The sequence below is a fragment of the Pseudomonas sp. GM21 genome (assembly GCF_000282215.1).
Taxonomy (GTDB): Bacteria; Pseudomonadota; Gammaproteobacteria; order Pseudomonadales; family Pseudomonadaceae; genus Aquipseudomonas.
Genome location: NZ_AKJS01000108.1, coordinates 1 through 46640, shown reverse-complemented (window position 1 = coordinate 46640; position 46640 = coordinate 1). Strand labels below are relative to the sequence as shown.

50 protein-coding genes are annotated in these 46640 nt (G+C 59.4%); 32 read left to right on the top strand and 18 right to left on the bottom strand.

Annotated elements, in window-relative coordinates:
- The first annotated feature begins 221 nt into the window (after positions 1-221).
- From flhA to PMI22_RS11280, 15 genes are all read left to right on the top strand, one after another.
- The gene (flhA, locus tag PMI22_RS11210) at positions 222-2351 is read left to right on the top strand and encodes a flagellar biosynthesis protein FlhA (protein WP_007946778.1); all 2130 of its coding nucleotides are present in this window, start codon (positions 222-224) and stop codon (positions 2349-2351) included.
- An 11-nt stretch (positions 2352-2362) separates the two neighbouring features.
- Positions 2363-3697: a flagellar biosynthesis protein FlhF gene (gene flhF, locus PMI22_RS11215; protein ID WP_007946777.1), complete on the top strand. Its 1335-nt coding sequence runs from the start codon at positions 2363-2365 to the stop codon at positions 3695-3697.
- Positions 3698-3813: 116 nt separating this feature from the next.
- Positions 3814-4644, top strand: coding sequence for a flagellar synthesis regulator FleN (fleN, locus tag PMI22_RS11220; protein WP_007946776.1), 831 nt, complete (start codon positions 3814-3816; stop codon positions 4642-4644).
- The gene (gene fliA, locus PMI22_RS11225; protein ID WP_007946775.1) at positions 4641-5381 is read left to right on the top strand and encodes an RNA polymerase sigma factor FliA; all 741 of its coding nucleotides are present in this window, start codon (positions 4641-4643) and stop codon (positions 5379-5381) included. Before fleN ends, fliA begins: the two co-directional genes overlap by 4 nt.
- A gap of 168 nt (positions 5382-5549) precedes the next feature.
- Positions 5550-5921, top strand: coding sequence for a chemotaxis response regulator CheY (locus tag PMI22_RS11230; protein WP_003183998.1), 372 nt, complete (start codon positions 5550-5552; stop codon positions 5919-5921).
- 22 nt (positions 5922-5943) lie between these two features.
- The gene (locus PMI22_RS11235) at positions 5944-6732 is read left to right on the top strand and encodes a protein phosphatase CheZ (RefSeq protein WP_033049368.1); all 789 of its coding nucleotides are present in this window, start codon (positions 5944-5946) and stop codon (positions 6730-6732) included.
- Positions 6733-6785: 53 nt separating this feature from the next.
- Positions 6786-9032 (top strand): chemotaxis protein CheA, encoded by a 2247-nt coding sequence (locus PMI22_RS11240; protein ID WP_007946771.1) that lies wholly within the window; start codon positions 6786-6788, stop codon positions 9030-9032.
- A 49-nt stretch (positions 9033-9081) separates the two neighbouring features.
- Positions 9082-10230, top strand: a complete 1149-nt coding sequence (locus tag PMI22_RS11245) for a protein-glutamate methylesterase/protein-glutamine glutaminase (protein ID WP_007946770.1) — start codon at positions 9082-9084, stop codon at positions 10228-10230.
- A complete protein-coding gene (locus PMI22_RS11250) occupies positions 10230-10970 on the top strand; it encodes a flagellar motor protein (protein WP_007946769.1) in 741 nt (246 codons plus the stop codon). Before PMI22_RS11245 ends, PMI22_RS11250 begins: the two co-directional genes overlap by 1 nt.
- A gap of 15 nt (positions 10971-10985) precedes the next feature.
- On the top strand, positions 10986-11876 hold the full coding sequence (motD, locus tag PMI22_RS11255) for a flagellar motor protein MotD (RefSeq protein WP_007946768.1): 891 nt from the start codon (positions 10986-10988) through the stop codon (positions 11874-11876).
- A 42-nt stretch (positions 11877-11918) separates the two neighbouring features.
- Complete coding sequence (locus tag PMI22_RS11260) at positions 11919-12707, top strand: ParA family protein (protein WP_007946767.1); 789 nt, start codon at positions 11919-11921, stop codon at positions 12705-12707.
- Between the two features lie 27 nt (positions 12708-12734).
- Positions 12735-13631 carry a CheW domain-containing protein gene (locus tag PMI22_RS11265; RefSeq protein WP_007946766.1) on the top strand — a complete coding sequence of 299 codons (897 nt, stop codon included), beginning with the start codon at positions 12735-12737 and terminating at the stop codon, positions 13629-13631.
- Between the two features lie 72 nt (positions 13632-13703).
- Positions 13704-14189 carry a chemotaxis protein CheW gene (locus PMI22_RS11270; protein ID WP_007946765.1) on the top strand — a complete coding sequence of 162 codons (486 nt, stop codon included), beginning with the start codon at positions 13704-13706 and terminating at the stop codon, positions 14187-14189.
- The gene (locus PMI22_RS11275; RefSeq protein ID WP_007946763.1) at positions 14190-14582 is read left to right on the top strand and encodes a DUF2802 domain-containing protein; all 393 of its coding nucleotides are present in this window, start codon (positions 14190-14192) and stop codon (positions 14580-14582) included. It abuts the gene before it with no gap.
- Between the two features lie 270 nt (positions 14583-14852).
- Positions 14853-15374: a hypothetical protein gene (locus tag PMI22_RS11280; protein WP_007946762.1), complete on the top strand. Its 522-nt coding sequence runs from the start codon at positions 14853-14855 to the stop codon at positions 15372-15374.
- A gap of 127 nt (positions 15375-15501) precedes the next feature.
- Here the strand turns inward: PMI22_RS11280 and PMI22_RS11285 are convergent, their stop codons facing one another.
- Both PMI22_RS11285 and fliK read right to left on the bottom strand, forming a co-directional pair.
- On the bottom strand, positions 15502-15831 hold the full coding sequence (locus PMI22_RS11285) for an EscU/YscU/HrcU family type III secretion system export apparatus switch protein (protein ID WP_007946761.1): 330 nt from the start codon (positions 15829-15831) through the stop codon (positions 15502-15504).
- Positions 15828-17411 carry a flagellar hook-length control protein FliK gene (gene fliK, locus PMI22_RS11290; protein ID WP_007946760.1) on the bottom strand — a complete coding sequence of 528 codons (1584 nt, stop codon included), beginning with the start codon at positions 17409-17411 and terminating at the stop codon, positions 15828-15830. Before fliK ends, PMI22_RS11285 begins: the two co-directional genes overlap by 4 nt.
- Positions 17412-17608: 197 nt before the next feature.
- Here fliK and ccmA point away from each other — a divergent pair, with 197 nt between their 5' ends.
- From ccmA to PMI22_RS11340, 10 genes are all read left to right on the top strand, one after another.
- Positions 17609-18244 carry a cytochrome c biogenesis heme-transporting ATPase CcmA gene (gene ccmA / locus PMI22_RS11295; RefSeq protein ID WP_007946759.1) on the top strand — a complete coding sequence of 212 codons (636 nt, stop codon included), beginning with the start codon at positions 17609-17611 and terminating at the stop codon, positions 18242-18244.
- Positions 18241-18909: a heme exporter protein CcmB gene (gene ccmB / locus PMI22_RS11300; RefSeq protein WP_007946758.1), complete on the top strand. Its 669-nt coding sequence runs from the start codon at positions 18241-18243 to the stop codon at positions 18907-18909. The genes ccmA and ccmB overlap by 4 nt, the downstream gene beginning before the upstream one ends.
- 72 nt (positions 18910-18981) lie before the next feature.
- Positions 18982-19737: a heme ABC transporter permease gene (locus PMI22_RS11305; RefSeq protein ID WP_007946756.1), complete on the top strand. Its 756-nt coding sequence runs from the start codon at positions 18982-18984 to the stop codon at positions 19735-19737.
- Positions 19734-19910 (top strand): heme exporter protein CcmD, encoded by a 177-nt coding sequence (ccmD, locus tag PMI22_RS11310; protein WP_007946755.1) that lies wholly within the window; start codon positions 19734-19736, stop codon positions 19908-19910. The genes PMI22_RS11305 and ccmD overlap by 4 nt, the downstream gene beginning before the upstream one ends.
- Positions 19907-20362 (top strand): cytochrome c maturation protein CcmE, encoded by a 456-nt coding sequence (gene ccmE, locus PMI22_RS11315; RefSeq protein ID WP_007946754.1) that lies wholly within the window; start codon positions 19907-19909, stop codon positions 20360-20362. The genes ccmD and ccmE overlap by 4 nt, the downstream gene beginning before the upstream one ends.
- 3 nt (positions 20363-20365) lie before the next feature.
- Positions 20366-22354 (top strand): heme lyase CcmF/NrfE family subunit, encoded by a 1989-nt coding sequence (locus tag PMI22_RS11320; protein WP_007946752.1) that lies wholly within the window; start codon positions 20366-20368, stop codon positions 22352-22354.
- Complete coding sequence (locus PMI22_RS11325) at positions 22351-22887, top strand: DsbE family thiol:disulfide interchange protein (RefSeq protein WP_007946751.1); 537 nt, start codon at positions 22351-22353, stop codon at positions 22885-22887. The genes PMI22_RS11320 and PMI22_RS11325 overlap by 4 nt, the downstream gene beginning before the upstream one ends.
- The gene (locus PMI22_RS11330) at positions 22884-23357 is read left to right on the top strand and encodes a cytochrome c-type biogenesis protein (protein WP_007946749.1); all 474 of its coding nucleotides are present in this window, start codon (positions 22884-22886) and stop codon (positions 23355-23357) included. The genes PMI22_RS11325 and PMI22_RS11330 overlap by 4 nt, the downstream gene beginning before the upstream one ends.
- Positions 23350-24552 carry a c-type cytochrome biogenesis protein CcmI gene (ccmI, locus tag PMI22_RS11335; RefSeq protein ID WP_007946747.1) on the top strand — a complete coding sequence of 401 codons (1203 nt, stop codon included), beginning with the start codon at positions 23350-23352 and terminating at the stop codon, positions 24550-24552. Before PMI22_RS11330 ends, ccmI begins: the two co-directional genes overlap by 8 nt.
- Positions 24553-24566: 14 nt before the next feature.
- A complete protein-coding gene (locus PMI22_RS11340) occupies positions 24567-24971 on the top strand; it encodes a hypothetical protein (RefSeq protein ID WP_007946745.1) in 405 nt (134 codons plus the stop codon).
- Positions 24972-25027: 56 nt separating this feature from the next.
- Here PMI22_RS11340 and PMI22_RS11345 read toward each other — a convergent pair whose 3' ends face one another.
- The 4 genes from PMI22_RS11345 to PMI22_RS11360 all read right to left on the bottom strand — a co-directional run bounded on the left by PMI22_RS11345 (position 25028) and on the right by PMI22_RS11360 (position 27902).
- A complete protein-coding gene (locus tag PMI22_RS11345) occupies positions 25028-25603 on the bottom strand; it encodes a PIN domain-containing protein (RefSeq protein ID WP_033049366.1) in 576 nt (191 codons plus the stop codon).
- The gene (locus PMI22_RS11350) at positions 25600-26067 is read right to left on the bottom strand and encodes a helix-turn-helix domain-containing protein (protein WP_007946743.1); all 468 of its coding nucleotides are present in this window, start codon (positions 26065-26067) and stop codon (positions 25600-25602) included. Before PMI22_RS11350 ends, PMI22_RS11345 begins: the two co-directional genes overlap by 4 nt.
- 83 nt (positions 26068-26150) lie before the next feature.
- Entirely contained in the window at positions 26151-27038 is an 888-nt protein-coding gene (locus PMI22_RS11355; protein ID WP_007946742.1) for a LysR family transcriptional regulator, read from the bottom strand.
- 144 nt (positions 27039-27182) lie between these two features.
- On the bottom strand, positions 27183-27902 hold the full coding sequence (locus PMI22_RS11360) for an SDR family oxidoreductase (protein ID WP_033049371.1): 720 nt from the start codon (positions 27900-27902) through the stop codon (positions 27183-27185).
- A gap of 276 nt (positions 27903-28178) precedes the next feature.
- Here PMI22_RS11360 and PMI22_RS11365 point away from each other — a divergent pair, with 276 nt between their 5' ends.
- Together PMI22_RS11365 and PMI22_RS11370 are read left to right on the top strand one after the other, a co-directional pair.
- A complete protein-coding gene (locus PMI22_RS11365) occupies positions 28179-28391 on the top strand; it encodes a type II toxin-antitoxin system HicA family toxin (RefSeq protein ID WP_007946740.1) in 213 nt (70 codons plus the stop codon).
- Positions 28391-28795, top strand: a complete 405-nt coding sequence (locus tag PMI22_RS11370) for a type II toxin-antitoxin system HicB family antitoxin (RefSeq protein ID WP_007946739.1) — start codon at positions 28391-28393, stop codon at positions 28793-28795. The genes PMI22_RS11365 and PMI22_RS11370 overlap by 1 nt, the downstream gene beginning before the upstream one ends.
- Positions 28796-28861: 66 nt before the next feature.
- Here PMI22_RS11370 and PMI22_RS11375 read toward each other — a convergent pair whose 3' ends face one another.
- On the bottom strand, positions 28862-30067 hold the full coding sequence (locus tag PMI22_RS11375; protein ID WP_007946738.1) for an MFS transporter: 1206 nt from the start codon (positions 30065-30067) through the stop codon (positions 28862-28864).
- 226 nt (positions 30068-30293) lie between these two features.
- Between PMI22_RS11375 and PMI22_RS11380 the strand changes: the two genes are divergently transcribed.
- Positions 30294-30923, top strand: coding sequence for a hypothetical protein (locus tag PMI22_RS11380; RefSeq protein WP_007946736.1), 630 nt, complete (start codon positions 30294-30296; stop codon positions 30921-30923).
- Between the two features lie 204 nt (positions 30924-31127).
- Here the strand turns inward: PMI22_RS11380 and PMI22_RS11385 are convergent, their stop codons facing one another.
- The 8 genes from PMI22_RS11385 to gcl form a co-directional block, all read right to left on the bottom strand.
- Positions 31128-32126, bottom strand: coding sequence for a sulfate ABC transporter substrate-binding protein (locus PMI22_RS11385; protein ID WP_007946735.1), 999 nt, complete (start codon positions 32124-32126; stop codon positions 31128-31130).
- A gap of 93 nt (positions 32127-32219) precedes the next feature.
- The gene (locus tag PMI22_RS11390; RefSeq protein WP_007946734.1) at positions 32220-33044 is read right to left on the bottom strand and encodes an ion transporter; all 825 of its coding nucleotides are present in this window, start codon (positions 33042-33044) and stop codon (positions 32220-32222) included.
- Between the two features lie 21 nt (positions 33045-33065).
- Positions 33066-33980, bottom strand: coding sequence for an urea transporter (locus PMI22_RS11395; RefSeq protein WP_007946732.1), 915 nt, complete (start codon positions 33978-33980; stop codon positions 33066-33068).
- 147 nt (positions 33981-34127) lie between these two features.
- The gene (gene pyk, locus PMI22_RS11400; protein WP_007946731.1) at positions 34128-35543 is read right to left on the bottom strand and encodes a pyruvate kinase; all 1416 of its coding nucleotides are present in this window, start codon (positions 35541-35543) and stop codon (positions 34128-34130) included.
- Entirely contained in the window at positions 35533-36813 is a 1281-nt protein-coding gene (locus PMI22_RS11405) for a glycerate kinase type-2 family protein (RefSeq protein ID WP_007946730.1), read from the bottom strand. Before PMI22_RS11405 ends, pyk begins: the two co-directional genes overlap by 11 nt.
- A gap of 166 nt (positions 36814-36979) precedes the next feature.
- Positions 36980-37870: a 2-hydroxy-3-oxopropionate reductase gene (locus PMI22_RS11410; protein ID WP_007946729.1), complete on the bottom strand. Its 891-nt coding sequence runs from the start codon at positions 37868-37870 to the stop codon at positions 36980-36982.
- 155 nt (positions 37871-38025) lie between these two features.
- Entirely contained in the window at positions 38026-38808 is a 783-nt protein-coding gene (gene hyi / locus PMI22_RS11415; RefSeq protein ID WP_007946728.1) for a hydroxypyruvate isomerase, read from the bottom strand.
- Between the two features lie 144 nt (positions 38809-38952).
- A complete protein-coding gene (gcl, locus tag PMI22_RS11420; RefSeq protein WP_007946727.1) occupies positions 38953-40728 on the bottom strand; it encodes a glyoxylate carboligase in 1776 nt (591 codons plus the stop codon).
- A gap of 267 nt (positions 40729-40995) precedes the next feature.
- On the opposite strand from gcl, the gene PMI22_RS11425 reads away from it, so the two are divergent.
- Entirely contained in the window at positions 40996-41436 is a 441-nt protein-coding gene (locus tag PMI22_RS11425) for a GlcG/HbpS family heme-binding protein (RefSeq protein WP_007946726.1), read from the top strand.
- A 196-nt stretch (positions 41437-41632) separates the two neighbouring features.
- Positions 41633-42091 (top strand): REP-associated tyrosine transposase, encoded by a 459-nt coding sequence (locus PMI22_RS11430; protein WP_007946725.1) that lies wholly within the window; start codon positions 41633-41635, stop codon positions 42089-42091.
- A gap of 109 nt (positions 42092-42200) precedes the next feature.
- On the opposite strand, the gene PMI22_RS11435 is transcribed toward PMI22_RS11430, so the two are convergent.
- Positions 42201-42806: a TetR/AcrR family transcriptional regulator gene (locus tag PMI22_RS11435; RefSeq protein ID WP_007946724.1), complete on the bottom strand. Its 606-nt coding sequence runs from the start codon at positions 42804-42806 to the stop codon at positions 42201-42203.
- A 134-nt stretch (positions 42807-42940) separates the two neighbouring features.
- Between PMI22_RS11435 and PMI22_RS11440 the strand changes: the two genes are divergently transcribed.
- Positions 42941-43855 carry a DUF808 domain-containing protein gene (locus PMI22_RS11440; RefSeq protein WP_007946723.1) on the top strand — a complete coding sequence of 305 codons (915 nt, stop codon included), beginning with the start codon at positions 42941-42943 and terminating at the stop codon, positions 43853-43855.
- 93 nt (positions 43856-43948) lie between these two features.
- Here the strand turns inward: PMI22_RS11440 and PMI22_RS11445 are convergent, their stop codons facing one another.
- Both PMI22_RS11445 and PMI22_RS11450 read right to left on the bottom strand, forming a co-directional pair.
- Positions 43949-44737, bottom strand: coding sequence for an MlaA family lipoprotein (locus tag PMI22_RS11445; RefSeq protein WP_007946722.1), 789 nt, complete (start codon positions 44735-44737; stop codon positions 43949-43951).
- Positions 44730-46028 (bottom strand): hypothetical protein, encoded by a 1299-nt coding sequence (locus PMI22_RS11450; protein ID WP_007946719.1) that lies wholly within the window; start codon positions 46026-46028, stop codon positions 44730-44732. Before PMI22_RS11450 ends, PMI22_RS11445 begins: the two co-directional genes overlap by 8 nt.
- 221 nt (positions 46029-46249) lie before the next feature.
- Here PMI22_RS11450 and PMI22_RS11455 point away from each other — a divergent pair, with 221 nt between their 5' ends.
- Positions 46250-46618 carry a hypothetical protein gene (locus PMI22_RS11455; protein WP_007946718.1) on the top strand — a complete coding sequence of 123 codons (369 nt, stop codon included), beginning with the start codon at positions 46250-46252 and terminating at the stop codon, positions 46616-46618.
- The last annotated feature ends 22 nt before the right edge of the window (positions 46619-46640 follow it).

Below are 46640 nucleotides of genomic sequence, written 5' to 3'. Positions count from 1 at the left end.
AGCCTGCGAGGCTGCGTCCGGCTGCGCAGCAGTCGTAGATTCTTGACCACGCGACCGCTTCGCAGTCGAACGCAGCCTCGCGGGCTCGGCAGCTGCTACAACAAAACCCCAATCAATCCTTCTATTCCAAGCGTCTGCAAAAGTTGGAAGGCTTCTTGCAATAGCCGCCCTGCGCCTGCTTCAGGCGTCAAAAGTTTGCTTTAAAGGAACGGGGAAAACCGGTGGATCGCTCTCAGTTACTCAACAATGCCCGCACAAACGTCGCCGACTTGAGTCGGGGCAATCTGGGTGTGCCGTTGTTGCTGCTGGTCATGCTGGCCATGATGATGCTGCCGGTGCCGCCGTTCCTGCTGGACGTGTTCTTCACGTTCAACATTGCGCTGTCCATTGTTGTGCTGCTGGTCTGCGTCTACGCGTTGCGGCCACTGGATTTTGCGGTGTTCCCGACCATTCTGCTGGTGGCGACGCTGTTGCGACTGGCGCTGAACGTGGCCTCCACGCGAGTGGTGATGCTCCACGGTCAGGACGGTCACGCCGCCGCCGGTAAGGTGATCCAGGCCTTCGGTGAGGTGGTGATCGGCGGTAACTACGTGGTCGGTATCGTGGTCTTCGCGATTTTGATGATCATCAACTTCGTCGTGGTGACCAAGGGTGCCGGGCGGATTTCCGAGGTGAGCGCGCGATTCACCCTCGATGCGATGCCCGGCAAGCAAATGGCAATCGACGCCGATTTGAACGCCGGCCTGATCGATCAGAACCAGGCCAAGTTGCGCCGGATGGAAGTGGCCCAGGAAGCCGAGTTCTACGGCTCCATGGACGGTGCCAGCAAATTCGTGCGCGGTGACGCCATTGCCGGCCTGCTGATTCTGTTTATCAACCTGATCGGCGGCATGGCGGTCGGTATCTTCCAGCACAATATGAGCTTCGCCGACGCCGGCAAGGTTTACGCGTTGCTGACCATCGGTGACGGTTTGGTGGCGCAATTGCCATCACTGCTGTTGTCCACTGCGGCGGCGATCATGGTGACCCGTGCTTCCGGTTCGGAAGACATGGGCAAGCAAATCAACCGCCAGATGTTCGCCTCGCCAAAAGCGCTCGCCGTCGCAGCGGGTTTGATGGCAGTGATGGGCCTGGTGCCAGGCATGCCGCACTTCTCCTTCCTGAGCATGGCGGCGGTCGCTGCCTGTGGTGCTTACCTGTTCTGGAAGAAGCAGAACGTGGTCAAGGTCCAGGCCCTGCAAGAGGTCAAGCGACAGCAGGAACTGCTGCCTTCGCCGGCCCGCGCCATGGAGACCAAGGAGCTGGGCTGGGATGACGTCACGCCAATCGACATGATTGGCCTGGAAGTCGGCTATCGCCTGATTCCACTGGTGGACCGCAATCAGGGTGGGCAACTGTTGGCGCGGATCAAGGGCGTGCGCAAGAAGCTGTCCCAGGACCTGGGCTTTCTGATGCCGACGGTGCATATTCGTGACAACCTCGACCTGGCACCCAGTGCCTATCGCCTGACCCTGATGGGGGTGATTCTGGCTGAGGCGGAGATTTATCCGGAGCGCGAACTGGCGATCAACCCGGGGCAGGTCTACGGCACGCTTAATGGCATAACCGCCAAAGATCCGGCTTTTGGGTTAGAGGCGGTCTGGATCGAAATCAGTCAGCGCGCCCAGGCGCAATCGCTCGGTTACACCGTGGTCGATGCCAGTACGGTCGTGGCCACTCACTTGAACCAGATTCTGTACAAACACTCCAGCGAACTGATCGGTCACGAAGAAGTCCAGCAACTCATGCAATTGCTGGCCAAAAGCTCGCCCAAGCTGGCTGAGGAGTTGGTTCCGGGCGTGGTTTCGCTGTCGCAGTTGCTTAAGGTGTTGCAGGCGCTGCTGGCCGAACAGGTGCCCGTGCGAGATATTCGCAGCATCGCCGAGGCGATCGCCAACAACGCCGCCAAGAGTCAAGATACTGCCGCTCTGGTGGCCGCTGTGCGTGTCGGCGTATCCCGCGCAATCGTCCAAAGCATTGTAGGCACTGACTCTGAGCTACCCGTGATCACTCTGGAACCAAGGTTGGAACAGATATTGCTCAATAGTCTGCAGAAGGCAGGACAAGGCTCGGAAGAGGGTGTTCTGCTGGAGCCAAGCATGGCTGAAAAACTGCAGCGCTCGTTGATCGATGCCGCGCAGCGTCAAGAAATGCAAGGTCAACCGGTGATTCTGCTGGTGGCCGGCCCGGTTCGCGCGATGTTGTCGCGATTTGGCCGACTGGCAGTCCCGGGCTTGCATGTGTTGGCTTACCAGGAAATTCCTGACAACAAGCAAGTGACCATCGTTGCGACAGTAGGGCCCAACGGCTGAGGTAGTGGTTTATGCAAGTTAAGCGTTTTTTCGCCGCCGATATGCGTCAGGCCATGAAACTGGTTCGTGATGAGCTGGGCGCCGATGCCGCCATTATTGGCAATCGCCGGATTGCCGGTGGTGTCGAGTTGACGGCTGCGCTGGATTACAAATTGTCGGCGCTGGCCCCGCGTGTTCCGAACATGGAACTCGAGGATGAGCTGCGCAAGACCCAGTCGCGCATCGTGACGGCCCAGGCCGAATTGAGCCTGCGTGGCGACGGCGAAACCGAAGGCGACAAGACCACCAATCGCCAGTTGTTCGCCGGCCTGCCATTGACGGCCGCCGAGCCGCTGATCGAACCGACCTACGCCGAACCGCGTCGCGCGGCACCCGCCCCGGCACCTGCCGCCGGCGGTGTTGACCCACGTGCGTTCGACTCGATGCGTTTTGAGCTCAACAGCCTGCGCGAACTGATGGAAGTGCAACTCGGCTCGCTGGCCTGGAATCAGCTGCAAGGCAGCCGTCCGGCCCAGGCTAACCTTTGGCGTCGCCTGCAACGCATCGGCCTGTCCGGCCCGTTGTCCCGCGATTTGTTGGCTATGATTCCTGACATTGATGAACCCCGTCAGGCGTGGCGCATGTTGCTGGCGCATTTGGCGCGGATGATCGCCACACCGGAAGTCGAGCCACTGGAAGAGGGCGGTGTGATTGCCATGGTCGGTCCTGCCGGTATGGGCAAGACCACCACCCTGGCCAAGCTCGCCGCCCGTTACGTACTCAAGTACGGTGCACAGAATATCGCGCTGGTGAGCATGGACAGCTTTCGCATTGGCGCCCAGGAGCAGCTCAGGACGCTCGGGCGGATTCTCAATGTGTCGGTGACCCATGTCGATCCGGGGCAGTCATTGGTACAGGCGCTGGAACCGCTGCTGCGCAAACGCGTGGTGTTGATTGATACCGCGGGCCTTCAGGCCAGCGATCCGGCACTGCGTATGCAACTCGAAAGCCTGGCCGGACGTGGCATCAAATCAAAAAATTATCTGGTGTTGGCAACCACTAGCCAGAAACAGGTTCTAACAGCCGCTTATCATAGCTACAAGCGTTGTGGGCTCGCTGGCTGCATCCTGACTAAACTGGATGAAACGGCAAGTCTGGGCGAGGTGTTAAGCCTGGCGATCAGTCATGAGTTGCCGGTGGCTTACCTGACCGACGGCCCGCGGATTCCGGATGATTTGCATCTGCCGCGCCGTCATCAGTTGGTCAGCCGCGCCGTCAGCGTACAAATGCAGGAAGAACCCAGCGAAGAAGCCATGGCTGATATGTTCGCTGATATTTACCACAGCCCGACCAAGCAGGTCGGCTAAGGTAGTAATGAACAGTTTTTGTACCTACATCGATGGCCTGCCATGCATTGTTCCTTTAGCGAACGCGCAGCCAGTAATGTGGCCTCCGTCTATGCAAGACAAGGTAAAGAAATAACATGGGCAGCATGCATCCCGTACAGGTGATTGCGGTGACCGGCGGCAAAGGTGGCGTCGGCAAGACTAACGTGTCAGTGAATTTGTCACTGGCCCTGGCCGAGCTCGGCCGTCGCGTCATGCTGTTGGACGCTGACCTGGGCCTGGCGAATGTCGACGTCCTGCTGGGACTGACACCCAAACGTACCCTGGCCGACGTGATTGAAGGCCGCTGCGAGCTGCGCGACGTTCTGTTGCAGGGGCCGGGCGGTGTTCGAATCATTCCGGCGGCCTCCGGCACACAGAGCATGGTTCACCTGAGCCCGGCTCAACACGCCGGCCTGATCCAGGCCTTCAGCGACATCGGTGACAACCTCGACGTCCTGGTGATCGACACGGCTGCGGGTATTGGCGACTCGGTCGTCAGCTTTGTTCGTGCGGCGCAAGAAGTCTTGCTGGTGGTCTGCGACGAGCCGACCTCCATCACCGACGCTTACGCGCTGATCAAGTTGCTTAACCGCGATTACGGCATGAACCGCTTCCGCGTCCTGGCCAACATGGCCCAGAGCCCGCAAGAGGGTCGTAACCTGTTCGCCAAGTTGACCAAGGTCACTGATCGCTTTCTCGACGTCGCTCTGCAGTACGTCGGCGCGGTGCCTTACGACGAAAGCGTGCGCAAGGCCGTGCAGAAGCAACGCGCTGTTTACGAAGCCTTCCCGCGTTCCAAGTGCGCCCTGGCCTTCAAGGCCATCGCGCAGAAGGTCGATACCTGGCCATTGCCTGCCAACCCGCGCGGGCACCTGGAATTTTTCGTCGAGCGGCTCGTGCAGCAGACCGCGGGTCCCGTTCTATGACAGCCAGTGGCTACAACCTCTACAAGAACTCGGCACGTGACGCGCAGTACGAGCTGATCGAGCGTTACTCGCCACTGGTCAAACGCATTGCTTACCACTTGCTGGCCCGTCTGCCAGCCAGTGTTCAGGTTGAAGACCTGATCCAGGCCGGGATGATCGGCCTGCTGGAAGTGTCGACCAAATACGACGCCAGCAAGGGCGCGAGTTTCGAGACGTACGCGGGCATACGAATCCGCGGCGCCATGCTTGATGAAGTGCGCAAGGGGGACTGGGCTCCGCGTTCGGTCCACCGAAATACCCGCATGGTCAGTGACGCAATTCGCTCTATTGAAGCTAAAACCGGTCGTGACGCTAAAGATCACGAGGTTGCGGCCGAACTCCAATTGAGTCTCGACGATTATTACGGGATTTTGAACGACACCCTCGGTAGCCGCTTATTCAGTTTCGACGATCTGTTGCAGGACGGCGAACACGAAGGGCTGCACGAGGATGGCGCGAGTGCTCATCTCGAGCCGTCACGCGATCTGGAAGATGAACGCTTCCAGGCAGCGCTGGCGGACGCGATTGCCAATTTGCCGGAGCGTGAGCGACTGGTGTTGGCGCTGTACTACGACGAAGAGTTGAATCTCAAGGAAATCGGTGAGGTCCTGGGGGTCAGCGAATCGCGGGTCAGCCAGTTACACAGCCAGTGCGCGGCCCGTTTGCGGGGGCGTTTGGGGGAGTGGCGAGCGCGCTGAAGGCAGTGTGGGGGACACTGCGAACGAGTCTGGTGCGGTTTTGAACGGCACTGGTCGCGATCTGTTGTGCTCCAGACAGTCATCGAATGCATTGCCGGTTTGAATGAAATGGCGTGTCCAGGTGCTGGGCGCGTTTAAGACTGCTTGGAGGTCGAATTGGACAAGAACATGAAAATCCTCATCGTTGATGACTTCTCAACGATGCGGCGGATCATAAAAAACCTGTTGCGTGACCTTGGGTTCACCAACACGGTCGAAGCCGACGATGGCACTACTGCCATTCCGGTTCTCAACAGCGGAAGCATCGACTTTCTGGTAACGGACTGGAACATGCCTGGCATGACCGGTATCGATTTGCTGCGCCACGTGCGCGCCGATGAAAAGCTCAAGCACTTGCCGGTGCTGATGGTGACTGCTGAAGCCAAGCGCGAGCAGATCATCGAAGCGGCCCAGGCCGGTGTAAACGGCTATGTCGTCAAACCCTTCACGGCCCAGGCGTTGAAAGAAAAAATCGAGAAGATTTTCGAACGCATCGGTTGATCCACTGCGCCACGGGGGAGCTATGGAGCATAAAGAATCTTCAATGGGCGATTTTGAATCGACCCTGAAAAAACACGCAGTGGAACTGGTCGAGAGCCTTGAAAAGGGCAGGTTCGGCGACGCTGTGCAATTGATCCATGAGCTCAATCAGACCCGTGACCGCGGCCTGTACCAGGAAGTGGGCAAGCTCACTCGCGAGCTGCACAGCGCGATCGTCAATTTCCAGATTGACCCGAACATGCCGCAAGCCGAGGAAGTTTCACAGATCACGGACGCCACTGAGCGCCTGGGGTATGTGGTCAAGCTGACCGAGGCTGCGGCCAACCGCACCATGGATCTGGTGGAGAGCGCCACGCCGCTGGTCAACAGCTTGAGCGCAGAAGCCCAGGCGTTGAGCACGGACTGGAGCCGGTTCATGCGTCGCGAAGTCGGGGCGCAAGAGTTCCGTGAGCTGGCCCGTCGGGTCGACGGTTTCCTGACTCGCAGCACCGAAGACAACCGCACGGTGTCGAGCAACCTCAACGACATCCTGCTCGCTCAGGATTACCAGGACCTCACCGGTCAGGTCATCAAGCGCGTGACTCAATTGGTCACCGAAGTTGAAAGCAACTTGCTCAAGCTCGTACTCATGGCCAGCCAGGTAGATCGCTTTGCGGGTATCGAACATGACCGTGAATCGATGCTGGCTGAAAAAGATCCGCAAAAACATCTCTCTCAGGGTGAAGGTCCGCAGATTCATGCCGATAAAAGAGAAGATGTTGTGTCCGGTCAGGACGATGTGGACGATTTGTTATCCAGCCTAGGATTTTAGAGTTTTAGCATTTTAGGTTTTTTAGGTTTTTAGACCTCAGGAGCACCCCCTTAATGAGCTTCGGCGCCGATGAAGAGATCCTTCAGGATTTTCTGGTTGAGGCCGGCGAGATTCTGGAGCAACTGTCCGAACAGCTGGTCGAGCTTGAAAGCCGACCGGATGATGCGGACTTGCTCAATGCAATTTTTCGCGGTTTTCACACTGTAAAAGGGGGCGCCGGCTTCCTCCAGCTCAACGAGCTGGTGGAGTGCTGCCACATCGCCGAGAACGTGTTCGACATCCTGCGCAAGGGTGAGCGACGCGTGGATTCGGAACTGATGGACGTGGTCCTGGAAGCGCTGGACGCGGTGAACAGCATGTTCAGCGAAGTCCGCGAGCGCAGCCCTATCACGGCTGCAACACCTGAATTGCTCGCGGCACTGGCCCGTCTGGCCGAGCCGCAATCGGCCGATGAACAGGCACCCGTTGCTGAAGCGGCGCAAGCACCTGCTGCTGAAACTGAATCGGACGACATCACCGATAACGAATTCGAACAACTGTTGGACTCGCTGAACGCTGTCAAGGCTCAGGCCGAAGCTCCGGTTGCTACACCCACGCCGGTCAACGATGCCGCGGCCAGCGACGAAATCACCGACGCCGAGTTCGAGTCACTGCTCGATCAACTGCACGGTAAAGGCCAGTTCGCTGTCGATGCCGTGACCGCCGCACCCGCCGCGCCCGTTGCCCCGAAAGCAGCAGGCGACAGTAGCGACATTACCGATGACGAATTTGAAGCACTGCTCGACCAGTTGCACGGCAAAGGCAACTTTGCGGTGGATGCGCTGGAGTCGGCCATTGCTTCGGTATCGGTACCGGCTGCGCCGACTGCAGCTGCAGCGGGCGGCGATCTGATCTCCGATCACGAGTTCGAAGCGCTGCTCGACGAATTGCATGGCAAAGGCAAGTTCAGCGAAGTAGCGACCGGTTCTGCCGCCTCTTTCGTCGCGGCGCCAGTCGCCAAGGCGGTCGCACCGGCACCGGTTGCCAAGACGCCTGAGCCCAAAGCCGAAACACCGAAACCGGTGGCCGCCGCCGCACCGGCCCCGGCCCGTGCTCCGGCCGCGCCGCCAGCGGAAAAACCGGCCAGCGAAGCCGAGACCACGGTGCGGGTCGATACCGCGCGTCTGGACGAAATCATGAACATGGTCGGTGAGTTGGTGCTGGTGCGTAACCGCCTGGTTCGCCTGGGCGCCAACAGTGCTGACGAGGCCATGTCGAAGGCTGTGTCGAACCTTGATGTGGTGACGGCTGACCTGCAAACCGCGGTCATGAAGACCCGGATGCAACCGATCAAGAAAGTGTTCGGGCGCTTCCCGCGTCTGGTTCGCGACCTGGCTCGTCAGCTCAAGAAAGAAATCAACCTGGAACTGGTCGGCGAAGAAACCGACCTCGACAAGAACCTCGTCGAGGCCCTGGCCGACCCTCTGGTCCACTTGGTGCGCAATGCGGTCGACCACGGCATCGAGTCGCCGGAAGAACGTGAAGCCTCGGGCAAGTCCCGTGGCGGCAAGGTAATTCTTGCTGCGGAACAGGAAGGCGACCACATCCTGCTGTCGATCTCCGATGACGGCAAAGGCATGGACCCGCAGGTCCTGCGTTCCATCGCGGTAAAGCGTGGAGTGATGGACAAGGATGCTGCGGATCGCTTGAGCGACACTGAGTGCTACAACCTGATCTTCGCGCCAGGGTTCTCGACCAAAACCGAGATCTCCGACGTGTCGGGTCGTGGCGTGGGCATGGACGTGGTGAAAACCAAGATTTCCCAGCTCAATGGTTCGATCAACATCTACTCGACCAAGGGCCAGGGCTCGAAGATCGTCATCAAGGTCCCGTTGACCCTGGCGATCATGCCGACGCTGATGGTCATGCTCGGCAACCAGGCATTTGCGTTCCCGCTGGTGAACGTCAACGAGATCTTCCACCTCGACCTGTCGACCACCAACGTGGTGGACGGCCAGGAAGTGGTGATCGTGCGCGACAAGGCGCTGCCACTGTTTTACCTCAAACGCTGGCTGGTCAGCTCCGCCGCTCACGAAGAGCAGCGCGAAGGCCATGTGGTGATCCTTTCGGTGGGCACCCAGCGGATCGGCTTTGTCGTCGATCAACTGGTGGGCCAGGAAGAAGTGGTCATCAAGCCATTGGGCAAAATGCTCCAGGGAACCCCGGGCATGTCGGGCGCCACCATCACCGGTGACGGCCGTATTGCGCTGATTCTCGATGTACCGAGCATGCTCAAGCGTTACGCCACGCGGCGTATTTGATTCTGGTGGAGCGGGGCGACTGAGCCTCGCTCCGTCTAATGGAGTGTTTATGGCAGTCAAAGTCCTGGTGGTGGACGATTCGGGGTTTTTCCGCCGCCGCGTCTCGGAAATTCTTTCAGCGGATTCGAATATCCAGGTCGTCGGTACGGCGACCAACGGAAAAGAGGCGATCGATCAGGCCCTGGCCCTCAAGCCGGACGTGATCACCATGGACTACGAGATGCCCATGATGGATGGCATCACGGCTGTTCGACACATCATGCAGCGCTGCCCGACGCCCGTGTTGATGTTCTCCTCGCTGACCCACGAAGGCGCCCGGGTCACCCTCGATGCGCTGGACGCCGGTGCCGTCGATTTCCTGCCGAAGAATTTCGAAGACATCTCCCGCAATCCGGAGAAGGTCAAGCAACTGCTGTGCGAGAAGATTCTCAGCATTTCGCGCAGTAACCGTCGCGCCAACACCTACAGCGCACCGGCCCCGGCCGCCGTGTCAGCGCCGACGCCCGCACCTGTGCCTGTGCCTGTTTCTGCAAGCGTCAGCAGTTACGCCAGCAGCGCACCGCCGCGTCCAGTGCCGGCACCGGTGCCGGCTCGTTCACATGCGCCTGCGCCGTCGTCGCCGGCTCCGAAACGCAAAGCCTACAAACTGGTTGCCATCGGCACGTCCACCGGCGGTCCGGTTGCGCTGCAACGGGTTCTGACCCAGTTGCCGGCGAACTTCCCGGCGCCGCTGGTGTTGGTCCAGCACATGCCGGCAGCGTTCACCAAAGCCTTCGCCGAACGCCTGGACAAGCTCTGCCGCATCAGCGTCAAGGAAGCCGAGGATGGCGACATCCTGCGTCCTGGCCTGGCGTTGCTGGCCCCGGGTGGCAAGCAAATGATGATCGATGGCCGTGGCGCGGTGAAAATCCTGCCGGGCGACGAACGTCTGAATTACAAACCGAGCGTGGACATCACCTTCGGCTCGGCCGCCAAGTCCTACGGCGACAAAGTTCTGGCGGTGGTGCTGACTGGTATGGGCGCCGACGGTCGCGAAGGCGCTCGCCTGCTCAAGCAGAGCGGCAGCGCGATCTGGGCTCAGGATGAAGCCAGCTGCGTGATCTACGGCATGCCGATGGCCATCGTCAAAGCCGAGCTCGCGGATGCGATCTACGGGCTGGAAGATATTGGCAAGCACTTGGTCGAGGCGTGTATCTGATGGATGTTTTAAGCCTTATCGGCATCATCATGGCGTTCGTCGCCATCATTGGCGGCAACTACCTTGAAGGCGGGCATCTCGGCGCGCTGGCCAACGGCCCGGCAGCCCTGATCGTACTCGGCGGCACCATCGGCGCAGCCTTGCTGCAATCGCCGATGAGCGCCTTCAAACGCGCCATGCAAATCCTTGGCTGGATTCTGTTTCCGCCTCGCGTTGATCTGGCCGGTGGCATTGATCGCGTGGTGAACTGGAGCCTGACCGCCCGCAAGGAAGGTTTGCTCGGCCTGGAAGGGGTGGCCGATGCCGAACCCGATAGCTACTCGCGCAAAGGCCTGCAATTGCTGGTTGACGGCGCCGAGCCGGAAGCGATTCGCAGCATCCTGGAAGTGGATTTCTACACTCAGGAAAGCCGCGACATCGAAGCCGCCAAAGTCTTCGAAAGCATGGGCGGCTACGCGCCGACCATCGGCATCATCGGCGCGGTGATGGGCCTGATCCATGTCATGGGCAACCTGGCCGATCCGACCCAATTGGGTAGTGGTATTGCCGTGGCCTTCGTCGCCACCATCTATGGTGTGGCCAGTGCCAACCTGGTGTTGCTGCCGATTGCCGCCAAGCTCAAGTCCGTCGCCTTGCGCCAGTCGCGCTATCGCGAAATGTTGCTGGAAGGGATTCTGTCGATCGCCGAAGGTGAAAACCCTCGCTCCATTGAGTTGAAGCTTCAGGGCTTCATGGATTGATGGGGGAAATGGACCATGGCTCGTCGCAGGCAACCTGAAGAACATGTGAACCATGAACGCTGGCTCGTTTCCTATGCCGACTTCATTACGTTGCTGTTCGCGTTCTTCGTCGTCATGTACTCGATCTCGTCGATCAACGAAGGCAAGTACAAAGTCATCTCGCAAGCGTTGATCGGAGTCTTCACCGACGCGGATCGCTCCCTGAAGCCGATCCCGATCGGCGAAGAGCGACCGGTGACGGTGACACCGGCCAAGCCTTTGGTGAAGGACAGTGAGCAGGTCGATGCCGGTGTTGCCGGTTCCAGCGACCCGCTGAAAAGCATCGCCGATGACATCAGCGCGGCATTTGGTGATCTGATCAGCTCCAACCAGATGACCGTGCGTGGCAACGAGTTGTGGGTCGAGATCGAGCTCAATTCCAGCCTGTTGTTTGGCAGTGGCGATGCCATGCCCAGTGACATCGCGTTCAACATCATCGCCAAGGTTGCCGGGATTCTGAAACCGTTCGACAACCCGATTCACGTCGAAGGTTTTACCGACGATCAACCGATCCGCACCGCGCAGTACCCGACCAACTGGGAGCTGTCCTCGGCCCGTTCGGCGAGCATCGTGCGCATGCTGGCGATGCAGGGCGTAAACCCCGGGCGCCTGGCCTCCGTGGGTTACGGCGAATTCCAGCCGGTAGCCAACAACGCCACCGCTGAAGGCCGCGCACGCAACCGTCGTGTGGTGCTGGTGGTTTCGCGCAATCTCGATGTACGCCGCAGCCTGACCGGCACCGGTACCGCTCATGCGCAACCGGATGCCGCGTTGAAGCGTGCTGGCACACAAACTGCACCAACCCCGGTCAAGTCGCCGGGACGAGAGAGCGCCGTCAATTCTCCGTCACCCGCATTAACACGTTGAGCTATTTCTCGGTCGACACGTTCGACCGGGCGGAACCTTCGAATGAGAGTCTGGGCAGTTGCCAATCAAAAGGGTGGTGTTGGTAAAACCACTTCCTCTATCGCTTTAGCCGGTTTGTTGGCCGAGGCGGGCAAGCGCGTGGTCGTGGTCGATCTCGATCCGCACGGCTCCATGACCAGCTACTTCGGCTACGACCCCGACAGCCTGGAACACAGTAGCTACGATTTGTTCCTGCACAAGGGCGGCGTGCCGCAAGGTCTGCCCGGGCAGCTGTTGTTGTCCACCAGTCACGAAAGCATTTCGCTGTTGCCCTCCAGCACTGCGCTGGCCACGCTTGAGCGCCAGTCGCCGGGGCAGAGTGGGTTGGGCCTCGTCATTGCCAAGAGCCTGGCGCAGTTGTGGCAAGACTTCGATTACGCCGTGATCGACAGCCCGCCGTTGCTCGGCGTACTGATGGTCAATGCCTTGGCGGCGAGCCAGCAGTTGGTGATCCCGGTGCAGACCGAGCACCTGGCGGTCAAAGGCCTGGAACGCATGGTCAACACCCTGGCAATGATCAACCGCTCACGCAAGCAGGCGCTGCCGTTCACCATCATCCCGACCTTGTTCGACCGCCGCACCCAGGCCTCCCTCGGAACCTTGCGGGTGTTGCGCGACAAGTACCCGGAAGAAATCTGGCAAGGCTACATCCCGATCGACACCCGTTTGCGTGACGCAAGCCGGGCCGGGCTTACGCCCTCGCAGTTCGACGGCAAGAGCCGTGGCGTTCTCGCTTACCGCGCGCTGCTCAAGCATTTGCTGGCGCAGCAATCCGTTGCGCAGGTGGCTTGAGATGAACCTTGCTTGCGGAGCGCCTGAATGAATCGGCCAGTGAAGATCACCTCTCGCCCGCAACTGGCGCTGCAGACTTACCTGGACAGCTTGTTGCAGGACGCGACCGAGGAACTGGCGCCGTTCATCGAAGCTCGGGTCGAAGTGAGCGAGCCTGAAAGTATCCTGGACGAATTTCAGTTGGCGGTGCTCGAAGAACAGGCTCGCGATGCGCGCCCCGTGGCGGTGGTTGCAGCGCCTGTGGTTAAAGCGCCGGTGATAGCCCCTGTGATTGTCCCCGTGGCCACAGTGCCAGCGCCGGTCATGGAGGCACCGGCACCGGTCCTCGCGCCGGTATCGGCCATCGCACCGCTGCTCAAAACGTTGGTGCCGTCGGTCGTCGACGTTCACCTGCCACCGAGCAATACACCGCCTCCGGTACAGCCCGATGGTCGTCCTTCGTGGGCCGCTGAGCCCTTCGAATGCCTGTTGTTCGACGTCGCCGGGCTGACACTGGCGGTGCCATTGGTGTGCCTGGGCTCGATTTATTCCCTGGCGGGTCACGAGCTGACGCCGCTGTTCGGCCAGCCGGAGTGGTTCCTCGGGATCCTGCCAAGCCAGGCCGGCAACTTGAAAGTACTGGATACCGCACGCTGGGTCATGCCCGACCGCTACCGCGATGACTTCCGTCAGGGCTTGCAATACGTCATTTCGGTTCAGGGTTATGAGTGGGGGCTGGCGGTGCATCAGGTCAGTCGCTCATTGCGCCTGGACCCCAACGAAATCAAATGGCGCAGCCACCGTGGTCAACGGCCGTGGCTGGCGGGCACCGTGATTGAACACATGTGCGCGTTGCTCGATGTTTCCGCGCTGGCCGAGCTGATCGCCAGTGGCGGCGCAAAGCACCTGAGCAGTATTAAAAAGCCGGCTCACACACCAACATAAAAACACGCGACGGCAGTGATTGCCGACGCACAGGACACACACCGCCAGGGCGGTTTTTTGAGGGGTCAGGGTATGAATGATAAGGCGACGGCTGCAAAGGGTTCCGAAGATCCGATCCTGCAATGGGTAACCTTCAAGCTGGATAACGAAACCTACGGCATCAACGTGATGCGCGTTCAGGAAGTCCTGCGCTACACCGAAATCGCCCCGGTCCCGGGTGCTCCGAGCTACGTCCTGGGCATCATCAACCTGCGCGGTAATGTAGTCACCGTGATCGACACCCGTCAGCGCTTTGGCCTGATGAACGCCGAGATCAGCGACAACACCCGTATCGTCATCATCGAAGCCGACAAACAGGTGGTCGGGATCATGGTCGACAGCGTGGCTGAAGTGGTTTACCTGCGTCAGTCGGAAATCGAAACCGCGCCAAACGTCGGTAACGAAGAATCCGCCAAGTTCATTCAAGGCGTGTGCAACAAGAACAACGAACTGCTGATCCTGGTCGAGCTGGACAAGATGATGAGCGAAGAAGAATGGTCGGACCTGGAGAACATCTGATTGATTCTTGAGGTTGCGGTCATTGTCCTGTTCCTCTTCTGGGCAGGCACGCTGGCGATGTTTCTGGCGTACATACGCGGTCAACGACTGATCGCCGCACAACAGGCTCAGGGCGATGCGCTACGGGATCAGCGCATCAAAGACCTGGCCAAACGCGTGGAAAACTACCAGAGCGGCAACGTGCTCATGGGTGAAGACCTGCACGAACTGCGCGCGGTGGTCAGCCCGTTGCCGGACAAACTTGCTCAGCTGGAACAGCGCGACCCATCGAGTCTGTCGTTCGCCCAGGCGGCGCGACTGGTGGGGATGGGCGCGACTGTTGATGAACTGACGCAGTCCTGCGGGTTGACCCAGGCTGAGGCTGAGTTGATGCGCAAGCTTCACAAGAACTGAGATAGCCAATCGCGAGCAGGCTCACTCCCACATCTATAGTTGATCTTCAGTGAACACAAAATTTGTGCACACCAACGATCCAATGTGGGAGTGAGCCTGCTCGCGATGGCGTCCTCGAAACCTCAGTAATAATCCCCGCGTTCGGAGAAATCCTTCTCTACCTTGGATTTTTTCGGATTGCGCCGACTTGTGATTACCAGCCACCCTCGGTAACGTGATCGCCGCTGATAAACGACGCCTGTTTCAGACATTGCAGTGCCAAGGAGGCCTATGCTCGACATACTGCGTGGTACACCGCTATGGGTTTATGCAGTCTTTTTTATCCTGACTTACTACGGCGTAAGTGCGTGTTTCAAGGGGCATGAGTCGAAGAGGTCGTTGCAGATCACTCCGGCCATATTTGTTGCCATTTCCCTGATCTCGCTGAAGTTCTCCCAAGGAACTGCGATCCCGCTCTCGATGTATGCGCTGGGACTACTGGCAGGCTGGTTTCTGGCGTTGCGCTTTTACTCCTACCAAAGCGTAGAACGCGATGGGGACCGCCTACTTTTGGGCGGCACTATCAAAGTATTGATGGTGTATTGGTGTTTCTTTGCCTGGCGTTATTACAACGGATACCAGACGGCCATGCATCCGGAAATGGCTGAGGCCGTGTCGGCGGTGGCATGGTCAGCATTGGGGGCCGGCCTGATCAATGGCTTGATTGTCGGTCGCAGCCTCAGGCTTTTGCGTTTTTTCAAAACTGAGGGCGAGACGACGGTGGCGCTGGCGGACAAATTGCCTAAGAACTGATTTTTGCGATTTGGCTGGGTTTGTTATCGCGAGCAGGCTCGCACAGGTATCGTAGTAGAACACAAGATGTGCGAACGCCACCGAACCCTGTGGGAGTGAGCCTGCTCGCGATGGCGTCCTCGAAACCTCAGTAATCATCCCCGCGTTCGGTAATGTCCTTCTCAACCATTACCCCCTCCGACTCATGCCCCACTGGAAACTTGCCCTTCAAATTCCACGCAAACGCAATAATCTCGGCAATCGTGCGGTACAACTCCTCAGGAATACTGTCCCCCAATTCCATCCGCGCCAGCAGCTTCACCAACTCGGCGTTTTCGTAGATCGGCACTTCGCATTCGCGGGCAATCTTCAGAATGGCTTCGGCCAGTGCTTCGTCACCTTTGGCCGTGAGGGTAGGGGCGTGGGTGCCGTCGTATTTGAGGGCGATGGCCTGGCGTGGGGCGTTGGAGTTATTCATGCGGTTTCGTCGACCCAGCGTTGTTCGAGACGGGTTTGTGGGCCTTGTGGCGGTTTCCCGAGATGGCAATCCAGATCGCCGACGTTCAGGCCCGATGCCAGCAGCCGTTCGCGCAGTGCAGCCAGATTACTTTCAATCAGGCTCGCGGTGTACGGGCGTTCGGCCCACAGCTGGCTGGAGAGGCTGCCCTTGATCAGTTGCGCCTGAATCTGCATCGGGCCTAGCGGTTCCATGTCGAACGCCAGGTCGACGCGCCACAGTGGCTGTTTCGGCTCACGTTCGTCGCGACGTTCATGCGGTTGTTCTTTCTCGGGGGCTTCTTCGCGCTGGAACTTGACCTGCAACGGCACAATGTCCTGCAGGTTGCGCATCGGGATTTCCAGCTGCCAGGTGCTGAGCAGGCGACCGTCGTCCGTGACGCCGGTCTGTTCAAGGCTTGATAGCTGATGGCTTTGCAGGCGCGAAACCGCCGCCGCAGCCAAACGCAGCAAGTGCTCCAGATCGCCTTCGCCGTCCTGGCTTTGCAGGTGGCGCTCGGGCAGCGGGAAACTGGTGGGCAGCGGTTTGGCGCTGACCTGGCCGAGCATGCCGAGGGCGCTGCGCACGAAACTCGGCATTGCCTGCATCAGCGTGTTGGCGGCGATGAGTGCATTGAGGTTGGTGTTGGCCGGCAGCCCCGGTGTCAGCTGTGCGATCAGCTTGAGCAAATCGCCCTTCATATCGGGGGCCAGTGTCGGATTCGGTGCGGCCAGCAGTTTCGCTTCGAGGAACAAGCCACTGTTGGCCAGTGCTTGAGCCAGGCCCTTTGGCGTGCTCAGTTGCTGAACATCCGGCAGGCCGGCGAGCAGTTTTTCGACGGCTGCGCGTAGATCGTTGGAGGTCGGGTCTGACGACGGCGGTGTCGGCAGATTTTGCAGGGCTTGGATCAAACCATCCAGGGAACCTTGACGGCTTTGCTGGCTGACCAGTTGTTGCGTCACCGCCAACTGTTCCTGGCGGTTGCTGAGCGGGACGAATTTCAGTGTCTGGGTGTCTTGCACCATTGCGCTCAACAAGGTGCCGATACGCAGCGGTGTGGGGCTGTCGATGCTCAGCGTGCTGCCGCTCAGTGCCGTATTCAGCAAACTCACCATCGAGCGGAAAGCTGTCGGCTGTCCCGGCATCTGTGGCAGCACCTGCGAGGTCAGTACTTTGCCTTGCAGCAAGGTGCCTACCGGTAGCTGCGCCGTGTCGATGCGGGTGAGGGTGGCGACGCTTGTGGCGATGGCCTGTTGCACGATGATGGACAGATTGCTCGCCGACGGTTGAGTGATCGCCAGGCTGGTGCCTTGGGGCAGCGGTTGAGTGCTGATGGCCTGGACCGTGGTCTGGCGACCGCTCTCGAGGGTGACTTTGAGCAACAGTTGAAAGGTCTCATCCATCTGCTTGAGCGACAGCACTTCAGCCTTGGCGGTCTGCCCGACAGCGATCAAACCTTCCATTGGCGTCAGCAACTTCAGCGGCTCGCCATTGACCACCAACGGCCGCGAAGGCGCGAGCGTGGTTTGCGGCAATGGGAGGATGTTCATTTCGCCTGTCATACGCGGTCACAACCTGAGGAAATTGCACTCTTTAGAGTAGGGCATGGCATGTATAATGCCGCCCGTCTTTCGGGGAGTCGGGAAAACATTGCAATTGTTTGACGCAGCTCTCTAGAACAAGCCGCCAATGCATCTATGCTGCATCTCTTTAGCGGCTGCTTCGCCGCCGACTTGAACCGCAAAAGGCCCGTGATCCCTTGACCAGCCCTGTCCTGCAAACCGTTGCCCTCGCTTGTGAGCGAGACCTTCGGCTGCTCTTCGAAAATCTCGATTTGAGACTGGCCAGTGGCGAAATGGTACAAATCAGCGGCCCCAATGGCAGTGGCAAAACCAGCCTGTTGCGCCTGTTGTGTGGCCTGATGCAGCCGACCGCCGGTCAAGTGCTGCTCAACGGCCAGCCACTGCATGAACAACGTTACGAATTGGCGCGCAATCTGCTGTGGATTGGTCATGCCGCCGGCATCAAGGAACTGCTGACCCCCGAGGAAAACCTCAGCTGGCTCTGCGCCCTGCATCAACCGGCGTCCCATGAAGCCATCTGGCAGGCATTGGCGGCTGTGGGGTTGCGCGGTTTCGAGGATGTTCCCTGCCACACGCTGTCTGCCGGCCAGCATCGTCGTGTGGCGCTGGCGCGGCTGTACCTGGACAGCCCGTCGCTGTGGATTCTCGACGAACCGTTCACCGCGCTCGACAAACAAGGCGTGGCACAGCTCGAAGAACACCTGGCCGCCCACTGCGAGCAGGGCGGCATGGTCGTGTTGACCACGCACCACACGCTGACCCGGATGCCGGCCGGCTATCGCGACATTGATCTGGGGAATTGGGCCGTATGAGTGTTTTCGGCCTGTTGGTCGCCCGTGAGGCACGCTTGCTGTTCCGCCGTCCTGCGGAACTGGCCAATCCGCTGGTATTCTTCGCCATCGTGGTGGCGCTGTTTCCATTGGCGGTGGGCCCCGAGGCTCAATTGTTGCAAACCTTGTCTCCGGGACTGGTCTGGGTCGCGGCACTTTTATCGGTTTTGCTCTCGCTGGACGGGCTTTTCCGCAGTGATTTCGAAGATGGCTCCCTTGAACAGTGGGTCCTTTCGTCGCACCCTCTGCCTCTTCTGGTTTTGGCCAAGGTACTGGCACACTGGGCCTTCTCTGGCCTGGCACTGGTTTTGCTCGCACCACTGCTGGCATTGATGCTCGGTCTGCCTGCCGCTTGTCTGCCGGTGTTGCTGCTTTCTTTATTGCTGGGTACACCGGTGCTGAGCCTGCTCGGTGCGGTGGGCGCAGCCCTGACGGTGGGATTGAAACGCGGTGGCCTGTTGCTTGCACTGTTGATTCTGCCGCTGTACATCCCGGTGTTGATTCTCGGCAGTGGCGCCTTGCAGGCAGCCTTGCAGGGTATGCCGGCGACTGGTTATCTCTTGTGGCTTGGTAGCCTGACCGCCCTGGCGATAACCCTGACACCGTTTGCAATAGCCGCTGGCCTGAAGATCAGCGTCGGCGAATAATGAGGTCTGGTTAAAATTTAACCAGTAAAGACCCAGCTCTTCACAGCGAAGGGCAACCGTGATGGAAACAGTATGAACTGGACGTGGTTTCACAAGCTCGGCTCGCCCAAATGGTTTTACGGTATCAGTGGCAAACTGCTGCCCTGGCTGAGCGTCGCGGCGTTGCTGCTGATCGGCGTGGGTGTCGTTTGGGGCCTGGCCTTCGCGCCGCCCGACTACCAGCAAGGCAACAGCTTTCGCATCATCTATATCCATGTTCCCGCCGCGATGCTGGCGCAGTCCTGCTATGTGATGCTGGCCGTGTGCGGCATTGTCGGGCTGGTCTGGAAGATGAAACTGGCCGACGTCGCCCTGCAATGCGCGGCGCCCATCGGTGCCTGGATGACCGCCGTGGCGCTGGTCACCGGCGCGATTTGGGGCAAACCGACCTGGGGTTCGTGGTGGGTCTGGGATGCGCGACTAACGTCCATGCTGATTCTGCTGTTTCTGTACTTCGGTCTTATTGCGCTGGGCAACGCCATCAGCAATCGTGACAGTGCCGCCAAGGCCTGCGCGGTGCTGGCGATTGTCGGCGTGATCAACATTCCGATCATCAAATACTCGGTGGAGTGGTGGAACACCCTGCACCAGGGCGCGACCTTCACCCTCACCGAAAAACCGGCGATGCCGGCCGAGATGTGGCTGCCTCTGTTGCTGACGGTGCTGGGCTTCTACTGTTTCTTCGGCGCGGTCCTGTTGCTGCGCATGCGCCTTGAAGTGCTCAAGCGCGAAGCGCGCGCCAGCTGGGTCAAGGCCGAAGTACAGAACAGTCTGGAGGCCGCTCGATGAGTTTTGCTTCATTCGGCGACTTCCTCGCCATGGGCCATCACGCCCTGTATGTCTGGTCAGCCTATGGCATCTGCCTGACGGTGCTGGCCCTCAACGTGGCGGCGCCGCTCCTGGCCCGCAAGCGGTATCTGCAACAAGAGGCGCGTCGTTTGCGCCGGGAGAACGGCAAGTGAATCCGCTGCGCAAAAAGCGTCTTATCATCATTCTCGCGATTCTGGTAGGTGTCGGCTCGGCCGTCGGCCTGGCCCTGAGTGCCCTGCAGCAGAACATCAATCTGTTTTATACCCCGACCCAGATAGCCAACGGCGAAGCGCCGCTGGATACGCGCATCCGTGCGGGCGGTATGGTCGAGAAAGATTCGCTGCAACGTTCCGGCGACTCGCTGGACGTGAAATTCATTGTTACCGACTTCAATAAATCCGTGACCATTACCTATCGCGGCATTCTTCCGGACCTGTTCCGCGAAGGGCAGGGCATTGTCGCCCTGGGGAAACTCAACGCCGACGGCGTGGTAGTGGCTGACGAGGTGCTGGCCAAGCACGATGAAAAGTACATGCCGCCGGAAGTGACCAAGGCCCTGAAAGACAGCGGCCAGTCGGCACCCACTCCCGCCAAAGAGGGCTAACCGATGACATCTGGAATCTTTATCCCTGAACTGGGCCACCTGGCCATGATCCTGGCGCTGTGTTTCGCGCTGGTTCAGGCCGTGGTGCCGCTGCTGGGTGCCTGGCGCGGTGACCGCTTGTGGATGAGCCTGGCCCAGCCGGCCGCGTGGGGGCAGTGTGCTTTTCTGGTGTTTGCCTTCGGTTGCCTGACGTACGCGTTCATGACCGACGACTTCTCGGTCGCCTACGTCGCCAGCAACTCCAACAGTGCCTTGCCGTGGTACTACAAATTCAGCGCGGTGTGGGGCGCGCACGAAGGATCTTTGCTGTTGTGGGCATTGATTCTGGGTGGCTGGACCTTCGCGGTATCGGTGTTCTCCCGACAGTTGCCACAAGTCATGCTGGCGCGGGTCCTGGCTGTGATGGGCATGATCAGCACCGGTTTCCTGCTGTTCCTGATCCTCACGTCCAACCCGTTCAAGCGCATCCTGCCGCAAATGCCCACCGATGGCGCTGACCTCAATCCATTGCTGCAAGATATCGGCCTGATCGTTCACCCGCCGATGCTGTACATGGGCTACGTCGGCTTCTCGGTAGCCTTCGCCTTCGCCATCGCGGCACTGATGGGCGGTCGCCTTGATGCGGCGTGGGCGCGCTGGTCGCGTCCGTGGACCATCGTCGCCTGGGCGTTCCTGGGTATCGGCATCACCCTCGGCTCGTGGTGGGCGTACTACGAGCTTGGCTGGGGTGGCTGGTGGTTCTGGGACCCGGTCGAAAACGCTTCCTTCATGCCGTGGCTGGTGGGCACTGCGCTGATTCACTCGTTGGCGGTCACGGAAAAACGTGGCGTGTTCAAGAGCTGGACCGTGTTGCTGGCCATTGCCGCGTTCTCTTTGAGCTTGCTCGGTACGTTCCTCGTGCGTTCCGGCGTACTGACCTCGGTTCACGCGTTTGCGTCCGACCCCGAACGCGGTGTGTTCATCCTGATCTTCCTGCTGTTTGTAGTCGGTGGCTCGCTGACGCTGTTCGCCCTGCGCGCACCGGTGGTCAAGAGCCAGGTGGGTTTCAACCTCTGGTCCCGGGAAACCCTGCTGCTGGGGAACAACCTGGTACTGGTGGTGGCGGCTTCGATGATCCTGCTGGGTACCTTGTACCCGCTGATTCTGGATGCGATGACTGGCGCCAAGCTGTCGGTCGGCCCACCGTACTTCAACGCGTTGTTCATACCGTTGATGGCGTTGCTGATGGTGGTGATGGCGGTCGGCATGCTGGTGCGCTGGAGGGACACCCCGGTCAAATGGCTGATGAGCATGCTCACCCCGGTGTTGCTGGGCAGCGCTGCATTGGCTGTGATTGCCGGTGTCGCTTATGGCGATTTCAACTGGGCAGTCATCGCGACCTTCATGCTTGCGGCCTGGGTGTTGTTGGCCGGTGTGCGTGACATTGTCGACAAGACTCGCCACAAGGGCCTGATCAAAGGCTTGCCAACCCTGACTCGCAGCTATTGGGGCATGCAGATCGCTCACCTCGGCATCGCCGTGTGCGCCCTCGGTGTCGTGCTGTCGAGCCAGAACAGTGCCGAGCGAGACCTGCGCCTGGCTCCGGGCGAGTCCATGGATCTGGGCGGTTATCAGTTTGTTTTTGAAGGCGCCAAGCACTTCGAAGGCCCGAACTTCACCTCCGACAAGGGCACCGTCCGGGTGATCAAGGGCGGCAAGGAAGTCAGCGTGCTGCACCCGGAAAAACGCCTCTACACCGTGCAGAACTCGGTGATGACCGAAGCCGGGATCGACGCCGGTTTCACCCGCGATCTCTACGTCGCCCTCGGCGAACCGCTGGGTGATGGCGCCTGGGCCGTGCGCGTTCACGTCAAACCGTTCGTGCGCTGGATCTGGTTCGGCGGCCTGCTGACCGGCTTTGGCGGGTTGCTGGCGGCGCTGGATCGACGTTATCGGGTCAAGGTGAAAAGCCGCGTGCGTGAAGCACTGGGCATGACGGGAGCCGCTGCATGAGACGTTGGTTGATGCTGTTGCCACTGGCGATTTTTCTGGTAGTGGCTGTTTTCCTTTATCGCGGTCTGTACCTCGACCCGGCCGAGTTGCCTTCGGCGATGATCAACAAGCCGTTCCCCGAGTTTTCCCTGCCGAACGTGCAGGGCGACAAGACCCTGACCAAGGCTGATATTGTGGGTAAACCAGCGCTGGTCAATGTCTGGGGCACCTGGTGCATTTCCTGCCGGGTCGAGCACCCGGTGCTGAACAAACTCGCCCAGCAGGGCGTGGTGATCTACGGCATCAACTACAAGGACGTCAACGCTGATGCCTTGAAGTGGCTGGAGGAGTTTCACAACCCGTACCAGCTGGACATCCGCGACGATGCGGGTTCCCTTGGCCTGAACCTCGGCGTGTACGGCGCGCCGGAAACCTTCTTCATCGATGCCAAAGGTGTCATCCGCGACAAGTTTGTCGGCGTGATCGACGAGCAGGTCTGGCGCGAAAAACTGGCCGCCAAGTATCAGGCGCTGGTCGATGAGGCCAAGCCATGAAGCGCTGGATAGCCGCTGTGGTATTGGGCTTGAGCATGGCCGGCATGGCGCACGCCGCCATTGATACCTACGAGTTCGCCAAAGAAGGTGATCGCGAGCGTTTTCGCGAGCTGACCAAAGAACTGCGTTGCCCCAAGTGCCAGAATCAGGACATCGCCGACTCCAACGCGCCGATCGCCGCCGACCTGCGCAAAGAAATCTTCCGCATGCTCGGCGAGGGCAAGGACAATCAGCAGATCATCGACTTCATGGTCGACCGCTACGGTGATTTCGTCCGCTACAAACCGGCACTCAACGCCAAGACGGCACTGCTCTGGTTCGGCCCCGCCGGCCTGTTGCTGGGCGGTTTTGTGATCATCGCCGTGATCGTCCGCCGTCGTCGCGTACAACGCGCTGCAACCCCGGACGCGCTTTCTGCCGAGGAGCGTGAGCGCCTCGACCACCTGTTGGATAAATCCAAGAATGATTGATTTCTGGCTCGCTGCAGGTCTGCTACTTCTGGTTGCCCTGAGTTTTCTGTTGATCCCGGTTCTGCGTGGTCGTCGCGCTCAACTTGAAGAAGATCGTACCGCCCTGAACGTCGCGCTGTATCAGGAGCGCGTGGCTGAGTTGCAAACTCAGCTGGAAGAAGGCGTGCTCGATGCCGCGCAAATGGACACCGGCCGTGCCGAAGCGGCCCGTGAGCTGCTCGCCGACACCGAAGGCGTTGCGGCACCCCGAGTGGCTCGCCTGGGCAAGCCGTTGCCATTGCTGGCGGCGGTACTGGTTCCGGTGCTCGGCCTTGGCCTGTACCTGCATTTCGGCGCCAGCGACAAAGTCGAACTGACCCGCGAATTCGCCCAGGCGCCACAGTCGATGGAAGAGATGACTCGTCGTCTGGAGCGCGCCGTCGCGGCCCAGCCGGATTCGGCTGAAGGCCTGTATTTCCTCGGTCGCACGTACATGGCTCAGGACCGTCCCGGCGACGCAGCGAAGATCTTCGAGCGCACGGTGAACGTGGCCGGTCGTGAACCGGAACTGCTCGGCCAGTGGGCTCAGGCCCAATACTTCGCTGATGGCAAAAAATGGTCGGACAAAATTCAGGCATTGACCGACGAGGCTTTGAAAGCCGATCCGAAAGAAGTCACCAGTCTGGGCCTGCTCGGCATCGCGGCGTTTGAAAGCCAGCGTTATCAGGACGCCATTGACTATTGGAACCGCCTGCTGGCGCAACTGCCGCCCGAGGACAGCTCCCGTGGCGCACTGGAAGGCGGTATCGCCAAGGCCACCGAGAAACTCGAAGCCGGCGGTGGCAAGGTTGCCCAGGCGCCTGCCGCCAAACACGCAGCGTTGCTGAAAGTCACCGTAGACCTGGCGCCAGCGCTCAAATCCAAGGTCCAGCCGGGCGACAGCGTATTCATCTTCGCCCGCGCCACGTCAGGCCCACCCGCACCACTGGCGGCCAAACGCCTGACCGTGGCCGATTTGCCGGTGACCGTCGAACTGGGTGATGCCGACGCCATGATGCCGCAGTTGAAACTGTCGAACTTTCCTGAAGTCCAACTGGTTGCGCGCATCTCCCGTGCCGGCCAACCGACTGCCGGTGAATGGATCGGTCGCAGCCAGCCCCTGGCCAGCAGCACTACCGCGCCGCAGACACTGACCATCGACAGCCCGGATAAATAACAGGAAAACGCCCCATGACCGCTATTGCCCGTATCACCCTGCTCAGTCTGGTTTTGGGGTTAAGCGCATGTGCGGTCCAGCCGCCGGAGCGCGAGTCGCCACAGCCGATTCCGCCGTCGCAGCCAAGACCTACACCGTCGCCAACACCTGCGCCAGGCAAACCGTCTATCCCGGCCAAGCCCGCCAAACCGATGCCTCGCACCTCCGCCAGCTTCGCACCGCCACCGGGTGGCAACAGCCATTGGGATGCCAAGCTCGGCGTCTATGTGCTGGAGGATCAGACCAACACCTTCTACCGCCAGCGCACCTACTACCGCTGGAACAACGGCTGGAGCCGCTCGATCAGCCCGGATGGGCCGTGGGAAGACACGGATATTCACGGAGTCCCGGGTGGTTTGGGGCGGCAGTTCGGGCAGTAAATGGAAACGGCGATCTCAGGATCGCCGTTTTGTTGTTTGGTCTGTTTGAAATCGAGTCACAGAATTGCCTTGTAGGGCAACAGCGCCTTGACTGATTTGATTAGCCCCTGACGACACAGAAGATCCAGATAGGTGCCGACATCCAGTGGCGGCATCTTCAGCTGCTTCCTTTGTCGCTGTGCTGCCCCAACTACTGCGGCGGAATCCAGGTCGAAAAGGTTGCTGACGAACTCGTCAGGATGCTGCGCCTCAATACCGAAAGGGAACAACGCGCAGCGAGGAAAGTCTTTTTGATTGAACGTGACGATGACGCTGGCGTTGCAACAAATGGCGGCCGCCAACACATGTCGATCGTCAATATCAGGCAATGTCAGTCCTTCGATCAGTTCCTCGTAACCCGTTACGCTAGCGTCGGGTAATGCCAGATTCATCAGATCTGAAGTGCGATCCAGTTGTTCAGCGCTCAGGTCTGGACGGTTTTTGAGCAGATTGCGTTTCCATTCATTGTGTATCTCTGCAGACCACTTCGCTCTGAAATGACCTGAGAGCGCAAGCCACATCAGAAAATCTCTCAAGGGAGCGGGGTACAAAACACAGGCGTCATATACAGCGGTAAAAGAGGAATGCCTCACTCGTATCCTGTCCTTAACGCTTGTGCCTGCTCCGCGAGAAGCGTCATTGCTTGCTCGCTGGCAGTGTCGCGCCGGTTTTTATAGTCCATCAAATCGGCAAATCGCACACGTCGGTGCTTGCCGGTTTTGTGGTAGGACAAGTCGCCGGATTCGAGCAGTTTGATCAGGTGCGGACGTGAGACGTTGAGCAGGTCGGCCGCTTCCTGGGTGGTGAGTTCGGCGTGAACCGGAACCACTTTGACGGCATTACCCGCCGCGAGCTCAGCCAGGATATCGACCAGCAACCGGAGTGCCGAGGTGGGCAGCTCGACGGTGTGAGCTTCGTTACGCTCATCAAAAATCTGGATGTGCTGGGTTTCGAATTGAGTTGCCAGATAGGCCGCCAAGGCGCGCTGACCCTCGATGGCAGCTTTAACTTCGCGCTCCATAGGCAAGGTGATTGCAGTGTGGATGACAGGTGACATGGCGGTTTCCAATATTCTGAATAATCGAAGCTGGCAGGCTATTCGAATTAATCGAAAATCGCAATAAACGAAACGTGTGGGTTTCAGGTCTCGTTTGTCAGCAACCCCTGCACATACTCCACAAACGCCCGAGCCTTCGCGCTGGCCTTTCTTCCGGTAGGAAACACTGCCCACAAATCCTGGTTCGGCAGTGTCCAACCCGTCATCACTTCCCTGACAGCACCACTGGCCAGTTCCGGGGCAAACATCCATTCGGAGGCCATGGTCAGCCCCAGGTGGGCGAGGACTGCTTCACGCAAGCCTTCGGCGGCACTGACGCGAATTCGGCCGCTGATGATCACGGCCTGCTCTTCGGACTCGTTGCGAAATTGCCAATTGGCACCGCCGCCCAATGCGTAGATCAACGCCTGGTGTTTGCCCAGGTCAACCGGGCAGGTGGGTTCGCCGTGTTTTTCGAAGTAGGCCGGCGTACCCAGCACAACGCGTCGGCATTCAGCGATTTTGCGGGCGGTGAGACCGGAGTCATTCAAGGCGCCCATGCGCAGGGCGATGTCGATGCCTTCTTCGACCAGATTGATGTTGCGGTCGTCGAGCATCAGGTCGATGTTGAGGCCCGGGTTTTTATCAAGGAAAGGCCCGAGGTGCGGCACGATGTGCAGTCGGCCGAAGGTTACGGCGGCGCAGATCCGCAGGTTGCCGGTGAGCCCGCTGGCGGCACCGCGCGCGGCGTTGTCGGCCTCGTCGGCTTCTTCAATGGCACGCTTGGCGCGTTCGAAAAATGCCAGGCCCGCCTCGGTGGGCGTCAGGCCTCGGGTCGAGCGCAACAGCAGTCGCACGGCCAGGCGTGATTCCAGTTGCGCAATGGTTTTCGACACGGCGGGCTGGCCGATATTCAGGCGCCGGGCGGCGGCGGAAAATGAGCCTGTTTCCACGACGAAGACAAAAGTTTCCATTGCAGCGAGACGGTCCATTCGAAGCCCTTGTGCAGTCTGATGCCTTTTGGAAATCCCCTGAGTGAGCCTGCTCGCGACGAGGTCCTGACATCTAATAACGATGTTGGCTGTCAGGGCCTCATCGCGAGCAGGCTCACTCCTACAGGGGGGTTGTGTTGTTGGTTAGAACGCGGCTTTGCCGATGGACGCACCGCCATCGACAAACAAAGTCTGCCCGGTAATAAACCCGCTCTGCTCGGACAACAGAAACGCAATCGCCGCCGCGATCTCTTGCGGCTGTCCCAGACGCCCCATCGGCACGCCCGCCAGATACCGCGCTTCACCTTCGCTACCCGGCGGGTTGTTGGCGCGGAACAATTCAGTTTCAGTCGGCCCCGGCGCAACCGCGTTCACCGTCACACCGGTTTGTGCCAGTTCCAGCGCCCAGGAACGCGTAAAGCTGATCAACGCTGCTTTGGCCGCCGCATACGCGGTGCGTTGGGTGATCCCGAGTACGGTCAGACTCGAAATGTTCACCACCCGACCCCAACCCTTGGCGCGCATGTTTGGCAGTAGCGCCTGAGTGGCCTGCAACGCCGAATGGAGATTGACCCGCATCACATCGTCGAACGTATCCAGATCAATTTCACCCAGCACCTGCGGGCGTACCACACCGACGTTGTTCACCAATCCATCAAATTCGTACGTCCTGGCCAAGTCCGCCAAGACTTCCTGAGTCAGCGCTCTGTCACTCAAATCCAGCGGAAACAAAATGCCGGGGAACGTCAGGTCAGGCGTTCGGGCAATCCCGACGACTCGATGCCCGGCACGATCCAGGTGCTCGGCCACCGAGCGACCAATGCCTTTGCTGGCGCCAGTGATGAGAAAGGTACGACGTGTCATTTCACACTCCTTGAAACACATGCCGCGGGTCAGGCGACATTTGATCGGTTTGCCGCGAATCGCATCCAGCATCGCTTCAGGCTCAGGACGCTGAGTGTAATCCGGGTTGACCTCGGCTTCGAATCACGCTGAGCGAAAGTATTCATTCTTGTGGCGAATGCCGTGGCCCGCAATCACACCCTGTAAAACAACCGAGCGTCGCGATTCGGGTTTTTGTGCTTGAGTAAATATAACTCTAGGGTTATTTTTATTTAGGCCTGAGCAAGGAGGCTATTGGTGCAGAGCAGGCTATTGATCAAAGAGTTGGAAGAGGCGGGATGGATATTGGATCGGATTACCGGAAGTCATCACATCTTCAAGCACCCCTACAACCCGTACACCATTCCCGTCCCTCATCCGAAAAAGGATTTACCGGTCGGGACGGTCAAAAGTATCAGGAGGCGAGCCGGGCTGTATTACCCGGGAGCCCGTTATGCAGGAGATCCATAATGCAATATCCAATCTGTATCGAGTGGGGCGACGAGAACACCGCCATCGGTATTCAGATCCCCGATATTCCAGGCGCCGTAACGGCCGGGGATACGTTTGAAGATGCCTACAATGCGGCGGTCGAGATTGCTCACATCATGCTTCAGGAGATGGCGGCTGACGGGGAGTCGATTCCCATGCCTACATCTGCGGCTGCTCACCGTGGGAATCCGGATTACGCCGATATGGGCTGGGGAATGCTCGAGCTGGACATTTCGCCGTACATGGGCAAAACCGAGAAGGTCAACGTGACACTTCCTGGCTATGTGATTCAGCGCATTGATCGATATGTGCGTGAGCACAATGTGAAAAGCCGTTCTTCCTTTCTGGCAGATGCTGCGATGGAAAAACTGGTTCGACACTGAGTGATATGAGGTGCATTCCTTGCGGGCAAGCTCGACTGTAGAGCTTGCCGCAAGACTTCAGACTGCTTAAGCCGTCGCCAACGAAGGCTTCTGCGACACACTCAAAAACCGCAGCAACGCCAACAGCGGAAACGCACTGCCGACGATCACGATCCACAACCAGCCACCGTGCTCATAAACCGCACTGGCCACCGACGAACCGAACGCGCCGCCGATGAAGATGCTGGTCATGTACAGCGCATTGAGGCGACTGCGGCTTTTGGCGTCGAGGGCGTAGACCGCGCGTTGGCCGAGGACCATGTTCATCTGTACGCAGAAGTCGAGCACCACGCCGGTCACCGCAAGGCCAATCACGCTGTAGAGCGGATGGATGAAGGCCGGCAGAAAGCTCAGGCTGGCGAACAGCAGGGCCAGCAAGGACGCGATGCGGGTGTGGCCAGCATCGGCCAGTCGCCCGGCGATGGGGGCTGCGATGGCACCGATGGCACCGACCAGGGCGAAGATCGCGATCTGGGTTTGCGACAGGCCATGATTGCGTGCGAGTTCCAACGGCACGGCGGTCCAGAACAGGCTGAATGTGGCGAACATGCAACCCTGGTAAAACGCACGCTGACGTAACACCGGTTGTTGGCGCAACAACGTCCACAGCGACCCCAGCAACTGCCCGTACGATGCACTGTGATCAGGCTGGCGCTTGGGAATGGTCTGCGCGAGCACGATGCTGATCGCGGCCATCAACACCGCCGCAATCACAAACATCGCGCGCCAGCCAAAGTGGTCAGCCACCACGCTGGACACCGGCCGAGCCAACAAAATGCCCAGCAGCAAACCGCCCATGATCCCGCCGACCACGCGGCCACGCGATTCTTCCGGTGCCAGATGCGCGGCCAGTGGAATCAGGATCTGCACCGACACCGAACTGAAACCCACCAGCAACGAGATCAGCAAAAATACATTGGGCTGATCGGTGAACGCAGCACCCAGCAAACTCGCAATCGCCACCACGGTGGTGATGATCATCAGTCGACGGTTTTCCAGCAAATCACCCAGCGGCACGAGGAAGAACAACCCCAGCGCATAGCCAATCTGCGTCAGCGAAACGATCAGGCTGGCCATGGTGCTGGTCAGGCCGATGTCCGGCGCGATCAGGCCGATGATCGGCTGGGCGTAGTAAATATTGGCCACGATGGCACCGCAGCAGAAGGCGAAAAGCAGCACCATGCCTTTGGTCATTGTCGTGGCGCCGTGGGGCACTTGGTTCGCTGGGTTCATAACGGGACTCGCTGAACAAAAGGGAATGCGCGAAGGCTAAGCGGCACGCCCAAACGGCGGAAGAGGGATTGAAGTGATAGTAATCATTCCATTGCGGAATGAGTGACGCGGGTTGTGACGCATGCCTTGCGTCGGGACGTACAGCCCGGATGATACATTCACTTACACCCAGTTCGATAGCGTGCTTATGTTCTCTCTTCACGTTTCATTACCGGAAGGTACTGCCATGAATACGATGTTCCGTCACCTGATTCGCGGCGCTTCAACCCTGTCACTGATCGCCGTGTTTACCGCAGGCCTGGCCCAGGCCGCCGATGCGCCGGGCATGCGTATAGGTGTTCGCGGCGAAATCACCGGGGTCAGCCCTGAGGTGTTGAACGTCCACGCCAGCAGCGGCGAAAACGTAGTCATCAACCTGACCAACGACACCAGGATCCGCGCCGTCACACTGGCCAATATTGAAGACATCAAACCTGGCAGCTACATCGGCACGGCCGCCGTTCCTCAGGAAGATGGCACCCTCAAGGCGCTGGAAGTCCACGTTTTTCCACCCGAATTGGCCGGCAGCGGCGACGGGCATCGGCCGTTTGATCTGGTCAAGGGCAGTACCATGACCAATGGTAGCGTCGGCGATCTGGTGGTCAGCAATGGCCGCGTGTTAACGGTTAACTACAAGGGCGGGCAGCAGAAGATTCTGGTGCCGGCGGATGTGCCGATTGTGAACCTGACACCGGGGGATCGCAGCTTGCTGAAGGTGGGGGTGAAGATCGTGACGTTTGTGACGCAAAGCGCTGACGGAACGCTGACCGCGCAATCGATCTCGGCGGGTAAGGATGGCGTTACACCGCCGATGTAACGTGCGAAGAGCAATGAACTCACCACTGATCGTTCCCACGCTCTGCGTGGGAATGCCTCATTTGGACGCACTGCGTCAGCTGTTGGGACGCTGAGCGTCCCGGGCTGCATTCCCACGCAGAGCGTGGGAACGATCATGGCGAGCAGGCTCACTCCCACAAAAAAGGCGACCTGCTCAGGTCGCCTTTTTCATAGCACTCGGAAATTACTGACCGGCGTAGATCTGATCAAAGATCCCGCCATCATTGAAGTGGGTCTTCTGCACGGTGCGCCAGTCACCGAAGGTCTTCTCTACCGACAGAAAATCCACTTTCGGGAATCGATCGGTGTACTTGGCCAACACCGCTGGGTCACGTGGACGCAGATAGTTCGCCGCTGCGATCTCCTGACCTTCCGGCGACCACAAGTACTTGAGGTATTCCTCGGCTGCCGCGCGAGTACCTTTCTTGTCGACGACTTTATCGACCACAGACACTGGCGGCTCGGCTTCGGCGGAAACGCTTGGGTAGATCACTTCAAACTGGTCGCGACCAAACTCGCGGGCAATCATTTCCGCTTCGTTTTCGAAGGTCACCAGTACGTCGCCGATCTGGTTGGTCATGAATGTGGTGGTGGCTGCACGGCCGCCGGTATCCAGCACCGGGGCTTGTTTGAACAGTTTGCCGACAAAGTCTTTGGCCTTGTTTTCATCACCGCCGTTCTTCAGCACATAACCCCAGGCCGACAGGTAGGTATAGCGGCCGTTGCCCGAGGTTTTCGGGTTCGGCACGATCACCTGAACGCCGTCCTTGAGCAGGTCAGGCCAGTCTTTCAGGGCTTTCGGGTTGCCTTTACGGACGATGAATACAGTGGCGGACGTAAACGGCGCGCTGTTGTTCGGCAGGCGCGTGACCCAGTTCTCCGGGACCAGTTTGCCGTTGTCCGCCAGGGCGTTGATGTCGGTGGCCATGTTCATGGTGATGACGTCAGCCGGCAGGCCGTCGATCACCGAGCGCGCCTGTTTGCTGGAACCGCCGAAGGACATCTGCAGGGTGATGTTTTCGTTGTGATCGGCTTGCCAGTGTTTCTGGAAGGCCGTGTTGTAGTCCTTGTAGAAGTCGCGCATCACGTCGTAGGAAACGTTGAGCAGGGTCGGTGCGGCCTGAGCCATGCTGGTCAATGTCAGGCCAGCGGCCAGAAGCGAGGCGCCAAAGAGTTTTTTCACTACGCAGTCCTTGTTCTAATTCAAAAGTGAGGCAATTTGCCAGCGACTATAGCCGGGCGCGCATAGGCCTTTAAAGATTAAAAAGCTCTTTGCTTATTCTATTTTCTTAAATAGCGCATTACCGCAGCGCGAACAGAACGCCGCACCGTGTTCGTGGTTGTTTTTCTTGCATACCGGGCAGTCATGTTGCAGCTGTTCGCCGCGCATGGCGTTGGCCAGTTCGGCGGTGAAAATACCAGTGGGCACGGCGATGATCGAGTAACCGGTAATCATCACCAGCGACGAAACAACCTGACCCAACGGCGTCTTCGGCACGATGTCGCCGAAACCCACGGTGGTCAGGGTGACAATCGCCCAATAGATGCCTTTGGGAATGCTGGTGAAGCCGTGTTCGGGTCCTTCGATCACGTACATCAGCGTGCCGAACACCGTGACCAGGGTGCTGACACTGACCAGGAACACCACGATTTTCTGTTTGCTGCCGCGCAATGCCGACATCAAGTAGTTGGCTTGCTTGAGGTACGGGCTGAGCTTGAGCACGCGGAAAATCCGCAGCATCCGAATGATCCGGATGATCAGCAGGTACTGTGCATCGGCGTAATACAGCGCGAGGATGCCGGGCACGATGGCCAGCAAATCCACCAGTCCATAGAAGCTGAACGCATAGCGCCACGGCTTGGGTGAGCAATACAGCCGCAGGAGGTATTCGACGGCGAAGACGAAGGTGAACCCCCACTCGATATACGCCAGCACATCGGCGTAGTTCTGGTGAATGGAGTCGATGCTGTCGAGCATCACGATGACGATGCTGGCGAGGATGATCAACAGCAAGGTGCCGTCGAAACGCCGACCCGCCTTGGTGTCACTCTGGAAAATCATGACGTAAAGGTCTTCACGCCAGTTTTTGCTGCTGTCCATGGATGCCGCCTGAACCAATGATCAACGCAGCCTAGGTTGATTCTCCCCAGTAGCGCAAGGCGCACGGGCCTCCGTTGCTTTGCCGAGCACTTGAGCCGCCGTACGGATCAGCCAGCAGGCGAGAATGAAGGGAGCGGTCAGGGTGGGCAGACCGATAGCGGCAAACATCGGCGTCAGCAGCAGCGCTAATGCAATGCCGACCAGTGGCAGCCACGGCTGCTGGCGTTGCGAGCTGAAGGCGAGGGCGGCGAGCACGGCGTTATAACCACCGAGGCCGAGCAGACCGGTATAGAAGTCGTGGTGCAACAGGCTCCAACCCAGACCTGCAACAGACGCCAGCAACGCCCAGCAGAAGGCACGACGATCAGCGATCAGCAAACCGGCGGCAATCAACGCCCCGGCCAGCGGATGACCGAGGAACATCACTTGGCCGAGACCTTTGAGTGGTGCGGCGAGCACGTTCAGCGTGTTGATCTCGATCAAATGCGCCTGGGTCGAGGGCGTGGCGAAACACAGCAGCAACCAGCTCATCCCCACGAACGGCGCGGTGTAGGTGGGCAGGTATTGGCTAAACCGGTCGCGCTTGAGCCACTGTTGAGTGAGCATCGCGCTCAGGCCGCCGCAGGCAATGATCACCAGCGGCAGCACGGCGGACCACGGGAAATACAGGCTCAGCAACAAGCCGAGCAATACCCCGTTGTAACTGAACAACCCGGCCTGGCGATCGGCCTTGGCGTAACCGCGACGTTGCGCAGTCAGCAATCCGGCGACGCCACCCAACAGCGCCCCGCCGAGCAGCGTCGGCGCGGTAAACAGAATGGCCAACAGGCACAGCAGGCCAAACAGCGGATGGCGCTGGAGGAATATCTGGCTGAAGCCGTTGAGCAGGGCAGTCGCCCAATCGGGGCAGTGGGTGTTGAAGTGATTGGCAGGCATGGTAGGTCTGGAAGTCAGTGAAACCGGGTCGCCGGCATCGCCAGCAGGCTGGCTCCCACACTGAATCTCTGTTCAGTCTTGATTTCATGATCGACACAAAACCAATGTGGGAGCCAGCCTGCTGGCGATGAGGTCGGTATGGGCGCTCTAGATCAATGTTTCGATGCGCAAGGAGTTAGTCGACCCCGGCTGCCCAAACGGCACACCCGCAGTGATCAATAAGGTGTCGCCACGCTTGGCCATGCCCTGGGCCTGGGCAATCTCCAGCGCCGTCGAACACACCTCGTCCACCTGCCGCAGGCGATCATTGACCACCGAGTGCACGCCCCACGCGACGGTCAGACGACGAGCGGTTTGCTGGTTCGGGGTCAGGTTGAGAATCGGCACCGTCGGCCGCTCCCGCGCCGCACGCAAACTTGATGTGCCGGACTCGCTGTAGTTCACCAGCACGGCCACTGGCAGCACATTGCTGATACGACGAATCGCACAGCTGATCGCGTCGGAAACCGTCGCCTCGGCTTTTGGTCGGCTCACGTCCAGTTGCGTCTGATAGTCCGGGCCGTTTTCCACCTGGCGGATGATCTTGCTCATCATCTGCACCGCTTCCAGCGGATATTCACCGGACGCGGTTTCTGCCGACAGCATCACCGCATCCGCCCCTTCGGCCACGGCGTTGGCCACGTCGGTGACCTCGGCGCGGGTCGGGGCCGGGGAGAAGCGCATCGACTCCAGCATCTGCGTGGCCACCACCACCGGTTTGCCGAGCTGACGGCAGATGCCGATGATGTTTTTCTGAATCTGCGGCACGCTTTCGGCCGGCACTTCTACGCCCAGATCACCGCGAGCGACCATGATCGCGTCGCTCAACTCAGCGATTTCCCGCAGATGAATCACCGCCGATGGCTTCTCGATCTTGGCCATCAAAAACGCTTTGTCGCCGATCAGTTCGCGGGCTTCGCGAACGTCTTCCGGACGTTGCACAAACGACAACGCCACCCAGTCCACACCCAACTCCAGACCGAAGCTCAAATCACGGCGATCCTTGGCGGTCAGCGGGCTCAGCTCCAGCACCGCTTGCGGCACGTTCACACCTTTACGGTCCGACAATTCGCCGCCATTGAGCACGGTGGTGTCGATCGCGTCGGAGTACTTGGTCACCACGCGAAGCCGCAGCTTGCCGTCGTCCAGCAGCAGGTCCATACCAGGCTGCAGCGCCGCGATGATTTCAGGGTGAGGCAGGTTAACCCGGCGTTCATCGCCTGGCGTCGGGTCCAGGTCCAGGCGCAGGGCTTGACCGCGATGCAGTTGCACCTTGCCTTCAGCGAATTTGCCGACCCGCAGTTTCGGACCTTGCAGGTCCATCAGAATGCCCAACGGATAATTCAGCTGGCGCTCGACTTCACGAATCCACTGGTAGCGCTGAGCATGGTCGGCATGATCGCCGTGGCTGAAGTTCAAGCGGAAAATGTTGACCCCGGCCTTCACCAGTTCGCGTATGTCGTCGATGCCTTCGGTGGCGGGGCCGAGGGTGGCGAGGATTTTAACCTTCTTGTCAGGCGTCATGTTTAGGGCTCTCAAGAATCAGGATGGCGCGGAAGTCGTTGACGTTGGTGCGGGTCGGTTCGGTGACGATCAGGGCGTCCAGCGCGTCGAAATAGCCGTAGCCATTGTTGTTGTCGAGTTCGTCGCTGGCGCTCAAGCCGAGGGCAGCGGCACGGGCGTAGCTGTCCGGGGTCATGATCGCGCCGGCGTTGTCTTCGGAACCGTCGATGCCATCGGTGTCACCGGCCAGCGCGTATACACCGGGCAAGCCTTTGAGGCTGTCGGTCAGGCTCAGCAGGAACTCGGCGTTGCGTCCGCCACGGCCATTGCCGCGCACGGTCACCGTGGTTTCACCGCCCGACAGAATCACGCAGGGCGCCGCCAGTGGCTGGCCATGCAAGACCACTTGCCGCGCGATGCCGGCGTGAACCTTGGCCACTTCCCGGGACTCGCCTTCCAGATCGCCGAGGATCAGCGGGCTGAAACCGGCCTGCCGCGCTTTCACCGCTGCCGCTTCCAGCGACTGCTGTGGACGGGCGATCAACTGGAAGTGACTGCGCGCCAGGCTCGGATCGCCGGGTTTGACCGTCTCCGATTCCGGGCTTTGCAGCCAGTTACGCACCGAGGCCGGAACGTCGATGCCGTAGCGCTTGAGGATCGCCAGCGCTTCAGCCGAAGTGCTGGGGTCGGCCACGGTCGGGCCGGAAGCGATGACCGTGGCGAGGTCACCCGGCACATCGGAAATCGCGTAGGTATAAACAGTGGCCGGCCAGCAGGCCTTGCCGAGGCGACCGCCCTTGATCGCCGAGAGGTGCTTGCGCACGCAGTTCATCTCGCCGATGGTCGCGCCGGATTTGAGCAGGGCTTTGTTGATCGATTGCTTGTCGGCCAGGGTGATGCCCGCCGCCGGCAGCGCCAGCAGTGCGGAGCCGCCGCCCGAAAGCAGGAAGATCACGCGGTCGTCTTCGGTCAGGTTGCTGACCAGTTCAAAGACACGCTTGGCGACGGCCTGACCTGCCGCGTCCGGCACCGGATGGGCCGCTTCGACCACTTCGATTTTTTCGCACGGGGCGCCGTGACCGTAACGCGTCACCACCAGACCGCTGACTTCACCTTCCCAGCAACGCTCGACCACTTGCGCCATGGCGGCGGCCGCTTTGCCGGCACCGATGACGATCACCCGACCGCTGCGATCTTTGGGCAAATGAGCTTCGAGGACTTGTTGCGGATGGGCAGCGTCGATGGCTGTGGCAAACAGCTCGCGCAGGAATTGTTGCGGATCGACCGACATGGCGGGCTCCCAATCTTATTGTTCTTGGTTTACGCAGATGATCGTTCCCATGCTCCGCGTGGGAATGCCAAATGGACGCTCTGCGTCCGCTTCGGCAGGGACGCGGAGAGCGTCCCGGGATGCATTCCCACGCAGAGCGTGGGAACGATCAGTGCCAGGGCAGGGCTTACTTATCGCGAATCGAGAAATTCGCCATGTGTTCCAGACCCTTGATCAGCGCCGAGTGGTCCCAGTTGCTGCCACCGATGGCTGCGCAGGTGCTGAACACCTGCTGGGTATTGGCGGTGTTTGGCAGATTGATGTTCAGTTCCTTGGCACCTTGCAGGGCCAGGTTCAGGTCCTTCTGGTGCAGGCTGATGCGGAAGCCTGGGTCGAAGGTGCCTTTGATCATGCGCTCGCCGTGCACTTCAAGGATCTTCGAGGAAGCGAAACCACCCATCAGCGCTTCACGCACCTTGGCCGGATCCGCGCCGTTTTTCGAGGCGAACAGCAGGGCTTCGGCCACTGCCTGGATGTTCAGCGCCACGATGATCTGGTTCGCCACTTTCGCGGTTTGACCGTCGCCGTTACCGCCCACCAGGGTGATGTTCTTGCCCATGGCCTGGAACAGCGGCAGAGCGCGTTCGAAGGCATCGGCATCGCCGCCGACCATGATGCTCAGGCTTGCGGCCTTGGCGCCGACTTCACCGCCAGACACCGGCGCGTCGAGGTATTGCGCGCCTTTTTCATTGATTTTGGCCGCGAACGCTTTGGTGGCGGTGGGCGAGATCGAGCTCATGTCGATGACGATTTTGCCTTTGCCGACACCGGCTGCAACGCCGTCGGCGCGGAACAATACGTCATCGACCTGTGGGGTATCCGGCACCATGACGATGATGAATTCGGCTTCTTGTGCGACTTCTTTCGGGTTCGCCAGGGCGACGGCGCCAGCGGCAATCAGGTCAGCAGGCGCGGCGTCGTGGTGCGCCGACAGGAACAGGCTGTGACCGGCTTTCTGCAGGTTCAACGCCATTGGGTGGCCCATGATGCCGGTGCCGATAAATCCGATTTTAGCCATGACAAATTCCTCTTGTTTTTATTGCTGCTTCTAGCAAATAGGGGCAGTGCTTCTATGTGGGAGCGAGCCTGCTCGCGAATGCGGTAGAACATTCAATATCCGTGTTGACTGAACCACCGCATTCGCGAGCAGGCTCGCTCCCACAGGGATCTGTGTCAGATCGCGTTATGGGTTTTCAGCCAACCCAGGCCTGCTTCAGTGGTGGTCAGCGGCTTGTATTCGCAACCCACCCAGCCCTGATAACCGATGCGGTCCAGGTGTTCGAACAGGAAGCGGTAGTTGATTTCACCGGTGCCTGGTTCGTTGCGCCCCGGGTTGTCGGCCAACTGGATGTGGTTGATCTCGCCCAGGTGCGCGGCCATGGTGCGGGCCAGGTCGCCCTCCATGATTTGCATGTGGTAGATGTCGTATTGCAGGAACAGATTGGCGCTGCCGACCTGTTCGCGAATCGACAGTGCTTGTGCGGTGTTGTTCAGGTAGAAACCCGGGATGTCGCGGGTGTTGATCGCTTCCATCACCAGCTTGATGCCCGCCGCTTGCAGCTTGTCGGCCGCGTACTTGAGGTTGGCGACGAAGGTGTTTTCCACGGTGGCATCGTCGATACCCTGAGGACGAATACCCGCCAGGCAGTTGACCTGGGTGTTGCCCAGCACTTTGGCGTAAGCAATCGCCAGATCGACACCGGCGCGGAACTCTTCAACCCGATCCGGCAGACAGGCGATACCACGTTCGCCCTTGGCCCAGTCACCGGCCGGCAGGTTGAACAACACTTGAGTCAGACCATTGGCATCGAGCTTGGCCTTGATCTCGGCGGAGCTGAAGTCATAGGGGAACAGGTACTCGACGCCACTGAAACCGGCCTTGGCGGCCGCTTCGAAACGGGCAAGAAAATCCTGCTCAGTGAACAGCATGGACAGGTTGGCTGCGAAACGCGGCATGGTGGTCTCCCGTAAAAATAGGTGCCCTGTAGCAGCTGCCGAGGCACGAGGCTGCGTTGGGCTGCGAAGCGGCCCCCGACGGCGGTCCTGCGGACACGCAACGCAGCCTCGTGCCTCGGCAGCTACTACAGGTTTCAGGTCATTTTAATCAAGCATCGAAATCGCCGTTGGTGCGTCGTTGCCGACCAGCGCCAGGTCTTCGAATTCGTTGATGGCGTTGATCTCGGTGCCCATGGAAATGTTGGTCACGCGCTCCAGAATAATCTCGACGATCACCGGTACCTTGAACTCTTCGATCAGTTCTTGAGCCTTGCGCAGGGCAGGCTGGATCTGAGCCGGTTCAAACACTCGCAGTGCCTTGCAGCCGAGGCCTTCGGCCACCGCGACGTGATCGACACCGTAACCGTTGAGTTCCGGAGCGTTCAGGTTATCGAAGGACAGTTGCACGCAGTAGTCCATGTCGAAACCGCGCTGAGCCTGACGAATCAGCCCCAGGTACGAATTGTTTACCACAACGTGGATGTACGGCAGCTTGAACTGCGCGCCCACTGCCAATTCTTCGATCATGAACTGGAAATCATAGTCGCCCGAGAGCGCCACGACCTTGCGGGTCGGATCGGCCTTGACCACGCCCAGTGCCGCCGGAATGGTCCAGCCCAGCGGGCCGGCCTGACCGCAGTTGATCCAGTGACGCGGCTTGTAGACGTGCAGGAACTGCGCGCCGGCAATCTGCGACAGACCGATGGTGCTGACGTAGCAGGTGTCTTTGCCGAACACCTGGTTCATCTCTTCATAGACGCGCTGCGGCTTGACCGGCACGTTGTCGAAGTGAGTCTTGCGGTGCAGGCTGGCTTTGCGCTGCTGGCAGTCTTGCAGCCACGCGCTGCGGTTTTTCAGCTTGCCGGCGGCTTGCCATTCGCGAGCGACTTCGATGAACACGGTCAATGCGGCGGCAGCGTCGGAGACGATGCCCAGGTCCGGGTTGAACACGCGGCCGATCTGGGTCGGTTCGATGTCGACGTGAATGAACTTGCGGCCTTCGGTGTACACATCGATCGAGCCGGTGTGGCGGTTGGCCCAACGGTTACCGACGCCCAGCACCAGGTCGGATTTGAGCATCGTCGCGTTGCCGTAGCGGTGCGAGGTTTGCAGACCGACCATGCCGACCATCAACGGGTGATCGTCCGGGATGGTGCCCCAGCCCATCAGGGTCGGAATGACTGGAATGCCGGTGAGCTCGGCGAACTCGACCAGCAGGTCGCTGGCGTCGGCGTTGATGATGCCGCCACCGGCCACCAGCAATGGGCGCTCAGCCTGATCGAGCATGGCCAGGGCCTTCTCGATTTGCACGCGGTTCGCAGTCGGCTTGGCCAGCGGCAGGGGTTGGTAAGCGTCGATGTCGAATTCGATTTCCGCCATCTGCACGTCGAACGGCAGGTCGATCAGCACCGGGCCTGGACGGCCGGAGCGCATTTCGTAGAAGGCTTTCTGGAACGCGTAAGGCACCTGGCCCGGTTCCATGACCGTGGTTGCCCACTTGGTCACTGGCTTGACGATGGCGGTGATGTCGACGGCCTGGAAATCTTCCTTGTGCATACGGGCCCGCGGTGCCTGGCCGGTGATGCAGAGGATCGGGATCGAGTCGGCCGAGGCGCTGTAAAGCCCGGTGACCATGTCCGTACCGGCAGGGCCGGAAGTGCCGATGCACACGCCAATGTTGCCGGCCTTGGTGCGGGTGTAACCCTCGGCCATGTGCGAGGCGCCTTCAACGTGGCGAGCGAGGACGTGATCGATGCCACCGACCTTCTGCAAGGCGGAGTACAGCGGGTTGATCGCGGCGCCCGGGATGCCAAAAGCGGTATCAACCCCTTCACGGCGCATCACCAGAACGGCGGCTTCGATTGCTCTCATTTTGCTCATGGTTTTGTGCCTCTTACGTTTTGTAATTGTATACAAGTGGCTTTGCGCAGAGTGTATTCACGGCGGACGGCGCAGGTCAATCCATTTTCTCAAGCGCTTGTTTCATTCGTCTGAAGCCCAATCTTCTGTGGCTTTTCGTCGCATGTGGCGCTTTTCGAGAATTATTGTATACAAAAAGATAGTTCATTGTGTTCTATTTGTTGCATCGGTCTGCGGCACAACGGCGCAGTCCAACGGCTTTCCGAAAAACAAAATGAGGACGGCACCATGAGCGCTTTAACCTTGAAAGTCGCAGTCAACCTGATCAATCAGGCCATTTGCGCAGGGCGTGCAATCTCGGCGGCTCCATTGACCATTGCGGTACTGGATGCCGGCGGGCACCTGATCACTCTGCAACGCGAAGACGGCGCCAGCCTGCTACGCCCGCAGGTCGCCATCGGCAAAGCCTGGGGCGCAATCGCGCTGGGCAAAGGCTCACGCTTGTTGGCGCTGGATGCGCAACAACGCCCGGCCTTTATTGCGGCCCTTAATAGTCTGGGGCAGGGCAGCGTAGTGCCGGCACCGGGTGGTGTGCTGATTCGGGATCAGGGCGGTAACGTGCTGGGGGCGGTGGGGATTAGCGGTGATCTATCGGATGTGGATGAGCAATGTGCGATCAATGCGATCGAGGCGCTGGGGTTGACGGCGGATGCTGGGGTTGCTGCTTGAATTTGTATGGATTGATCTAACGTCATCGCCAGCAGGCTGGCTCCCACAGGGGATTTGTGTACGCCACAGATTCAGTGTGGGAGCTAGCCTGCTAGCGATGGCGGACTACCAGACACATCCAGCTAAATGTCTGCCCCGCCCTTGGGTGAAATCAGGTCTAGCCTTCTTCATTAATTAATCATGCAAGGGCAAAGGAATGCCTGATCTACCCGCCTCAAATCGCTTGCGCATCGGCCGTTATACCGAATCCAATCGGATTTACCTGCTAACCACCAATACACACGACCGAAAACCAATATTCAAAGACTTCACCTTGGGTAGGGCGGTGGTTTATCAATTTCGCTGCGCTCAAAATCAAGGTACGGCCAAATCATTGGCCTGGGTTGTCATGCCCGATCATTTTCATTGGTTGGTTGAACTGCAGCAGGGATCATTGGCTGACCTCATGCAGAAAACCAAATCAATGAGCACCAAAACGGTAAATCAATTTACCGGCCGCAAGGTCACACTTTGGCAGAAAGGCTTTCATGACCGGGTACTGCGGCGAGAGGAAGATCTGGTGAAGGTGGCGCGATATGTCGTGGCCAACCCATTGCGGTCTGGCCTGGTTGAAAAGCTAGGCGACTATCCGCTGTGGGATGCTATCTGGGTTTGAGCTGAAATCGAGTTCTCTTCATCGCTAGCAGGCTAGCTCCCACATGGATCTGCGGTGTACACAATCCCTGTGGGAGCTAGCCTGCTAGCGATAAATACACCGCGGTGTATCAGTCCGGCTCACACCCCTTGAGCACCAACCGAATTATCGTCTGTGCCGCCGCCTCGTAATCAGCCTCATCCAGCTTGGCTTTTCCGGTAATAGCGGTGATCTGCCAGTCAAAGTCGGCATAGGTCTGGGTCGCGGCCCAGATGCTGAACATCAGGTGGTTGGGGTCGATGGCGGCGATCTGGCCGCGGTCGATCCAGGTCTGGATGCAGTCGATGTTGTGTCTGGCCTGACCGTTGAGCTGTTCGACCAGGTCAGGGCTCAAGTGCGGAGCTCCGTGCATGATTTCGCTGGCGAACACTTTCGAGGCGAACGGCAAGTCGCGGGAGATACGGATTTTCGAGCGAATGTAGCCGCTCAGCACTTCGCTGGGCTCGCCGTCTGCGTTGAACGGGGTCGAGGCCTGCAGAATCGGCTCGATGATACTTTCCAGGACCTCGCGGTAGAGGTTTTCCTTGGATTTGAAGTAGTAGTAGACGTTGGGTTTGGGCAACCCCGCCTTGGCCGCGATGTCACTGGTTTTGGTCGCAGCGAAGCCCTTGTCGGCAAATTCCTCACTGGCGGCACGCAGGATCAGTTCTTTGTTGCGCTCGCGGATAGTGCTCATAAACCAAGGGGTTCCTTGCCTGTTCTGGCGGTTGCGCATGGTATCACCGGGCTCGCGCGGCGCTCAAGAATGCCCCGTGTGGCGTGCCGTCGCGCTATGCTGCATGGCATTCATCCAAGAAGGAAACCTGATTCATGGCAGGAAGCAGTTTGCTGGTGCTGCTCGACGACATCGCCGCGGTACTCGACGATGTCGCCTTGATGACCAAAATGGCCGCCCAAAAGACCGCCGGTGTGCTTGGCGACGATCTGGCACTCAACGCCCAGCAGGTCAGCGGTGTGCGTGCCGATCGGGAAATCCCGGTGGTCTGGGCGGTCGCCAAAGGCTCGTTTCGCAACAAACTGATCCTGGTGCCATCGGCATTGGCCATCAGCGCGTTCATACCATGGCTGGTCACGCCGTTGTTGATGGTTGGCGGCGCTTACCTGTGCTTTGAAGGATTCGAAAAACTCGCGCACAAATTCCTGCACAGCAAGGCTGAAGACCAGGCCGAACATGCGGAACTGGTTGAGGCGGTGGCCGATCCAGCGGTCGATCTGGTGGCCTTCGAACAGGACAAGATCAAGGGCGCAGTGCGGACCGACTTCATCCTCTCGGCAGAAATCATCGCCATCACCCTCGGCATCGTGGCGGATGCGTCGCTGACCCAGCAAGTGATCGTGCTCTCTGGCATTGCCATTATCATGACCATCGGCGTGTATGGCCTGGTGGCGGGCATCGTCAAACTCGACGACCTTGGTTTGTGGTTGTCCCAAAAGCCAGGTCAGCTGGCCAAAAGCATCGGTGGCGCGATTTTGCGAACGGCTCCGTACTTGATGAAAAGCCTGTCGGTGATTGGGACTGCGGCCATGTTCCTGGTGGGTGGCGGGATCCTGACTCACGGCGTGCCGGTGGTTCATCACTGGATCGAAAGCGTCAGTGCCGCGGCGGGCGGTGCCGGGTTTATTGTGCCGACGTTGCTGAACGGGGTGGCGGGGATTGTCGCGGGGGCAGTGGTGCTGGCGGGTGTGCTGGTCGCCAGCAAAATCTGGAAAGCGCTGAAAGGCTAGAACCTGACACTATCCCGCAGGGGATGTGGTGTGGCGGGAATGTAAAAAGGCCATTCGACTCACATCGAATGGCCTTTTTTGTTGCCGTCGGATTTACTCGGCGATCTGCAACTTGCGTGCCTCGGTGTACACGAATCGCACTTTCTCGTACTCGAACGGGGAGTTCAACTGGCCATAACGGAAGTTGGTCTGGTTGCGTTTGTCGATACCGCGCAGGATCCAGACTTCAGGGTGGTTGGAGCTGACTTCAGCCACGTTCAGGAAGTTGATCGCCGACTCTACGGTGAAGTCCACCGCCAGGCCGCCGGTGTCGCGGATGTTGGACGGCCCGATAATGGGCAGGACGAAGTAGGCGCCGCCCGGTACACCGTAGAACCCGAGCGTCTGACCGAAGTCTTCGTTTTGACGCTTTAGGCCCATGGCGGTGGCCGGGTCCCACAGGCCGGCGATGCCGATGGTGGTGTTGAGCAGCAGGCGCCCAGTGGTTTCCATCGAGCGCTTGCCTTTGAACTGCAACAGGCTGTTCACAAGGTTCGGCACATCACCGAGGTTGTTGAAGAAGTTGCTGACGCCGGTGCGCAGGAAGCTTGGCGTGATATAGCGATAGCCGTCGACTACGGGCAGGAACACCCATTGATCGAAGCGGTAGTTGAAGTGATAAACCCGACGGTTCCACTCTTCCAGTGGGTCGTAGACGTTAAGTGCGTTGAGCGTTGAGCGTTCGAACTCGCGCTGATCCAGCCCTGGGTTGAATTTGAGTTTGCTCAGCGGCTCCTTGAAGCCGTCACTGTCGACCACAACAGGCGCGTTGGCTTTGCTGTTGTCGGCATTGGCGACGCCTGCACAGAGTAACGCGGCGATTAGCAGGAGGTATTTAGCCACGGAAGAACTCCAGCATGGCGTCGCTGTTGACGCGGTAGTTAAGGTTGCCGCAATGGCCGCCGTACGGATAAACGGTCAAGCGATTACCGAATGTCTTGCGCAGGAAACCGAGGTCGCCAGGGCCAAGGATCACGTCGTCGGCGTTGTGCATGACGGCGATTTTCGGGCTGTTGTGCAGGTAATCCTTGAGGGCGTAGAGGCTCACCTGGTCGATCAGTTGCAGCAGGCTGCCGCCGTCGGTGCGGGCACGCCACATGGGGATGACCTGTTCGGTGATGTAGCAGTCGAAGTCGCACTGCAGTGCACGCCTGAGGAACGGCGTGAGGCTGGTGCCTTCTGTGATCGGGAATTTCGGTGGTGTGATCAGGCCGCGACGGTTGATCAGATCCGAGGTGAAGGCAATGTCGGCCGACGAAAAGCGGAAAGACGTGCCGATCAGCATGGCCATCTGTTCGTTGGTCAGGTGCTCCTTGGACTGCTGGATGTCATAGAGCAGGGCATCGTTGAGGTCGATGTAGCCTTTCTCCTGGAAGTAGCGGGTCAGTTTGTTCAGCACTACTTCGTAAAACGTAGTGCTGGAATTAATGCCCTTGACCTCGGTCTGGACCAGCTTGTCCAGGTTGGTTATCGAGGTGTACAGGTTGACCGGCGGGTTGAGGAGCAAGACTTTCTTGAAGTTGAAGCTGCGGCGTGTCTCGTCCAGGTGTGCGACAAACGCCGCGTCCAGGGCGCCCAGGCTGTAACCGGTCAAGTAGTAATCGGTGACGGGCAGTTTTGGATGTTGTGCCCGCACGGCCTGCATCACCCGATACAGGTCTTCGGCGTCCTCCTTGCTGACGCCCGGAGTGGCGAAGCGCGAGGCGGCGCTCATGAAGTCGAAGCTGGTCGGCGACGACAGCTGCACCACATGGTAGCCGGCCTGGTAGTAGAGCTTTTTCAGGTATTCGTTGTGGCTGCTGTCATAGCGTGCGCCGGTGCCGGCAATCAGAAAGATCAGCGGTGCGGCTTTATCCTGCGTCGCGATGCGGTAGGTGAGCTTCTTTACAGCCCAGAAGTTGTCGGGCAGTTCGAACTCGCGTTCCGGGCGCAGCGAGATGGTGCGATCCTCCTGATCAATGTCTTCGTCCCGCGGCAATTCCGGACGCAGGTCTGGAGGTGTCGTGGCGATGGTCGCCTCGAACGGGTTGGTCAAGGGGTAGCCATAACCGGCGGCGTCTACATCGACCGCCAGTGCGGACGCACTCAATATAAGGCCGCCAAAAAGGGCGGCGAAGCGCAAGGAACGGAGCATGACTAGATCCCTTAGAATAAGGTGCCGAATGAAGTTCGCAGGCTATGACCATCGAGGCTGCGCCAAAGTGCCACGCATCGGCACCAAAGAGGCTTGTTTCCGGTAATAGTAGCTGGACGATACACTTTGAAGCGATTTCGTGACCAGTTTTTGTTGCTTACGTTTGCATACCGCAGTCGGGGGATTAAGCTGGCCGCCGTTTTCGCCTATTGGAGTGTTTCATGTCCCGTCGTCTGTCGGTGGTTTTACTACTCGTTTTGTTGCCTTTATGGCTGGCTGCCAGTTACGGCGCGCGTTATGGCTTTATGGAGGATGCGCAGTGGGTGGGCCTTTGCGTGGACGAGGCGAGCCGTTGGGAATGTGCGGTTCGTTCGAACCTGGGCTTGATGATTCACTTCAATATGTTGGGTTGGGCAGCGATCGCGGCAGCGGTGCTCGGCTTCGTGCTGCCGGGCCAGACAGGCTGGTGGCTGGCGGTGCTGGCGCTGGTGTTCGGGTTTCCGGCGTTGGCGTTGTACAACACGACGCTGGCTGTTTTTGCGGTGGTGATTGCGGGACTGCGTCTGGTCCGGGCGTCTCGTAGCGCCTGATAAATCGCCATCGCGGGCAAGC

Bases quoted from the DNA above. Each gene is read 5' to 3' on its own strand.
- PMI22_RS11260 (WP_007946767.1), top strand. From the start codon at position 11,919: ATGAGAGTCTGGGCAGTTGCCAATCAAAAGGGTGGTGTTGGTAAAACC.
- gcl (WP_007946727.1), bottom strand. From the start codon at position 40,728: ATGAGCAAAATGAGAGCAATCGAAGCCGCCGTTCTGGTGATGCGCCGT.
- PMI22_RS11305 (WP_007946756.1), top strand. From the start codon at position 18,982: ATGAACTGGACGTGGTTTCACAAGCTCGGCTCGCCCAAATGGTTTTAC.
- PMI22_RS11265 (WP_007946766.1), top strand. From the start codon at position 12,735: ATGAATCGGCCAGTGAAGATCACCTCTCGCCCGCAACTGGCGCTGCAG.
- PMI22_RS11435 (WP_007946724.1), bottom strand. From the start codon at position 42,806: ATGAGCACTATCCGCGAGCGCAACAAAGAACTGATCCTGCGTGCCGCC.
- PMI22_RS11440 (WP_007946723.1), top strand. From the start codon at position 42,941: ATGGCAGGAAGCAGTTTGCTGGTGCTGCTCGACGACATCGCCGCGGTA.
- PMI22_RS11280 (WP_007946762.1), top strand. From the start codon at position 14,853: ATGCTCGACATACTGCGTGGTACACCGCTATGGGTTTATGCAGTCTTT.
- flhF (WP_007946777.1), top strand. From the start codon at position 2,363: ATGCAAGTTAAGCGTTTTTTCGCCGCCGATATGCGTCAGGCCATGAAA.
- PMI22_RS11235 (WP_033049368.1), top strand. From the start codon at position 5,944: ATGGAGCATAAAGAATCTTCAATGGGCGATTTTGAATCGACCCTGAAA.
- ccmB (WP_007946758.1), top strand. From the start codon at position 18,241: ATGAGTGTTTTCGGCCTGTTGGTCGCCCGTGAGGCACGCTTGCTGTTC.
- PMI22_RS11375 (WP_007946738.1), bottom strand. From the start codon at position 30,067: ATGAACCCAGCGAACCAAGTGCCCCACGGCGCCACGACAATGACCAAA.
- PMI22_RS11340 (WP_007946745.1), top strand. From the start codon at position 24,567: ATGACCGCTATTGCCCGTATCACCCTGCTCAGTCTGGTTTTGGGGTTA.
- motD (WP_007946768.1), top strand. From the start codon at position 10,986: ATGGCTCGTCGCAGGCAACCTGAAGAACATGTGAACCATGAACGCTGG.
- hyi (WP_007946728.1), bottom strand. From the start codon at position 38,808: ATGCCGCGTTTCGCAGCCAACCTGTCCATGCTGTTCACTGAGCAGGAT.
- PMI22_RS11270 (WP_007946765.1), top strand. From the start codon at position 13,704: ATGAATGATAAGGCGACGGCTGCAAAGGGTTCCGAAGATCCGATCCTG.
- PMI22_RS11350 (WP_007946743.1), bottom strand. From the start codon at position 26,067: ATGTCACCTGTCATCCACACTGCAATCACCTTGCCTATGGAGCGCGAA.
- PMI22_RS11320 (WP_007946752.1), top strand. From the start codon at position 20,366: ATGACATCTGGAATCTTTATCCCTGAACTGGGCCACCTGGCCATGATC.
- ccmI (WP_007946747.1), top strand. From the start codon at position 23,350: ATGATTGATTTCTGGCTCGCTGCAGGTCTGCTACTTCTGGTTGCCCTG.
- PMI22_RS11370 (WP_007946739.1), top strand. From the start codon at position 28,391: ATGCAATATCCAATCTGTATCGAGTGGGGCGACGAGAACACCGCCATC.
- pyk (WP_007946731.1), bottom strand. From the start codon at position 35,543: ATGACGCCTGACAAGAAGGTTAAAATCCTCGCCACCCTCGGCCCCGCC.
- PMI22_RS11250 (WP_007946769.1), top strand. From the start codon at position 10,230: ATGGATGTTTTAAGCCTTATCGGCATCATCATGGCGTTCGTCGCCATC.
- PMI22_RS11380 (WP_007946736.1), top strand. From the start codon at position 30,294: ATGAATACGATGTTCCGTCACCTGATTCGCGGCGCTTCAACCCTGTCA.
- PMI22_RS11430 (WP_007946725.1), top strand. From the start codon at position 41,633: ATGCCTGATCTACCCGCCTCAAATCGCTTGCGCATCGGCCGTTATACC.
- fliA (WP_007946775.1), top strand. From the start codon at position 4,641: ATGACAGCCAGTGGCTACAACCTCTACAAGAACTCGGCACGTGACGCG.
- PMI22_RS11325 (WP_007946751.1), top strand. From the start codon at position 22,351: ATGAGACGTTGGTTGATGCTGTTGCCACTGGCGATTTTTCTGGTAGTG.
- PMI22_RS11410 (WP_007946729.1), bottom strand. From the start codon at position 37,870: ATGGCTAAAATCGGATTTATCGGCACCGGCATCATGGGCCACCCAATG.
- PMI22_RS11355 (WP_007946742.1), bottom strand. From the start codon at position 27,038: ATGGACCGTCTCGCTGCAATGGAAACTTTTGTCTTCGTCGTGGAAACA.
- PMI22_RS11395 (WP_007946732.1), bottom strand. From the start codon at position 33,980: ATGCCTGCCAATCACTTCAACACCCACTGCCCCGATTGGGCGACTGCC.
- fleN (WP_007946776.1), top strand. From the start codon at position 3,814: ATGGGCAGCATGCATCCCGTACAGGTGATTGCGGTGACCGGCGGCAAA.
- PMI22_RS11405 (WP_007946730.1), bottom strand. From the start codon at position 36,813: ATGTCGGTCGATCCGCAACAATTCCTGCGCGAGCTGTTTGCCACAGCC.
- PMI22_RS11390 (WP_007946734.1), bottom strand. From the start codon at position 33,044: ATGGACAGCAGCAAAAACTGGCGTGAAGACCTTTACGTCATGATTTTC.
- PMI22_RS11455 (WP_007946718.1), top strand. From the start codon at position 46,250: ATGTCCCGTCGTCTGTCGGTGGTTTTACTACTCGTTTTGTTGCCTTTA.
- PMI22_RS11245 (WP_007946770.1), top strand. From the start codon at position 9,082: ATGGCAGTCAAAGTCCTGGTGGTGGACGATTCGGGGTTTTTCCGCCGC.
- PMI22_RS11450 (WP_007946719.1), bottom strand. From the start codon at position 46,028: ATGCTCCGTTCCTTGCGCTTCGCCGCCCTTTTTGGCGGCCTTATATTG.
- PMI22_RS11360 (WP_033049371.1), bottom strand. From the start codon at position 27,902: ATGACACGTCGTACCTTTCTCATCACTGGCGCCAGCAAAGGCATTGGT.
- PMI22_RS11330 (WP_007946749.1), top strand. From the start codon at position 22,884: ATGAAGCGCTGGATAGCCGCTGTGGTATTGGGCTTGAGCATGGCCGGC.
- ccmD (WP_007946755.1), top strand. From the start codon at position 19,734: ATGAGTTTTGCTTCATTCGGCGACTTCCTCGCCATGGGCCATCACGCC.
- PMI22_RS11285 (WP_007946761.1), bottom strand. From the start codon at position 15,831: ATGAATAACTCCAACGCCCCACGCCAGGCCATCGCCCTCAAATACGAC.
- PMI22_RS11240 (WP_007946771.1), top strand. From the start codon at position 6,786: ATGAGCTTCGGCGCCGATGAAGAGATCCTTCAGGATTTTCTGGTTGAG.
- PMI22_RS11425 (WP_007946726.1), top strand. From the start codon at position 40,996: ATGAGCGCTTTAACCTTGAAAGTCGCAGTCAACCTGATCAATCAGGCC.
- PMI22_RS11230 (WP_003183998.1), top strand. From the start codon at position 5,550: ATGAAAATCCTCATCGTTGATGACTTCTCAACGATGCGGCGGATCATA.
- fliK (WP_007946760.1), bottom strand. From the start codon at position 17,411: ATGACAGGCGAAATGAACATCCTCCCATTGCCGCAAACCACGCTCGCG.